The 45,954-nt window shown below is 53.2% G+C and carries 36 protein-coding genes, 2 tRNA genes and 1 riboswitch; of the genes, 20 read left to right on the top strand and 18 right to left on the bottom strand.

Going from position 1 to position 45,954, the window contains the following annotated elements; genetic code table 11:
• The first annotated feature begins 379 nt into the window (after positions 1-379).
• From HOJ95_14605 to HOJ95_14585, 5 genes are all read left to right on the top strand, one after another.
• Entirely contained in the window at positions 380-751 is a 372-nt protein-coding gene (locus HOJ95_14605) for a hypothetical protein (protein ID MBT6395928.1), read from the top strand.
• A gap of 198 nt (positions 752-949) precedes the next feature.
• Entirely contained in the window at positions 950-2,704 is a 1,755-nt protein-coding gene (locus HOJ95_14600) for a LamG domain-containing protein (GenBank protein MBT6395927.1), read from the top strand.
• A gap of 657 nt (positions 2,705-3,361) precedes the next feature.
• Entirely contained in the window at positions 3,362-7,084 is a 3,723-nt protein-coding gene (locus tag HOJ95_14595) for a response regulator (protein MBT6395926.1), read from the top strand.
• A 67-nt stretch (positions 7,085-7,151) separates the two neighbouring features.
• Complete coding sequence (locus tag HOJ95_14590) at positions 7,152-7,526, top strand: response regulator (protein MBT6395925.1); 375 nt, start codon at positions 7,152-7,154, stop codon at positions 7,524-7,526.
• Positions 7,527-7,556: 30 nt separating this feature from the next.
• Entirely contained in the window at positions 7,557-7,931 is a 375-nt protein-coding gene (locus HOJ95_14585) for a hypothetical protein (GenBank protein MBT6395924.1), read from the top strand.
• A gap of 103 nt (positions 7,932-8,034) precedes the next feature.
• Here HOJ95_14585 and HOJ95_14580 read toward each other — a convergent pair whose 3' ends face one another.
• The 5 genes from HOJ95_14580 to HOJ95_14560 all read right to left on the bottom strand — a co-directional run bounded on the left by HOJ95_14580 (position 8,035) and on the right by HOJ95_14560 (position 13,812).
• A complete protein-coding gene (locus tag HOJ95_14580; protein MBT6395923.1) occupies positions 8,035-8,835 on the bottom strand; it encodes a 3-keto-5-aminohexanoate cleavage protein in 801 nt (266 codons plus the stop codon).
• 105 nt (positions 8,836-8,940) lie between these two features.
• The gene (locus HOJ95_14575) at positions 8,941-9,723 is read right to left on the bottom strand and encodes an SDR family oxidoreductase (protein ID MBT6395922.1); all 783 of its coding nucleotides are present in this window, start codon (positions 9,721-9,723) and stop codon (positions 8,941-8,943) included.
• Between the two features lie 255 nt (positions 9,724-9,978).
• On the bottom strand, positions 9,979-10,671 hold the full coding sequence (locus HOJ95_14570) for a response regulator transcription factor (GenBank protein MBT6395921.1): 693 nt from the start codon (positions 10,669-10,671) through the stop codon (positions 9,979-9,981).
• A gap of 247 nt (positions 10,672-10,918) precedes the next feature.
• A complete protein-coding gene (locus HOJ95_14565; GenBank protein ID MBT6395920.1) occupies positions 10,919-13,360 on the bottom strand; it encodes an EAL domain-containing protein in 2,442 nt (813 codons plus the stop codon).
• A gap of 254 nt (positions 13,361-13,614) precedes the next feature.
• On the bottom strand, positions 13,615-13,812 hold the full coding sequence (locus HOJ95_14560) for a hypothetical protein (protein ID MBT6395919.1): 198 nt from the start codon (positions 13,810-13,812) through the stop codon (positions 13,615-13,617).
• A gap of 300 nt (positions 13,813-14,112) precedes the next feature.
• A riboswitch (cyclic di-GMP riboswitch) is annotated at positions 14,113-14,201 on the bottom strand.
• A 305-nt stretch (positions 14,202-14,506) separates the two neighbouring features.
• Between HOJ95_14560 and HOJ95_14555 the strand changes: the two genes are divergently transcribed.
• Positions 14,507-15,385 (top strand): SDR family oxidoreductase, encoded by an 879-nt coding sequence (locus tag HOJ95_14555; GenBank protein MBT6395918.1) that lies wholly within the window; start codon positions 14,507-14,509, stop codon positions 15,383-15,385.
• Between the two features lie 77 nt (positions 15,386-15,462).
• Here HOJ95_14555 and HOJ95_14550 read toward each other — a convergent pair.
• A tRNA-Thr gene (locus HOJ95_14550) sits at positions 15,463-15,538 on the bottom strand.
• Positions 15,539-15,678: 140 nt separating this feature from the next.
• Between HOJ95_14550 and HOJ95_14545 the strand changes: the two genes are divergently transcribed.
• The 3 genes from HOJ95_14545 to HOJ95_14535 all read left to right on the top strand — a co-directional run bounded on the left by HOJ95_14545 (position 15,679) and on the right by HOJ95_14535 (position 16,509).
• Positions 15,679-15,754: transfer RNA gene (locus HOJ95_14545), tRNA-Lys, on the top strand.
• A 156-nt stretch (positions 15,755-15,910) separates the two neighbouring features.
• Positions 15,911-16,153 carry a type II toxin-antitoxin system Phd/YefM family antitoxin gene (locus HOJ95_14540; GenBank protein ID MBT6395917.1) on the top strand — a complete coding sequence of 81 codons (243 nt, stop codon included), beginning with the start codon at positions 15,911-15,913 and terminating at the stop codon, positions 16,151-16,153.
• A 164-nt stretch (positions 16,154-16,317) separates the two neighbouring features.
• A complete protein-coding gene (locus tag HOJ95_14535; protein MBT6395916.1) occupies positions 16,318-16,509 on the top strand; it encodes a hypothetical protein in 192 nt (63 codons plus the stop codon).
• Positions 16,510-16,613: 104 nt separating this feature from the next.
• Here the strand turns inward: HOJ95_14535 and HOJ95_14530 are convergent, their stop codons facing one another.
• Positions 16,614-17,408 carry a hypothetical protein gene (locus HOJ95_14530; GenBank protein ID MBT6395915.1) on the bottom strand — a complete coding sequence of 265 codons (795 nt, stop codon included), beginning with the start codon at positions 17,406-17,408 and terminating at the stop codon, positions 16,614-16,616.
• A 178-nt stretch (positions 17,409-17,586) separates the two neighbouring features.
• On the bottom strand, positions 17,587-20,700 hold the full coding sequence (locus HOJ95_14525; GenBank protein ID MBT6395914.1) for a peptidase domain-containing ABC transporter: 3,114 nt from the start codon (positions 20,698-20,700) through the stop codon (positions 17,587-17,589).
• A 353-nt stretch (positions 20,701-21,053) separates the two neighbouring features.
• On the opposite strand from HOJ95_14525, the gene HOJ95_14520 reads away from it, so the two are divergent.
• The 4 genes from HOJ95_14520 (at position 21,054) to HOJ95_14505 (ending at position 25,944) form a co-directional block, all read left to right on the top strand.
• Positions 21,054-22,082 (top strand): alcohol dehydrogenase catalytic domain-containing protein, encoded by a 1,029-nt coding sequence (locus HOJ95_14520; GenBank protein ID MBT6395913.1) that lies wholly within the window; start codon positions 21,054-21,056, stop codon positions 22,080-22,082.
• A 75-nt stretch (positions 22,083-22,157) separates the two neighbouring features.
• Complete coding sequence (locus HOJ95_14515; protein ID MBT6395912.1) at positions 22,158-23,795, top strand: response regulator; 1,638 nt, start codon at positions 22,158-22,160, stop codon at positions 23,793-23,795.
• Positions 23,796-23,922: 127 nt separating this feature from the next.
• On the top strand, positions 23,923-25,314 hold the full coding sequence (gene fumC, locus HOJ95_14510; protein ID MBT6395911.1) for a class II fumarate hydratase: 1,392 nt from the start codon (positions 23,923-23,925) through the stop codon (positions 25,312-25,314).
• A gap of 42 nt (positions 25,315-25,356) precedes the next feature.
• A complete protein-coding gene (locus tag HOJ95_14505) occupies positions 25,357-25,944 on the top strand; it encodes a hypothetical protein (GenBank protein MBT6395910.1) in 588 nt (195 codons plus the stop codon).
• A gap of 89 nt (positions 25,945-26,033) precedes the next feature.
• Here the strand turns inward: HOJ95_14505 and HOJ95_14500 are convergent, their stop codons facing one another.
• The 3 genes from HOJ95_14500 to HOJ95_14490 all read right to left on the bottom strand — a co-directional run bounded on the left by HOJ95_14500 (position 26,034) and on the right by HOJ95_14490 (position 31,548).
• Positions 26,034-26,411, bottom strand: coding sequence for a hypothetical protein (locus HOJ95_14500; GenBank protein ID MBT6395909.1), 378 nt, complete (start codon positions 26,409-26,411; stop codon positions 26,034-26,036).
• 25 nt (positions 26,412-26,436) lie between these two features.
• Positions 26,437-29,133 carry an aconitate hydratase AcnA gene (gene acnA / locus HOJ95_14495; protein ID MBT6395908.1) on the bottom strand — a complete coding sequence of 899 codons (2,697 nt, stop codon included), beginning with the start codon at positions 29,131-29,133 and terminating at the stop codon, positions 26,437-26,439.
• 327 nt (positions 29,134-29,460) lie between these two features.
• Positions 29,461-31,548 carry a diguanylate cyclase gene (locus HOJ95_14490; protein MBT6395907.1) on the bottom strand — a complete coding sequence of 696 codons (2,088 nt, stop codon included), beginning with the start codon at positions 31,546-31,548 and terminating at the stop codon, positions 29,461-29,463.
• A gap of 523 nt (positions 31,549-32,071) precedes the next feature.
• Between HOJ95_14490 and HOJ95_14485 the strand changes: the two genes are divergently transcribed.
• Positions 32,072-32,884 carry an SDR family oxidoreductase gene (locus tag HOJ95_14485; protein ID MBT6395906.1) on the top strand — a complete coding sequence of 271 codons (813 nt, stop codon included), beginning with the start codon at positions 32,072-32,074 and terminating at the stop codon, positions 32,882-32,884.
• A gap of 130 nt (positions 32,885-33,014) precedes the next feature.
• Here HOJ95_14485 and HOJ95_14480 read toward each other — a convergent pair whose 3' ends face one another.
• A complete protein-coding gene (locus tag HOJ95_14480) occupies positions 33,015-34,694 on the bottom strand; it encodes a PASTA domain-containing protein (protein MBT6395905.1) in 1,680 nt (559 codons plus the stop codon).
• 383 nt (positions 34,695-35,077) lie between these two features.
• Between HOJ95_14480 and HOJ95_14475 the strand changes: the two genes are divergently transcribed.
• Positions 35,078-35,548 carry a helix-turn-helix domain-containing protein gene (locus HOJ95_14475; GenBank protein MBT6395904.1) on the top strand — a complete coding sequence of 157 codons (471 nt, stop codon included), beginning with the start codon at positions 35,078-35,080 and terminating at the stop codon, positions 35,546-35,548.
• 105 nt (positions 35,549-35,653) lie between these two features.
• On the opposite strand, the gene HOJ95_14470 is transcribed toward HOJ95_14475, so the two are convergent.
• From HOJ95_14470 to HOJ95_14460, 3 genes are all read right to left on the bottom strand, one after another.
• Complete coding sequence (locus HOJ95_14470) at positions 35,654-36,088, bottom strand: PaaI family thioesterase (GenBank protein ID MBT6395903.1); 435 nt, start codon at positions 36,086-36,088, stop codon at positions 35,654-35,656.
• A 35-nt stretch (positions 36,089-36,123) separates the two neighbouring features.
• The gene (locus HOJ95_14465) at positions 36,124-36,441 is read right to left on the bottom strand and encodes a hypothetical protein (protein ID MBT6395902.1); all 318 of its coding nucleotides are present in this window, start codon (positions 36,439-36,441) and stop codon (positions 36,124-36,126) included.
• Positions 36,442-36,856: 415 nt separating this feature from the next.
• A complete protein-coding gene (locus HOJ95_14460) occupies positions 36,857-37,615 on the bottom strand; it encodes a hypothetical protein (protein ID MBT6395901.1) in 759 nt (252 codons plus the stop codon).
• Between the two features lie 258 nt (positions 37,616-37,873).
• Between HOJ95_14460 and HOJ95_14455 the strand changes: the two genes are divergently transcribed.
• Positions 37,874-38,974: a hypothetical protein gene (locus tag HOJ95_14455; protein ID MBT6395900.1), complete on the top strand. Its 1,101-nt coding sequence runs from the start codon at positions 37,874-37,876 to the stop codon at positions 38,972-38,974.
• A 659-nt stretch (positions 38,975-39,633) separates the two neighbouring features.
• Here HOJ95_14455 and rlmN read toward each other — a convergent pair.
• Positions 39,634-40,764, bottom strand: coding sequence for a 23S rRNA (adenine(2503)-C(2))-methyltransferase RlmN (gene rlmN, locus HOJ95_14450; protein MBT6395899.1), 1,131 nt, complete (start codon positions 40,762-40,764; stop codon positions 39,634-39,636).
• 96 nt (positions 40,765-40,860) lie between these two features.
• Here rlmN and HOJ95_14445 point away from each other — a divergent pair, with 96 nt between their 5' ends.
• From HOJ95_14445 to HOJ95_14430, 4 genes are all read left to right on the top strand, one after another.
• Complete coding sequence (locus HOJ95_14445) at positions 40,861-41,514, top strand: HAD family hydrolase (GenBank protein MBT6395898.1); 654 nt, start codon at positions 40,861-40,863, stop codon at positions 41,512-41,514.
• Between the two features lie 226 nt (positions 41,515-41,740).
• Entirely contained in the window at positions 41,741-42,565 is an 825-nt protein-coding gene (locus HOJ95_14440; protein ID MBT6395897.1) for a lytic transglycosylase domain-containing protein, read from the top strand.
• A 157-nt stretch (positions 42,566-42,722) separates the two neighbouring features.
• Positions 42,723-43,520 carry an endonuclease III gene (locus HOJ95_14435; GenBank protein ID MBT6395896.1) on the top strand — a complete coding sequence of 266 codons (798 nt, stop codon included), beginning with the start codon at positions 42,723-42,725 and terminating at the stop codon, positions 43,518-43,520.
• Complete coding sequence (locus HOJ95_14430) at positions 43,517-44,413, top strand: DMT family transporter (protein MBT6395895.1); 897 nt, start codon at positions 43,517-43,519, stop codon at positions 44,411-44,413. Before HOJ95_14435 ends, HOJ95_14430 begins: the two co-directional genes overlap by 4 nt.
• Before the next feature lie 51 nt (positions 44,414-44,464).
• Here HOJ95_14430 and HOJ95_14425 read toward each other — a convergent pair whose 3' ends face one another.
• Positions 44,465-44,869, bottom strand: a complete 405-nt coding sequence (locus HOJ95_14425; GenBank protein ID MBT6395894.1) for a VOC family protein — start codon at positions 44,867-44,869, stop codon at positions 44,465-44,467.
• Positions 44,870-44,959: 90 nt separating this feature from the next.
• On the bottom strand, positions 44,960-45,954 hold a 995-nt coding region (locus HOJ95_14420; GenBank protein MBT6395893.1), incomplete at its 5' end, for a hypothetical protein.

Below are 45,954 nucleotides of genomic sequence, written 5' to 3'. Positions count from 1 at the left end.
GGCGGCGGGCAGATCATCCACAATCATTTCGACATGCGCGGAATGTTTGTTTTAGACGACAGGACCGTGACCAAGCTGACCAATAAAATCGAAGACAAACAGAGAAGCCGGAGGCGATACGGTCGGGGCTCTTCGTAGGAAAAACCTTTCTCCTAAGCATTTCAGCAACAATCAGCCGTAATCACTCAAAAATCAATAATTAAGAGTCCAGGGATGAACTGAGAGTTACTACGCATTTCCTGTAGGTGAAAAATTCCCTTTCCCGTTTAGATTGCGCCTCACCGGGACCGACCCGGCAGGGCCCACATGGGCGGGCTGACCCGGATCGAATACGACCCGGATGGGTCTTTCACACATTTCCGAAATAGGAGGCAACACGATGGACATCAATGAATATCGCAACAAGGGGCGCATGCGGATTGAGCTACCCTCGGGGCTAGCGGGAAATTTTCGCCTGCCGAGCATCATGGATCTAGCCGCTTATCCGCAACTGATGGGACATAACGGGAACGGTGGACCCCAGGAGGGCGGGGAGGTCCGTGATATGTATCACTGTATTCTCAGGCGTTGCTTTATTCCCGACGGGGGGACAATGACCGACAAGGAGCCGGGAAAATGCCTGCCCGGGGAACTGTCGATCCACGAGCTCGCGCCCGAGGATGCCGCAGCGATTATCGAGGCCGTCACCACGCAGGAAAACAAAGAGGGTTCACCTGGCGGGGAGGCCCGATTTCCGGCAGAGGCGGACTAGCCTCCTTGAGCGGATTCACTTGCAGGCGAAAACCTACGGCCTGCCGCCCCACCTCCTGGCGCGGTGCACAAAGGCCGAATTCCATTTCAACGAGGAAGTGTTGCACGCAGGCTTCGCACGGGAGCGCCGCGAACAAACGAGGAGCGGCATGTTGCACCGCAGCGGGCACGGACACCACCCTAACCGATTGAGGCGAAAATGAGCCACCGTTTCATGTACTCGAATCTAATTGACGAGAGCGCTGTAATTACTTCCCTGACGGCGGCGGTAGGCTTTGTGGGCGGCGCGGTGCCCCGCGTGGCGAACGGGCCGGGCACTGTTGTTTTCTCAGGAAGGTACACCGGGGACGACCCGGAGATTTACACCGTCGAGATAGATTTAGCTGGCGACGTGGGCACAGCGACTTTTAAGTGGAAAAAATCCACGAGCTCAGGCTGGGAGGCCTCGGGGTTAACCACGGCCCTCACCGATACAACTCTTGAAGCCGGGGTGAGTGTGCGTTTTTTGAATGGCTCAAGCTCGCCCGCATTCGTTATGGGCGACCGCTGGCAGGCGACGGCGACAAGGTTCCGCTCGCCAAAGCGAGTGATCGAACTGGACCCTGCAACGAAGTGGCGAGGAGGCGCACCAGCGGTGGACCCTGAATTTTTGATGTTCGATCTACTCACTGCCCAGGCCCCTGACGCCGTTGTCGTCCACGGCCATAATATTTCACCGGGCGCGACGATGAAGATTCAGGGCGGCGAGGTGTACGTGCCTATTGGTAATATCCCCGAGCTGATTGCCGCCGAGTTTGACGGGGTGGACTCCCATATCAGTGCAGCGGCGAATGCAGCCTATGACTCTATGTTCGCCGGTGGCGGAACGATAGCTGTGTGGGTCTACATTCGGAGTGATGGCGAGGGAAGCGAGGGCAAGGTAATTGCACTCGACAATTCAGCGAGCGGTGATGATACGTGGCTTTTGGATGTCAGGAGCGAGTCGGGAGGCTTCGTGAAGCTTTCCTTCCTTCATGACACGGACGCGGCTTTCGGCTTTTTCCAAGTCTCAACCACGAACGTCTCGATCAATGCCTGGCATCACCTCTTAATTACATACAATACAACCACGCCGACAACGAAGCCTCTGATCTATCTTGACGGCGTCGCGCAGGCGGTTACAATCGCTACCTCTCCGACCGGAACGCCCCTCACCGGGGTGGGCGAGATGCTCTACATAGGGACGGGCCGCGATCTGGCGCGGGATTTTGACGGCTATATCTCGGGCATCCGCCTCTACACGAGGGCCCTCACGGCCGCCGAGGCCGCCGCGCATTACGCGGGCACATATACCGATGAAACGAACCTTGTGGGTCACTGGCAGCTCAACGATGCCTCAGGAACAACTGCCACGGACTCATCGGGTACCGGGAATGACGGCACACTCAGCGGGAGCGCCGCTTGGACCTCGAACCTCATCGAAACGATCACCTGGGTAGCAGACACGATGCACAAATACCTCGCAACCTCGCCCAGGAGCTTTCGCTATTGGCGGATATTGATCGAGGGGGACTCAGGCAACTCGGATGGCTATCTTGAGATCGCCGAGGTGTTTTTGGGCGGGTATTTTGAGCCCGAATATAATTATGAGTTCGGGAACGTTCTCGGCGAGCAATCCTTCGAGGAGGCTCGCGAGACCGAAAGCAAAGCCGAAAAAACCGTGCTACTAAACAGGGGCCAGACGGCCGCTCTCCCCTACCGGCATATCAGCGCGGCACAAAAAAATTTATTCCTCGCCATGTACCGGACAGTAAAGGATACTGCGGCAGAGCGTAACAAACCTCTATTCACCCATCTCGATGTTAACGACAGCGAATCGCTCATATTCGCCGTAATCGGTGGGCCATTTTCTCCCAGCGAGGCTGGACCCGACGATTTTTCGTTTGAACTCGAATTGCGCGAACGCCTCGTTTAACCAGAAATTCTCTCGGCCAAGCGCACCAGCAGCTTTGAAAAAGATAGAAGCATTTACTTCAATTTTAAAATCGCAGAAGCCCTTTCCGAAGCGGTTGCAGTTTTCGTATTCGAAAATTTAAAACCATTACTTTGCGGGTCTGTATCTTTCGCACATTATGGTTTTGGGTGTACTCGAGGCTCATATCCAATCGCCTTGCGGCGATTTCTAGGCGAGATTATCCAAATACCAAGACATTGCATATTTGTATCCTTCACTTCTTAAACAGAATTCTTCCAGACCCCTCTAAAATATGCTTACAAACAAGACAAAAATCAAAATTACACCAGCCAAGTTTCTAAAAAATTACAACAAATCGACTTTTCCATGACAAGTTTGTGACAATTTGTATTCCTTGAATTGATAACTTCTCAATCGATGTACACATTCTATTTCCAGACCTCGCCAACAGGAACCTACTCATGCGATGTCTTTCATTTCCTCAAATGAATCAAGGTTATTGCGTAAAGAGTTATATTTTGCAGCTCTTCGATTCTTGAGCAAGGAAGTTTGGATATGGGAATAAAGCAGGGTTATCGCCAAACCTTTTTTTTTAGCAACACAATTACTTAAGTAGCACTTGAACCAGAGAGGCATAAAATTATCGACGAGGGCACCATGAATTCTTCACCAGAAAAACACAGCCGGACGAATACTTATATCATTCTGACAATCTCTCTTGTTCTTGGATATTTTTTCTTTAGAGATATTCCTTGGCAGGGCAGCAAGCAACTACATACCATCATGGATATCATTGCCACACTCCTGGCCTTGGCGGTGGGCGCTCTGGCGTTAATCCAGTTTTACTCCAAAAAGAACAATACCATCCTCTTCATTGGTGCAGCCTTCCTAGGCACAGCCTTTTGGGACGGTTACCACTCCATCGTAACTTCGTCGTTTTTTGACATCTATTTCCCATCGGCTCCTGCCTCACTAATCCCGTGGAGTTGGATAGCCTCACGCGTATTCTTGTCCATTTTTTTATATCTGAGCTATCTGGCGTGGAAAAGAGAAGGAAAACTTGGTGAGGTCGGCCAAATCAGTGAAAAAACAGTTTATCAGGCGGTTGCTGCGGCAACACTGGCCAGCTTTCTCTTTTTTGCTTTCACGCCCCTTCCTCAAGCTTACATCAGCGGCTTCTCTGTGTTTCGATACATTAACAGGCCAGTGGAATTCGTTCCCGCCCTTTTCTTCCTCTTAGCACTCATTGGATATCTCAAAAAAGGAACATGGCGGACGGATCATTTCGAACACTGGCTTGTCATGTCGATTATCGTTGGCCTCATTAGCCAGGTGATGTTCATGTCCACATCCAGGCAATTGTTCGATTTCCAGTTTGATGTGGCCCATCTTTTCAAAAAGGTAAGTTATCTATTCGTTCTCACCGGCCTCTTAATCAGCATGTATCATCTTTTCCAAAAGGCAGCAGAATCCACCCGAGAACTCGAATTCTCAGCAAGAGAATTGAGCGAGGCAAACAAGCGCCTCGAGGATCTGGCCATTGCCGGGGAAAACATATCCAGACATCTCGACCTCGACGATGTACTCCAAGCTATTGGTGAGGAGGCTCGCCGGATTTTCAACAATCAAAGACTATCGATCATCATGTATGAACCTGACCGGGACAACTGGCGATTCTTATACTCCGAGGGGCTTTCATCGTCCTACCGCGAGAATCTAATGCTACATTGGGAGCAGATGCCGGGGCGGGGATCGGCGCTGAATCGGCAAGCCGTGTTCATTGAAAACGTGCAGGCAGATTCAAGGGTTAAAGAGGTGTATGGGCTCATCGGAGAGGAAGGATACGCCTCGATTGCGCTTCTTCCTATCCGCGAGGCAGGGGAAACAATGGGCCTCCTATCGTTTTATTACGACACCAAGCAAAACTTCGATATTGACGATCAGGCTCTCGCTCGAACATTTTCCGAATACGCTGGCACTGCCCTGCGTAACGCCTTATCGCTCCACCGGGCACAGCGAGAGACACAAAGACTCCAAGTACTCGAAGCCCTGAACCGACAAATTACACAGTCACTTGACATGGATAAAGTCCTGGACAACATCGCCCGTTCGGCGGCAGAGCTCCTCGACGCAAGCTACAGCCGGATTCACCTCCTCAGTGAGGATGAAGCCTTGCTCAACATACGTGCCGGATTCGGCGATTTCGACACATCACCTCTAAACGAATCAAAGCCCACCGACTGGGGGCTCCGTGGAGTGGCCTTCCAAACCGGAGAACCACTCTTCATCCCTGATGTCAAAAAAGACGACCGGTGGATGGAAAAAAGGTGGGCCCAAGAGCAAGAGATCTTTGGATTCATTGCCGTTCCAATTTTCATCGAAAACAAGGTAATCGGGACAATTACCTTGATGGGCAAGGAGAACGCCCATATCACGAAAAAAGACATCCCTCTGATTGAGTCGCTCGCCAACCTCGGCGGAATTGCTATTCAGAACGCGCGGCTTTTCGAGGATTTGACTTCACACACAGAAAAACTAGCGCTCTCAGAGGCCCGCTTCCGATCAATAATCGATTCGGCGCAAGATGCCATCATCGCTATCGATGAGGAAGGGTTTATCACCCTTTTCAACGCTGGCGCAGAGAAGATGTTCAATTATTCACAAGAGGATATTTCCGGTAAAAAAGTGAACATGCTCATGCCCCCTCCTTATGACATCGAGCACGACACTCACATTAGAACCTACCTAGATACAGGATTTAAAAAAGCACTTGGGACCAATCGTACCCTCGACGCACGCCGCAAGAGCGGAGAAATTTTTCCGATTAAAATCTCTATCGGTGAAGTTTCTGTCGGCGACAGAAAACTTTTCACCGGTGTTATTAGAGACATTACCGAACGCCATGAAATCGACCGTATGAAAAACGAATTTATCTCGGTGGTATCGCATGAAATTCGCACCCCGCTGACCTCTCTCCGCGGCTCGTTAGGCCTCCTGAGCGGTGGTGTCGCCGGCGATTTGAACGAACAGGGAAAATCGCTCATGGATATCGCCGTCAACAACTCGGATCGCCTCATTCGACTCATCAACGACATTCTCGATCTGGAGAAAATCGAGTCGGGCAATATGGAACTCCAATTCTCGTCCCAAAAGCTAGAGAGTCTAATTACCTGTTCCATAGAGGAGATGGACGGCCTTGTCTCTAGCAGCGGGATTACAATTGAGACCGATATCGAGCCCTGCCAAGTGGATGCCGACAGCGATTCAATCATACAGGTGCTCACAAATCTCATCTCAAACGCGGTTAAATTTTCGGAATCGGGGAGCCGTGTTCTCATCAGTTCAAATTGCCTCATGGGTGAAGCCGAAATTCGTGTCGTAGACCAAGGCCGTGGCATTCCACCCGAGGCGCTTGATAGTATTTTTGACCGCTTTCGACAGGTAGATTCCTCCGATATAAGGGAAAAGGGTGGCACTGGCCTTGGCCTGGCCATTTGTAACGCCATTGTCCGGCAGCACGGGGGCCACATATGGGTGGAAAGCGAACTCGGAAGTGGCAGCACTTTTTCTTTTTCACTCCCCCAAACGAAACGGGAGCCAGCACCAGCGCCAGAACCCATACCCCAGCAAAAACCCACAAAAGCCACCGTTCTGCTCTGCGAGGACGACAGGGATTTTGTCAGACTCATAGAGTTACTTGTCGAAAGTGAGGGTTATGACTTCATCCCCACCTTCTCTGCAGAGGAAGCGTTGGCCTACCTTCAAGACCACAAAGTTGATGCGATGCTCCTGGACATCAACCTGCCGGGAATGAGTGGAATCGATTTACTCAATGAGGTTAAGAATTTTCCCGACGACATTCGCCCACCCGTTATTGTGATAAGTTTGGACGACCCACTGGATATAGCCGATCTTCCGGCTCCTTTCCTTATGGACTGGATCACCAAACCCCTCGACGAGGGACGCCTCCTGGCAAGACTGAAGGCTGCGCTCAAGGTTGGAAAGGTGGCGAATGTACTCGTGGTGGACGATGACCCCGATCTTCGCGCCATCGTCACACAACTGCTTGAGGAGAAAAATATTCGAGTGGAAACCGCCGAAAGCGGCATCGAGGCGGTCAAGCAATTCCACAATTTTTTGCCTGAACTCATCATCCTGGACATTATGATGCCCAGTGGAGATGGTTTTTACGTTATGGATTCACTACGGGGCGAATTGGAAAGAAGAAAAACGCCGATTATAGTGTACTCATCCAAGGAGCCCACGCCTGCTGAGAAAAAACGGTTATCCACCGAAACGACCGTATTCCTCACAAAATCAAAAACTTCACAAGACCTATTTACAGGCTGCGTGGTGGATTTACTCAATGGACTTCTCTAAAATTTAAATTTTAGTTAGATTTAGCTTGAATCCACATGCAGATCCGATCCAAGGGAAACTATTGCTCATGGCGAATGAAAAAATTTTGATGATTGACGATGAAGATGACATCCGGACGGTCGCACAGATGAGCCTACAAACTGTCGGCGGGTTTCAGGTTGTCTTGGCCGCCAACGGCGAGGAAGGGTTGGAAATATGTAAAAAAGAAAAACCCGACCTCATTTTACTCGATGTAATGATGCCAGGGCTCGACGGGCCTGGAACGCTGAAGCGGCTGAAGGAAAATCCCGAGTCTGCGCATATTCCTGTGGTGTTTTTAACCGCCAAGGCGCAGCAAATGGAGCTTAACGAACTAAAAACCATGGGAGCCGCCGGAGTACTTACCAAGCCCTTCGATCCAATGAAGCTTCCAGACCTGCTAAGGGAATACCTAACCTCCTGACACAGGATCCTTAAATAAAGAGAAGAGAAAATGGATTATCCAGACCCAAGCCTGCCCGAGTCCATGCGAGAGGCACTTACTGCTCTCAAGAAGGAATATTTATCCCGCTGGCCCGAAAAAAACGAGAGGCTTGAGACTCTGCTCGCGCAAATCACAGACCAACAGGGCTCCGGTGATGCCCTCAAGGATTTTCGCATGGAATTCCACAAACTCGCGGGCTCCGGAGGCTCCTACGGCATGCCCGAAATTACCGAGACCAGCCGCGAGGCAGAACTCTACGTCGTTTCGATTATCGAAGGGGACGGCGCGAATTTCCAGGAAGTCCACCAAAGAATCAAGAAATACTGCGGTCGCATCAACACCATTTTCACAGCCGCCATACAAGAAATCGACCAGGAGGAATAGGCCGCCGGTCCCATGCTGGACCGAACAGGAACCGGCGGCACACCTCATAAATTCCAATTTTTGCGTTTTCGCAGAATGAACACCCTCTCCATTCCCAAAATTTTTAGGACGGAATTTTCAGCATCGCCCTCGCTTCAGCTACGGTGGCTATCTCGCGGTTCAAATCCTTGGCGAGGCGCGCTACTCGGGCAACGTGCTCACCATTGTCGCCCAATTTCCCCGGTGCGAGATAGGGCTCATCCTCGGTGCCCACACGCACATGACCGCCATCCATGATGGCCATCGTGTGAAGATTTATAGCGTTGGGGTCAGTTACGCTCGTAATATAAGCCGACTCACCGATTAGGCTCTTCGTCCGGTTGAGAAACTCCTCCGGCGTTGCAGGCGACCAACACCCCCCGGGGCGTCCGAAAAAGATGGTCATCACAAACGGCGGCTCGACAAGGCCCTTTTCCGCCAAATCGCTGAGCAACCACATCTCGCCTAAACCGAACACCTCGAATTCGGGTTTCACACCATTGTCGTTGCACATGCGCATGAGATCTTCGAGTTCCTCACGCGGATGGAGCATCATCATGTCACGATTGAGAAAAACGAGACTATGGGCATTCAGAGCAACCGAAATCATCTCTGGCTTATTCTTGATTACCTCGACGCGCTGCTCGACCGACTGCGTAGAAATGCCGTACTGGAGCATCACATCGCAGCGATCCCGAATTGTTTTCGAGTGGGACTCCCAGGCCGCATAGTTCGTCGGGGGGGCATGAATATGGGCAACAGCCGCGCCAGCCTTTACGGCCTCTTCAACCGAATCCGCAAGGACCTTGGAATCGGAGAATCTTTGGGGAACATCTGGGTGCATCGAAGTGTCTGCCGCGCAATTCACAATAATAAGTTTATCCACAATTCCGCTCCTGTTAAAAAAAGATTCGCTTCAGCTATATTTCGGCTATAGGCACACCCTACGAGAAAAAACGTCCATTCCGCAACCACAAGCCCTTTAAATCATCTAAAGCACTGGACAAACTCCCCCGTCTACGTTGACCGAAGTTCCTGTAATATAAGAGGCGGCATCAGAGGCGAGAAAGCAGGCCAGATTTGCGTACTCTTGGGCATCTCCCATCCGACCCAAGGGAATTTTCTTACCCCGCTCCTTGAGATATTCATCGAAGGGCATATCGGGGTTCATCTTTTGATGCTGGTTTCGGGTCTGGTCGGTGATGATCTGACCTGTACAAAGAGCATTGACCAAGACATTGTGGGGCGCTCCCTCCCCGGCCAACACTTTCGTCAACGCCAGCCCGGCAGCACGAGTCACAACGGTTGGCGCCCGCTCAGCGGTGGGGGCCTTCCCCCCGATGGTGACGATATTGATAATCCGTCCCCAGCGACGCTCCTTCATCGGAGGCATCGCAAGGCGGCAAAATCGAATTGCGCCGAAAAGCTTCAAATCCAAATCAGCCTGCCACATTTCATCGGTGATATCATCGAACTTCATAGCACTAGAGGTGCCCGCGTTGTTCACTAAAATATCGACCTTGCCGAAATCCCGGCTCACAGCCGCAAAGGTTTCTTTAATCTGCCCAGCGTCACTCGCATCGCAGACATAGGCCGCCACCTTTCCTTTTGCGACTTTTTCGATTTCAGCCTTTGTCTCCTCAAGCATATCCGGTCGCCTCGCCGCGATGGCGACGTCAGCGCCCGACTCGGCAAACCTCAAAGCGAAGGCGCGGCCCATCCCTCGACTGCCACCGGTGATGAGAGCTGACCTTCCGTCCAATCGTATATCCATATTCTATCTCCTTAAAAAATAGCTGCGACAAATCCCAGGGCAAAAAAACACCCTGACACAAAAGATTATCTACATCTGTAAAAACCGAGACTTAAGATAGAATACCCGAGAGGCGAATATGCGTCATTCGTCAACGAGCCGCTCAGATAAGATGGAAGAGGAAAACATGGGACGGCTTCAACCGCTCACAACATCGCATCAGCAAGACAATGCAAGAGCGCCAAAATCTTGCACACAAAACCCGGCGAGGAGAGGTTATTTTTCGTCGGGAGTATACTTGTAGCCAAACCCGTATACGGTCTGAAAATATTTAGGGTCTGTCGAATCTATCTCAAGCTTTTTCCTAATTCTAAGAACAAAATTATCGATCGTCCGGGTGCTGACTTCCGCAGATTGCCCCCATATTTCCTCAATCAAAACTTCGCGACTTACCGCCTCCCCCGGACGGTGAACTAAAAATGAGAGGAGTTCAAATTCTTTTGGCGTAAATTCTACAGTCTCCCCGTCCCGGACAACTTCCCGTTTCAAGAAATGAATTATCACACCCCCGAAGCGGACACTCTCTCCAACACGGGCACGGCTATTTCGTCGGAGTATCGCCTTAACGCGTGCACTCAGTTCAAGAATGTTAAATGGTTTGGTGAGATAATCGTCCGCCCCCATATCCAGCCCGCGTACTTTGTCGATGTCCTCAGACAGCTCAGTCAACATCAAAATAAAAACATCGCTGTTATCTTCTCGGAGTTGCTGGCACACTTCGAGACCACTCGTTTCCGGCAACATGATGTCCAGTATCACGAGATCAGGATTTTCCGACTGGGCAAGTTCAAAACCCTTCTCACCGTCACCGGCCACCAGCACCGTATATCCCTCGGACTTGAGAGAGCGCTCCAAAAGAAATTGGATATCAAGATCATCGTCCACTATCAATATCTTCTGATTATCCACTTTCGAGCCTCAAGACAATCAATTCTAATATTTCTAAAGCCCAAAATAATTACCACCGGCCATGAGGGAACCAATCCCTCGAACAAGCATGCGGTGTAATTTAATATCATTCGCCCTATCCTAGCATTATATTAAGAATTTTTTCACTTATACAGGACATTTTCGCGCGAGAAGCTTCTCATACCAGGGTTGAATTCGGGAGATGATAAAAAGGGGAAATTAAAACCTGTTAAATTTAGTAGATAAGCTATGCGATCGAGTAAGGTCGTGGGCTCCATTCTTTTTGAAATTCAATGAATTTCTCGACAGGGAGAGGTTTGGAGAAAAAATAGCCCTGCACTTGATCACAGCCTATTGTCCTCATAAACTTCAGTTGCGCCTCTGACTCCACACCCTCTCCTATTACCTCGAAACCCATGCCTTTCGCCATTCCGGCGATGGCTGTGCATAGCGTCGCATCTTCAGGATTCGTGATGACATCACGCACAAATGCCCTATCAATTTTTAGAGATGCAAATGGAAATTTCTTAAGGTAGCTCAGGGAAGAATATCCTGTACCAAAGTCATCGAGCGCCAAAGTGGTACCCAATTCGGCAAGGGCCTCGAAAAGTTGAATCGTGTCTTCTCTATCGTCCATGAGCAGCCCTTCGGTGATTTCCAGTCCCAGGCAATTGGCTTGCAATCCGGTCTCATTTAGCACATCGGTCACCGTCACCAAAAACTGCTCACCCATAACCTGGCGAGATGAAACGTTAACCGCCACCCGAATTGACCTCGAACCATCAGTCCGCCAGGTCCTCGCATCACGGCAGGCGGTTCGCATAACCCATTCACCAATCGACACTATCAGCCCGGTCTCCTCGGCGATGGCAATAAAGCGATCGGGCGGGACAAAACCCAGTTCCGGTGAATTCCATCGTAACAAGGCCTCCGCGCCCACCAGATTGCCACTCTTCAAATCAACGATTGGTTGGTAGTGAATAGAAAATTCTTCCTGCTCCAGAGCTCGCCGCAGAAGCGATTCAATCTGCATCCGGTCAATTGCCGCCTGGTTCATGGCTGAGTCGAAGAAACGGTAGGTATTTCGCTCGCTATCCTTGGCCTGATAGAGCGCCGTATCAGCGTTCTGCATTAATATGTGAGGGTCGTCTCCATCTTTGGGATAAGTCGCCAAGCCGACACTCGCCGTGAGAAAAAATTCCTGTCCTTCCAAGACGAACGGCGAGGAATAAACTTCTAAAATCCTTCGGGCCACGGCCTCGACGTTTGATGGATCCTGCATATCGGGCAAAATAACGAGGAACTCATCACCCCCAAAACGCGCAACCACCTCACCGGACTCCTCGTCCTCTCTGTGCGCAAGCGTATCGCCTTTACGAATGCATGATTTAAGACGGCTCGCTGCCTCAATCAGCACAGTGTCTCCCGCCGCATGACCTAGCGTATCGTTGACATTTTTAAAGCGATCCAAATCGACGAACATGAGTACGACGTTTCGCTTATTTCGCTCGGCCAGGGCCAGCGATTTCGAGAGATACTCCAGCGCCATAGCACGGTTTGGCAATTCGGTCAGCACATCGAAATTCGCCTGACGCTTGAGTCGCTCCTCGGATTCGATACGCTCGGAAAGATCCTTATGGATACCCGCCACGGCAACGACATTTCCGGGAGCATCGTTCACGGGCGAAAGAGTAATGCTAACGGGTATCATGCTTCCGTCTTTTCGCATTCGATCCGTCTCATAAGATACCGCCTCACCGGTCGTCAAGACATCGTGAACGTGATTCAGGACGTCTTCCCTTCTCTCCGAGTGGGCAAGCATCAACACGCTCTGACCAAGCGCTTCGTCTTGTGTATAGCCATAAAGGGCCTCGGCAGCCGAATTCCAGAAAAGAATTTCACGGTCCTGGTTCGTAAAAATAATGCCGTCGGCAGCATCATTCACAACGCTTCGCAGGAACTCGCGGGTCAAGCTCTCCTCGCCCTGTATCCGTCCGTACCAGTGTCGCCCAACCATGACAAAGAGAAGAAACAACAGGCTACCCATGCCAATAGTCCACCTGGCACGAGCTTCAATCTTCTCCTGTTGTTCGAACAAGAAACTCGGCTCACTGAAAGCCTCTATATATATATTGGGTGCCTTATTTTTAATTGCGCCAATCTCCCAAACGGGAACCAATGTATTCAAAATGAGGGCGCCGGAAAGAACTGAAGTATCCATTTTTTCTGCAAGAGAAATTGACGGTGTTTTTATTTCAAATGAAACGGCACCAGCCTCCATATTTAGAAACATTCTCGGAGGCGAAACTATATTGAGATCCTCATCTATAGACGACCAAATCACTTTCCTCTTGGTACTCCAAACCCTGAAGGCAAGCACTTTCTCGATATCCAGCGACATCATGCTGAAATGAATCCGCTTAAAATATTTCTTCGCCTCCTGGGAATCGGGCTTTCCCAAAGTATCGGAAGAAAAATTCCTATGAATCATCAGATTGATATAATTGGCGACTTTGTTGGCTTCAAATTGCATTGCCTGATCGACTATGAACCTGGTTGTTAAGAAACTCGAAAGTAGCGTGAACGCGACTACACATGTCAGGCCGAGCAGCCAAACATAGAAATTTGCTTTAGTGACGCCAGAGCGCCTACCGATGGAAGAAATGGGATGATCTTTCATATCCATCATGGGGTGAGCGGTAAAACCCCAGTCAATCCTTTCATTTCGAGAATAACTTCATACTAAAAGGAAACATTCGAGTTAAATCTAAACAATTCAACATCATCCCGCAAGGATATCAAAAAAAATTAAACACAAAATTGATATAAGAATTAAGAAGAAAAGAGAAAGGATTATATTAAATTCAAAAGTAAAGCGGCGGTGCAGAAGACGAAAATACTTTAAATTACCGAGCCCACCAAAACGACCCGCCTCAATAGAGATTAGCCTTGCTCAAGGGTTGAGCGCCTACTCATCTCTTCATGAATCTGGATCATGGAGTATTCAATATTCACGACATCCACACTATTTCGGTGAAGCCTCCGCTTCCGGACCAGTTCAAGGAAATTTGCTTCCAACTCCTTGTCCGACAGATGAGAGAGACTTTGGGATGGCGAAAAACTCTTTGCATCGTTCAACATGCCAAATTCCTATTGTACTAATACATCTATCCGCTATTCGCAGATTCAGATGCACAAATTCAGCGAGGGCAATGCCGCATGTAGCGGCGAATCGCCAAATAAGTATCTTTTTTATATAGAGTTTCGGTTTTCTGAATCCTGAACACCCTATAGACTCGGTGCACAACTCACCAACTTAGAGGCAACACATCATAAACTTATGGGGCGTCAAAACCAGGAGATTGTCAATTTTTTTTATTAAAATCTCTCTTGCGCTAGATAATTCCAGGCCGCACAAAAGAGAATGATTTCCTCCTTTCTTTCGGTAGGCCAACCGTCAATCCCGCTCTGGAGGGAACTGACTTGTGCCTTTGCGCCCCCACCTCGCGACGGGTTTGCCTTTATCGTGAAAGGACCATTGAGTGGCCTTAATGGTCTCGAGATTCCCCCCAAGGAAACCTCATGCATATGATAATAATTTCCGCAGCCAATCATTATGTTATGAGTTTGTAAGGGGCCTGTAATATTTAAATTTACTCTCGAGAACTGTCCCATTTCGATACAATTATTTATGGGTCGTTGCCGGTGTTACAATTTCAATCATTTAGCCGAACCACATTTCAAATAATTGGCAAGGATTCGGATCATTGAATTCCAACGTTCTTCGGGTATAACTTTTCGGACACAAGGGTGAAGATTCATTTATGAGGGACTTATGAAAGTTGCCGTTACCGGAGCAAGTGGATTCTTAGGAAGCTTTGTAATGCGCGAGCTGGCAAGCCGCGAGCACACGGCGCTGGCATGGTCGCGCCGCTCAGAGCAAGGAGGCTTGCCCATCGATTTCACACAACGGGACATGCTTGTCGAGGCGATAGAAACCCAGCGTCCCGACGCTATTATCCACACTGCGGCTATTTCAGTGGTCGCCGAGTGCGACGAGGACCCGGCCCTGGCCCAAAAGGTAAATGTCTCGGCAGTGGGCGAGCTCGCCAGCCTGGCAGCGCATCACGGGATTCGTCTTGTACACATCTCCTCGAATCAAATTTTTGACGGCAGCCACGGCAAGTGGCTTGAGGAAGACGAAGCCCTGCCTTTGAATACCTATGGAAAATCAAAACTGCAGGGCGAGCAGGCTGTAGCCAAAGCCTATCCCGAGGCGGTCACCTTGCGACCTTGTCTGATTATTGGCATCCCCCCCAGCGGAAATTCCTCACCGACCTCAGGCATTCTTGAGGCCCTAGATAAAGGCAAGACATTAAAAATGTTCACGGATGAGACCCGGAGCCCCATTGCAGCCCCTGACATTGCGCATGCGGCAGTCGATTTGGCCGAGAAGAATGAAATAAGTGGAACACTTCACTGTGGTGGACCCGAGGACCTGACTCGATATGAGTTTGCGTTACGGATGGCAGAAGCGGCTGGACGCGACACAAATCTAATAGGCGCAGCGACGCGAGAGGAATTGGGTATGGCCGAAGGGAGACCGGCGGACTTGAGTCTCGACAGCTCTCGCTTGTCGAAGATCCTCGACTGGTCCCCACGCAGTCTGTCGGCGCCACTTCTGGGCACCCTGCTCGCCGACCAGGCCCTCTAGAGAATTAGATTGGAAGCACATAAAACGACAAAAGAAAAAACCCTTGATCTTTGGGCTTTTTCATGAAAATTGATAAGTGGAGCCGACGAGCGGACTCGAACCGCTGACCTACTGATTACGAATCAGTCGCTCTACCACCTGAGCTACGCCGGCACGGCCACCAGACCTGATATTCGGTCGATGGCGGAGCTATTGAACACAGGGGACAGGGCCCAGTCAAGCCGCTCCCTTTTAAAATCAGGCCTAGGGTTGACTTAATGGCCTGTGGCGGGTATTTCTCTTGCTGCTTTCTTGTGCCGCTAGCTCAGCTGGTAGAGCAACGGACTTTTAATCCGTAGGTCGCGGGTTCGAGCCCCGCGCGGCACACCATTTTACCCATTATACCGGCTGGTGGCCGGGTTAATCTCCCTAGATACTGAGGTACGGGAGAAAAATAAGCCCCCGTTTTCCCCTTCTCTTTAGCGGCGCTAGATGGTACATTAATAGACGCCCGCTTATTTAAATGAAAGTTTCGAAGGAGGAACCATGGCCAGAGGCGAGGAGTTAAGAGCCCGGCTTCAAATCCATGATTTGGGCACAGTAACGGCAACGGATGCAAAAAACCGCTTTGGCGATCTGCTGCATCGAGTGGTTTACGACCATGAGCCCGTTTTAGTTGAAAGAAACGGTCGCCCCATGGCTGTGTTGGTTGATATTGATCAGTATCTCGAATTGAAGCGTAAAGCCCGGGTCGAATCTAAAGAATCCCCGTTTTCTACTAATCCCTAGTCGAATAAGACTCTTTTCGGGCAGTGCATCTACCTCCAACCCCGTTGTTTTATTTATAGTTACGCATTGCATTTCCGCTGAAAATAATTATTCTTGACAAACCTTTTCTTTCCGACTATTTTGGCCAACATAGTTACACACACCTGAGGGGGAAAGGGAATCCGATGGCAAGAATCATAATTCAGGACTTATTGAAACAAAATTCCGTTCTCAGCGGCAAGGAAATGGATGAGGTCCAAGGCGGACATTGGGCCTCAAAGAGCCACCTGAAAGGTTATCGGTACCGCACTTTTTATGGCGACAAGAATCAAAAATTCCCGGTGTCAGAGTACCGAAAAAAAGACAACGAGGAATAACCCCTCCCCTCAAGATTCACGGAGTGGTGGTTGCCCCGAATAAAAAAATAAAAAAAGCCAGGGCTTTTGCCCTGGCTTTTTTTATGTCCAAAATTCGAATATCTTTACATGGCCCCGGAACTTGGCGGATCGGGCAATATATGAACGTTCACGCCGAGCCCCTGAGATTTTTCCTGCATGAATTCATCAAACAGCATTCTTTGGCATAGTTCCCGCGCAGGCCCATCGAGTTCAGCTTGCATCTTCTCGTAGAGTTTGGCGATGTAAAAATCGCCCCCCACTTCGATTGGCCCAATCAGACCGGACGCATCTTCATCGAACACTTTTGCATCGACCTCAAATGGCAGATCGTTGCGGTAGGCACGGCCCATATAGCCGCCGTTTTTCTCCACATCGGCCCGAATCGAATATTTTAAGGCCAGTTCCGTAAAATCGGCCTCTCCTTCCTGAAGTTGACTCACTATTTCACGTGCCGCCCCCTCGCTGTTGGTCACAATGAGGCCCAATTTCACGCACTGAAATTCGGTTATATTCTCGATAAACACCCTGCGAATAGCCTCATCGCTGGCCACCTGATTCAAAATCTCATCGAGAACGATATCTCCTTCCATTTTTCTTTCAAATTCACCGATACTGAGGCCGTTGTCGGCCAACCATTGATGCGTCTCCATGGCAGAATGAAGACCTTTTTTCCGCAGGAATTCATCAGAAACCAATTGCAGCGCTTCATCGGTCACCTCAATGCCCATCTCACGAGACGCCTCCTTGAGGAGTTGCTCGTGTATGGTGGACTCAAGAACGTTCTGATTCAGATCAGTTTTCAAGTGAAAAATAAGGTCATCCAAAAACACCGACTCAGAACCCACCGTGGCTACGCTAATTTTGCTATATTCCTCCATCCCCTGAATACCCCCCCCCGGCTCTGAAGTTAAAACCAATATTGGACTCTAATGGCCTAGGGAGCGCAGATACATAAAAAATGCGCTCTCCACATGTAGATTATTAGCTGTGATACTAACATCCCCGCTACCGGAGCCCAAGCGATACCTAGCTAAATAAGATAATTTATATACGAAATTAATTCACCGGCGCCGATTGCCGACAAAGGTAATAATACAAGCCCCGGCGGTCCATAAGTTCATGATAGCTGCCCTGCTCGACAATAACACCCTGATCTAGCACGACAATAAGATCCGAAAACTGTGCAGCGGCATAGCGGTGGGCGATGAAAATAAGGGTCCGGTCCTTAGCCATAGCCTCCATTCCACGATGAACCGCCCGCCCGGACTCGCTATCGAGGGCACTCATCGCCTCATCAAAAATAAGTACCCGCGGCCGGACGAAAAGGGCACGGGCAATGGCGATCAATTGCCGTTGGCCACCCGAGAGGGCGGCGCCCCACTCGCCGACATCGGTTTCATAGTCCGAGACAAGCTCTGAGATGAAATCATGGGCCGTGGCCAGGCGCGCGGCCTCAATAACCTCCTCAAGCGGCGCATGCGGGCGAGCGAGCGCGATATTCTCGCGAATCGTTCCGCTGAATAGGGTGTTCTCCTGCAACACCACGCCTATCTGGCTGCGCAGGGATTCCACCGAGACTGCCTCAATATCCTGTCCATCGAAAAGAACACGCCCCTCTTGCGGGCTATAGAATCTAAGCAACATATTCACCAAGGTGGTCTTGCCGCTACCACTTCGGCCCACAATGGCGATCTTTTGGCCCGGCTGAATGTCGAGGGAGACGTTTCGAAGTGCTGGCTCGCCAGGCGCGGCATAGGAGAAAGTCACATTCTCCATACGTATATGCCCCTTGATGGCGGGAAGGTACGGTTTTCGCCCCTCGGCGAGTTCCTCCTCGGGCGGCACGTTGTAAATATCCGAAATTCGCTGGGCCGATTCGAGCGACTCCTGGACCCGCTCCCACATCTCGACAAGCTTACGAATAGGCTCGTTGACGTTATTGGCCAAGATATAAAACGCCATTAGCGCACCGAGCGTCATATTCCCCTCGACTACTTGCAGCGACCCAAAATAAAGAAGGATAAGACCAGAGAAAGACTCCAGCAGCCGTGAGGCGCTCTCCACGGATATACCGGCCATTGAATTTTTGAATCGCACCTCAAGCACTCGCGCATAAAGTTTTTCCCACCTCGAACGATTGGCCCCCTCGGCGCCTGCGGCTTTAAGGGTACTCACCCCTCCGATGGATTCGACCAAAAACGAATCGCTTGCCGCATCGGCGGCAAACTGTCTCCGGTTCATGGACCGGAGAAGCGGAGAAAAACCCACCGACACGCCACCAAAAAGCGGAATGAACATAACGACGATGAGCGTCAATAGCGGGCTATAAAAAAACATCAAAGCCAGTGACAGAACCACCATTACGGCATCGATCAAGATCGAGAATGATCTTCTCTCCAGCATGTTCTTGAGATTTTCATTCTCCTCAAAGCGCACAAGAATATCCCCAAGCTTGCGGACGTTAAAAAATCGCATCGGGGCGCTTAGGATATGGCGGTAAAGCAGGCTAAGCGAAGTCTTTTCAAATCTGTTCGAAATCAGGGTCATCAAATATCCGCGAAACGAGGAGACAAAAACACCAAAGACGGTCAATCCCACCATCCCGGTGAACATCGTGCGGAGCAAGGAGACATCCCGGCCAGCGATGACCCTGTCAACGACGAGATGAACGAACAGCGGCAGCGCGAGCCCCAGAGCACCGATCAGGATGGATACCCCTAAAACTCCCGCCAATAGCGCCCTTTCCTGAAATAGGTAGCGTAAAAACCGCCTGAGAGAGCCCCGGGACTCCTCTACCCTGCTCAGATGCTCTGCCGGCTGAAGCGCCAGGGCAAATCCCGTCCAGCCCGCCTCGAACTCTTTCCGGCTCATCTCAATGAGACCGATACCAGGATCGGCGACAATGACCTCCGCCTCATCAGCCTCATAAAGAACGACATAGTGATTGCCCTCCCAGTGAATGATAGCGGGCCCCTCAAGGCGCATCATTTCCTCGTAGTCCGTGTTGAGGGCATTTGTCTTGAAGCCAAGGCTATCGCCCGCCGCAGCGACACTGAGGAGCGTTGCCCCCTGCTGGGAGATATTCGCCATATCGCGGAGGCGGGTAACACTGATTTTCTTTCCATAATAGCGGCAAATCATTGCCAGGCAGGCAGCGCCGCAATCCGATACGTCGAACTGCTCAAGCCATGGATAGCGCACACGCTTGAGGAATTTACCCAGAACCCTTGCAGGCATGCTCCGTCGGGCGGGGCAGAGCTCTGCCGTGCCAGCGCTTGAAGCTTGCACCTTTGAACTCTCGGGGCCCGGTGGCGGAGAAGTGCTCTTTTTTACATCCAAGGGAAGCGATTCGGGAAGCGAATCGAGATTATAAAGCGCGATGGTGTTCGATAGTTTTTTCTGCAAGGAGCTGGACTTGTGCACCAAATCTTCGAATTTCTCCTTGGAGAGTGACAGAACCTTCAGCGGCTCGCTCGCCCTGATGCTGGCCGCCCGGGGCCGTTTTGTCAGCAGAGCCAGCTCCCCGAAAAATTCTCCGGCGCGAATCGTGGTTAGTGAATTGCCGCCGCCCTCGCCTTCCTTGATAACGTCCACCTTACCTTCCAGGACAACATAAAACTTTTCAGGCTCATCGCCATGGCGAAAAACATACTCGCCCGCGTCAAAATACTCGGGCTCCATTTCGTCGATCCAAACTTTGGTTTCCTTGACGTTGAGGGAGGAGAGAATAGTGAACTGGCGCAGGAAATTGTGGAGCGATTCATGCTCAATATAGTTGTCCAGAAATTTTATCGCTTTAGGATCATTTTCAACTGCAGCGAGGAAATACTCTTTCGAAAGTTTCGCCAGCACGATATCCGTGGCAGCGCGAATCGTCGCCGAGCGCGGCTCCCCTTTGACCAGCGCCCGCTCGCCGAAAAAATCCCCTCGCGAGAGTGTGATAAGGGTCAACTCCCCGCCATCGGCCCCCACACCCAACACCCGCGCTCTGCCGTTGAAAATGACATAGAACGAATCACCCGGATCGCCTTCGCGGATTATCGTATCGCCCAGCCGGTAGCTGACAATCTCGAATTTCGATATGAGCCCGGACAAGATGCTCTCGTCCAGATATGAAAACAGAGGGGTTTTATCAAGAACCGCCCTGAGATCCTCGGCCTGCGTAGGCATGTATTATCACCCCTTAGCTGCGAATTAATCACGATACAAATCCCTTGGGCTAACTTAAATCCTCATAACGAATCCGGCCCAGGATTCACGACCCTGCAGGCAGCCGCTAAGTAAGTAGCAATGAATCAAAATTGAAAAGTTAGACTATGCAGATAATTATCATAGCTCCGGGGCGCGTTGTAAAATTCATTCGCCTCGAAAATTCCCATTTTAACTTTGATTTTTATTACATTTTCTCAATTTTCTACGCCCATTTTCCCCCTTTTAGCCATTAGGCTCCAAACACCACCATTCTTATGGTAAATTTTACACATATTTCTTAACTTTCTTTTAGATATCCTGGAGATCTGCAAATGAAAGGAATGCTCTTAAAAGAATTCGGACAGCCCCTCGTTCTCGAGGAAGTTCCCGATCCCAAACTTGGGCCCAGCGAAGTGCTCGTCGAATCGAAAGCCAACGGGCTTTGCGCGACAGACCTAAAAGTGGTCGAAGGCCTCATCAAGACCGCATCGACCCCCCTTATGCTCGGTCATGAAAACGCCGGTGTCGTCGTCGAGACGGGAACAGACGTGGATTCTGTCCAACCGGGCGACAAGGTGGTCGTCGTATCAAAGAAAACCTGCGGTCGATGCTCGATGTGCCGCAAAGGGCACGAGGAGATGTGCCTCAACTCACCGGGCAGGATGGGCATGGAGATGGACGGGGGCTTCGGCCAACTCGTCGCCGCCCCAGAGCGCAACCTTGTTAAAGTGGGACCGAATGTGCCGCTGAGCGGCGCCTCCCTCATTGGTGGCACACTCGCCTCACCGCTCCACTCGATACGCATGGCTCGTGTCGGACTCGGCGAGACAGCCGTGATATTCGGTCTCGGCGGCCTGGGCCTTCATGCCCTCCAGCTACTTTGCTATCTGGGTGCGAGAGTCATCGGCGTGGACGTTCAGCCCGAAAAACTTGAAAAAGCCAAGGAGTATGGCGCCAGCGCAACTATCAATGCAGCCGAGGTGGATCCGGTCAAAGCCGTGCTCGACATGACGGATGGCGTCGGTGCCGAGGTCGCCCTTGAAATCGTCGGCGGGGCGGCCGTTCCCCCGGTGCTCCAGCAATGTCTTGAGCTTCTCGCACCAGGGGGCCGCCTCGTTATCCTGGGCTACCATTTCGGGCAAACCTTCCCGATCGATCCAGCCTATCTCGTCTACAAGTGGGTCCAGATAATCGCCTCGCACAACCACACAGTGCAAGACGTGCGCGACGCCGCCAGCCTCGTTGAGAGCGGCAAGGTCAAACCCGTGATATCGGAGTTAGCTCCCATGACAGAGGCCAACGAGGCCATGGACCGCCTTCGCGCAGGTGATCCTGTCGGAAGAATTGTTCTGGAGTGGTAGGATTGGGGGAGAGCATCTAACAAAAGGCTATCGTCCCGCCTTGCGTCCAATGGCAGGAGGCCCGAAAGGTCCGACATGAGCCCTGATTCCTCATCCAGGCCGCAAAACAACCAAGACGCCGCAGAACCCAGCACTCAAGGAATTGCGTCATTTGATGAATCCCCGCACCTGCTGCTCCAGCAAATTATCGACGTGGGCACCCGCCTCGTGGGTGCAAGTTATGGCGCCCTGGGTGTGTTCAACACCGACGGCGATCAAATTATCCGTTTCCTGACATCGGGAATCGATGAAAAAATTCGCGAAGCCATTGGACCACCTCCAAGCGGCAAAGGCATCATCGGCCTTCTTGCCAGAGAATCCAGGCCTCTGCGGATTTCAGACCTCACGAGAAATCCTCTATCCACAGGCATCCCGCCCCATCACCCCACCATGACTTCCTTTCTCGGCGTTCCGCTCAAATCACAAGAAATCGTCTACGGAAACCTCTACTTCACCGACAAGATTGGCGAGGATTCGTTTACCCCCGAGGATGAGCGCATCGCAGAGAACTTTGCGGCCCTCGCCGTCGCCGCCATTGAACGTCGCACGGCCCTCGATCATTTGCACCAAGCCGAAAAGCTTGAGGCCCTGGGCCGCCTTTCGGCGGGAATCTCACACGACTTCAACAACGCCCTCGGAATCATCCACGGGGCTGCTGAACTTCTGGACAGGCAACTTGGAAAGGAAAACATTGACCCCGCCATTTCTGAATATTTGGACATCATCATGAAGTCCGCCATGGGCGCCGCCCAAACCGTCAAAAGGCTTCAGGATTTTGCCCGAAAGCGCGATGACCGACCGGCAAGTGTGGCCGACCTCAACGAGGCGATTCAGGCGGCGGCCGAGATGACCCGCCCCCGCTGGAAAAGCGAGGCCGAGGCCAGCGGCTTACAAATTGATTTGGCCATCAGGCCCGAGGCGAGGCATTCTCTTGTGAGTGGAGTTGAATCTGAGCTTCATGAAATTCTCATCAACCTCATCAACAACGCCCTAGATGCGATGCCAGGTGGTGGAAATATTGTCCTAAGCACCGAGGACACTAACGGCGGGCCACGCGTATCCATCAAGGACACCGGCACGGGCATGTCCCCAGAGACCAGTGCAAGAGCATTCGAGCCTTTTTTCTCCACCAAGGGCGAGCAGGGCACAGGCATGGGCCTGAGCATGGTGTTCGGCATCATCAAGCGCTACGGCGGAAGCATCGGCATTGAAAGCGAGGCGGGTGTCGGCACAGAAATCAGCTTTACGCTCCCACCCTCCAATATCGTTGACGAAAAAAGGACCGAAACGGCGATCCCCTCGGCTGGCCCGGCCAATATTCTCATCATAGAAGACGAGCCCGATATGGCACGGGTAATCAGCGATCTGCTTTCGGAGGAAGGCTACTCCCCGCATGTCATACACAACGGCCTGGAGGCCACCCAGGCATTCGAGGCAGGCAGGCACGACCTGGTGATTTCGGACCTCGCCATGCCCGGAATATCGGGGAGCGAGATCGCCCGGAGGATTAAGGAAATCTCCCCTTCCACGCCCGTCCTTCTTCTCACAGGCTGGCAAGCGGGAATGCCCCCCGAGGAGATGGTCCAGAGTGGCATCGACGGCATAATGGTCAAACCGGTCAGAAAAACGGAGTTGTTGACGCGGGTGGCCCAAGCACTCACCGCGCGGAAATAGCGCCCGCAGTTCTGGCCCAAGAGCGCGTTTTAAGATACGCTCGCCGCTATAGAGCAAAGGGGCCCGGCCCTGTCCCTCATACATCATACGCGCCCCAAGGCGCATCAAAGAGCAAGGAGTTTTATTCATGGGGTACCGAATCGAAACCGATACGATGGGCGAAATCGAAGTTCCCGACGATAAATACTATGGGGCGCAGACGGCCCGTTCCTTGATGAATTTTAAAATCGGCGGCGACCGCTTCCCGAGAGAAATGATCCGCGCCTTAGGGATACTCAAAAAAGCCGCTGCTCTCACGAACCACGAGCTCGGCACCCTTCCAGAGGAGAAGGCCAACCTCATTGATCGCGCCGCCGACGAGGTGATCGAAGGGAAACTCGACGATCATTTCCCTCTTGTCGTCTGGCAGACCGGCAGCGGCACCCAGACCAACATGAATTCGAACGAGGTCATTTCGAACCGCGCCATCGAAATGGCCGGGGGCACGATGGGATCGAAAGACCCGGTCCACCCGAATGACGATGTAAACAAGGCCCAGTCCTCGAACGACACGTTCCCGACGGCGATGCACATCGCTGCTGCCGAGCAAATCAACTCACGTCTCATTCCCGAAGTCGAGCGCCTCCAGAAAACGCTTCAGTCAAAAGCCGACGCCTTCGGCGACATCATCAAAATAGGGCGCACCCATCTCATGGATGCTGTTCCGCTCACGCTGGGCCAGGAATTCTCGGGCTACGCCAAGCAGCTTGAAAACGCCGTCTCGCGCATTCGCCTGACCCTCGACGGCATCTACGAACTGGCCCTGGGCGGCACCGCCGTGGGCACCGGCCTGAACACCCATCCCGACTTCGCCGACAAGGCGGCGGGGCACATCGCCCGGATCACAGGGCTTCCCTTCCGATCGGCCCCGAACAAATTCGAGGCTCTGGCCGCGCATGATGCCATCGTATTCGCCAGCGGCTCGCTCAAGACCCTGGCCGCCTCCTTGATGAAGATCGCCAACGATGTCCGCTGGCTCGCCTCGGGCCCCCGAAGCGGGATCGGCGAGATCCGCATCCCCGAGAATGAGCCCGGAAGTTCGATCATGCCCGGCAAAGTGAACCCCACTCAGTGCGAGGCGATGACAATGGTTTGCGCCCAGGTCATGGGCAACGATGTCGCCGTGAACGTCGGTGGGGCCTCGGGAAATTTTGAACTCAACGTCTTCAAGCCCGTGATGATTTTTAATCTCCTGAACTCCATCCGCCTGCTTGCAGATGCCTGCGCCTCGTTCGATGAGAACTGCGCCGTCGGCATCGAACCCAACAAATCGGTCATAGATGACTTCCTCAAACGCTCGCTTATGCTCGTGACGGCGCTCAATCCCATCATCGGCTATGACAATGCCGCCAAGGTGGCGAAAAAGGCTTTCGCCGAAGGTAGCACCTTGCGCGAGGCGGTCATCGCGCTTGACCTGATGAGCGGCGAGGAATTCGACAAAGCTGTGCGGCCGGAAGATATGACCGGCCCAAAAAGCTAGGCCCGCCCCAGATTTGGAATCAGAGCATTGGAGGAAACTCTTGTGAGAGTCTTACTTCTCCTCGCCCTCTTCGTGCTGCCTAACAGCGCCCTTGCCGAAGTCAAGGTGAGCGATATCGTTCGCCTTGAGGACGCAGTGCACATCTCCGTCACTTACCGCAATACCACCCTCAAAATCTTGGACGACATGGACGTCAAATGCGACCTGATAGGCGAAGGCGGCCAGAGGCTCGGTGTCGGAAAGGCGTTTATTCGGGGACCCGTCAAACCGGGCGGGATACGCCCGCTGACCGTCATCTCTCCAATAGAGGGTAATAAAGTCATAAAAGCCAAATGTCGGGCGATAGAGAAACGTATCACCTGGGTAATCTGGTCGTTTAAAATAGACCTCGACACTTACAAGACTCTCCAGGACCAATGGACTAAATTAAAAAAAGAATACAAAAGCCCGTATAAATGCGGGAAGGCGCTAGATGCGTTCTACGATAAAAAAATGCAGGAGATTAAACTTGAGGACCCGAAGGTAAAACGCAGGGGCAACGCCATCATCTACCACAAAAAAAGAAAGCGCATGTCATTTCACTATCAGTGCGCCCAATCCACGATGAATCTCGCACGACAAAAAAAATAACCCCAAAATTGGGGCCGCCACGAACTTAAAATACACCATGGTCCGCCAGGATATTGCTCCCGATTCCGGAAGCCTGTTGAGAGATCACCCTAAAAGTTCAGGGGCATTCCCTCCTCGGCGCAGGTGATGGAGTCTGGCTTTGCGCCCTTGAGCGGCACATTTAAAGTGGCCGAGCCGACAAAACCGGGGGCAATGCCGCCCGATAAATGGTTCGTGAAATAATGGACACCCTTTTGCTCGCGGCGCTGCGCATTCGGGGAGGCACATGTAATAACGACACTCGAAAAAGATGTGCTGGTGGTGTTCCGGTAGGTGAAACGCACCTTGGCGGATGCTTTACCCTTCGCCCTGATGTCTTCCACCTTAAGCTCAGCGCGCGCCGCCGGAGCGAGAAGAGCACCCATTAACAGCGCAGCCGCAACCGGCACAACCGCAAGGGCCACTGAGGCCATACGATTGTTCACCATATCCCCTCCTCGCGCTGCGGGCTCCCTACTTGTTTTCTTTAAGCAGTTTGCGCAGGACGTAGTGGAGAATTCCGCCGTTTTGGTAATAGAGCACCTCGTTCGGGGTGTCTATCCGGGAGACCGCAGTGAAAGTTATCGGCGCACCGCCACCATCGGGGGTCGCCGTGACCTGCACCTCTTTTGCCTCGCCGCCGTTGATGCCCTCGATGTCGAAGACTTCCTGGCCCGTGAGACCGAGGCTCTCGGCGCTCTCGCCGGGCTTGAACTGAAGCGGAATCACACCCATCCCGATGAGATTCGAGCGGTGGATTCGCTCAAAGCTCTCCGTGATCACAGCCTTGACGCCGAGGAGGTTCGAGCCCTTGGCCGCCCAATCGCGCGATGAGCCGGTACCGTACTCCTTGCCGCCCAGAACAACAGTGGACACACCTTCTTCTCGATATTTCTCAGCGGTGTCGAACATGGTCATCTGCTCGCCCGAGGGGAAATGGGTGGACCAGCCGCCCTCGGTGCCGGGGGCGACTTTGTTGCGAAGTCGAACGTTGGCGAAGGTGCCGCGCATCATGACCTCGTGGTTGCCCCGGCGCGAGCCAAAGCTGTTGAAGTCCTTGGTGAGCACGTCGTTCATCACCAGATAGCGCCCCGCCGGGCCGTCTTTGGGTATCGAGCCCGCCGGTGAGATGTGGTCGGTCGTCGTCGAGTCGCCCAGATTGGCGAGGCAGCGAGCGCCTTTAATATCGCCCACCGGTTCGGGCTCGACCTTCATGCCGTCGAAATAAGGTGGCTTCTGGACGTAGGTGGACATTTCCTCCCAGGTGTAGAGATCACCCTCGGGGGTCGGGACGCCCATCCACCGGAGGTCGCCCCGGAAAACGTCCGAGTAGGTTTTCTTGAACAGGTCGGCCTGGACGTTGTTCATCACAACTTCCTCAAGCTCGCTCTGGGTGGGCCAGATGTCCTTCAAATAAACATCATTGCCATCCTTGTCCTGGCCGAGCGATTCAGTGGCGATGTCCACGCCCATATGGCCAGCCAGCGCATAGGCAACAACCAGCGGGGGCGAGGCGAGGAAATTCATTCGCACCTCGGCGTGCACCCGGCCCTCGAAATTGCGGTTGCCCGAAAGGACCGAGCAGGCAACAAGGTTGCCCTCGGCGATGGCTTTAGACACCTCGGGGGGCAGCGGCCCTGAGTTGCCGATGCAGGTCGTGCAACCGTAGCCCACGGTGTTGAAGCCAAGCTGATCGAGATAGGTGTCGAGACCCGCTTTCTTGAGATACTCGGTCACGACCTTCGAGCCGGGCGCGAGGCTGGTCTTCACCCATGGCTTGGGCTTAAGGCCCCGCTCGGCTGCTTTTTTGGCGACAAGACCTGCGCCCAGCATAACCGAGGGATTCGAGGTGTTCGTGCAACTCGTGATAGAGGCGATGACAACCGCGCCGCTCTCAAGCTCGTAGCTTTTCGACCCGGTCTTCACCTTAACTGGAGCAGAAGCCACGGCTGTGCCGCCGCCCGATAGCTCGGTGAGCATCTTGTCGAGCTCGCTCCCGAAGGTTTTGCTCGCCTCGCTCAATAGAATCCTGTCCTGCGGTCGCTTGGGGCCAGAGATGCAGGGCTCGACCTCGCCCATGTCGAGCTCTATGGTATCGGTGTAGATTGCCTCAGGCGTGTTCTCGTCGTGGAACATCCCCTGCTCTTTGGCATAGGCCTCAACCAGCGCAATCTTCTCGGCCGGGCGGCCCGAGAGTTCAAGATATTTAATCGTCTCGGCATCAATCGGGAAAATGCCGCAGGTGGCGCCGTACTCGGGCGCCATGTTCGAGAGCGTGGCCCTATCGGCAAGCGGCAGACCCACCAGCCCCGGCCCGTAGAACTCGACGAATTTTCCGACAACGCCCTTTTGCCGAAGCATCTGGACAACGACGAGCACAAGGTCGGTCGCCGTGGCCCCTTCGGGAAGTTTCCCCGAGAGCTTAAAGCCAATGACATCCGGGATGAGCATCGAATACGACTGCCCCAGCATGGCGGCCTCGGCCTCGATGCCGCCAACGCCCCAGCCCAGAACACCCAGACCGTTGATCATCGTCGTGTGCGAATCGGTGCCCACCAGGGTGTCCGGGAAAGCTCTACGCACCCCGTTTTTTTCATCCTCGCCAACAACATGGGCCAGGAACTCCAAGTTCACCTGGTGGATGATTCCCGTCGAGGGCGGCACCACCCGGAAGTTGTCGAACGCCTGCTGCGCCCAGCGCAGGAACGAGTAGCGCTCGGTGTTGCGCTCGAATTCGAGATCGGCGTTTTGCTCAAGGGCCTCCTCGGTCCCGAAACTATCAATTTGAACCGAATGGTCGATGACGAGATCCACCGGCTGGAGCGGATTGATGAGCGCCGGGTCGCCACCCAGCTCTTTCATCGCATCGCGCATCACGGCGAGATCGACGACCGAGGGGACGCCCGTGAAGTCCTGCAAAAGAACGCGGCTTGGCATGAAGGCAATCTCGGCAATTGCGCCCCCTTTTGCGTCCCAGCCTGCCAGCGCCTCAATATCTTTGGCCTTGACGGACTCGCCATCCTCGTTGCGCAGGAGGTTTTCCAATAACACTTTTTGCGAATAGGGCAGGCGATCAATATCGCCTTTGTCTTTTAAGGCATCGAGCCGGTAAATCTCATAAGTCTGATCGCCGACCTTCATCTCGGCGCGGGCGTTAAAACTATTGCTCATGGTCGCTCTCCATCGTGATGCGCCTCGGAACCTCTCCTCCCCGCTCTCGGGTAGCGAGAAACCCGGCACAAGTATTTGATATCTATTACGTTAAATTTTTTTGAATACGGCAAGAAATCTCCGACCACCGGAGAATACCACAATCGGGGCCCCGTTTCGACGCCTGGCGGAAATCCGGCTACCGGACACAAGGCAAGAGGAGCATGAGTCCAATATAGGGTATTGCACGATAATCGCGCATAAAAAAACCGCCAGAGGCGGCGGGGCTTAGATAGGAGGGGAAGCTAGCAGCTGTGAGGAAAAAGGGGGCCGTGAGTATCTTGCTCCCTACGACGCCTCCATTTTCATGTCACTCTCATACATCCGGTAGCCATTCTTACCGGCGGCCTTGATCGCGTAAAGGGCAATGTCCGCCTTTCGGATCAGCATATCCATGTCATCTTCCTCAGGTGAGTAGATAGCGAATCCGCAACTGCCGCCGATATGCATTTCCTTTCCCTCGATCACGAACGTGCGGCACAAATCCTCGACCAGCCTCGCGGCAATTGTTTTTACGACGTCCACGCCCGATACATCCTGCAAGATGATCGAGAATTCATCGCCGCCAAGGCGCGCCACCGTATCCACATCCCGTCTGGCGGCGCTTAAAAGCGCCGAGACCTGCCTTAAAAGCTCATCGCCCGCAGGATGCCCATAGGTGTCATTCACCCCCTTGAAACCGTCAAGGTCGAGCATCAACAGCGCCATCTTCGTGCCTTGCCGTTTGGCCAGCGTCATGCCCGAGGCCAGATTTTCATGGAACCGGTTGCGATTCGCCAGCCCGGTGAGCGAGTCGGTCATGGCCAGATCCTTGATGGCTTCCTCGGCATTCACCCGATTCGTGATATCGCTGACAACACAGGTGTACATCCCCTCGCCGTCGATGTTCATCTCGCCTACCGCAAGCTCGGCGGGAAAAGTAGTGCCGTCCCGCCGCCGGGCAGTAAAAATACTCGAAGTGCCAACATGCTCATCAAGCGCCAGCGAGCCGATTCGCCCGTCCTCCTCCACAGCGGCGAGCAGAAGACTCACGTTCAAGCCCTTTAATTCATCGGAGTTGTATCCGAACATCATCTCCACTGCGGGATTCGCTGTGCTAATCTTGCCGCTCGAATCCACCGTCACAATACCCTCGGGAACGGCATCGACCACGGCGCGCACCCTGGCCTCGTTATTTTCCGCCCGCCGCTCGGCCTCGGCCCTTTTGATGGCGTTTTCCCGGAACACCTCGACGGAGCGGGCCATCCGCCCCATCTCGTTGTCCCTGTCCGCACCGCTGATCTCGACCTCGAGATTCCCTTCGGCAAGAGAGCTCATCACTTCCGTCAAGGCGCGAACAGGGCCAATGACCCTTCCATAAACGAGCCACAGGGAAGTCAAAATCAAAAACAGAATTAACCCCGCCGTTGAGTAAACGGAGATACGCCCCAACCGGGACATCAACGAGATCGCGTTAAGAAGGTTCTCGGAATTTTTCTCAATTTGAGCGGCAATCTCTCTGTCCAGCACCGCCATACCCCGCAGCGCCAGGCTGTCATCGACCTTGACCTTCCGGTCGATTTCGGCCGGCGAAAGACCCTCTTTTATCAGGCCAGTGGTCTCGTCCAGCGCCAACATATACAAATTCAGGGTGGCCAGGACATCCTCCAGCGCCAGCTGTTCGGTCTGATTCACGCCATGCGACTCGTATTTCGAAATTGTCTCCATAGCCATCCGAAGATTTTCGCTGATTTTTTTTTGTCTTGCCAAATCGTGACGGAGAACAAGGTTTTTGAAATTATGAATCAGCCCACCGTAGCCGAGTTGGGCGCGCAGCAGGGTGAGGGCCTGCGCCTTTCCGAATTCGGTTGTCCTGGCACTCGAATCGGAGGTACGCCCGAGACCCGTTCTCAACGAATTCAGCCCTCTTAAGGCGAGGGTGTCGTCGATCTTGACGGCGCGGTCGATCTCGCGGGGAGATTTTCCCTCCTCAACCAACCGCTCGGTGAGGATCAAGGCCTGAGTGTATTCATCCAGGGTTTTGGAAATGTCCTCGAGCGCAACCTTTTCGCCCTCGGTGGGGCCGAGGGCCCGGTATTGCCGAATGATGGAGGTAGCGCCGCCGAGGTGCTCATGCACCCTTTCCATGTATTGACTTTCCTGGCGCAGCACGAAATTTTTGAAATCATGGATCATCCCGCCATATCCGACGGCGGCTCTAAGCGCGCTGTCGAGCCGGGCTTTCTCGGAGCGCTCCAGCTGAAAGTCGTCCCATACCACCCCGACCCGCTCGATATTGAAATTGATGATGACGGCGGAGGTGAGCAAAATTCCGCCCGAGAGGCAAATGGCCAGGACAAAGAGCCATGCGATTGATTTGAGCTTGAGGTTTTTCACGAGACTCCCCAATTAAAAGCGCAGGCAACCATCAGTATTTCCAGTATATTAAAAGCAATTTCGATACCAGGACACGCAAATTCCACTCCGATGTGCGCCTGTCATTATAACCAATCGATAATATCGGATGTTAAATATTAAAAGGAAAGGAGGGAGCACCTATTTGGAGGGGAACTATCAAGAAGAATTTGTCTCATTGTGTTTCAAAAATGTCTCATTACCAACGAAAATCCCCAAATCGGGCCCCCGTTTCGACGCCGGCGAGGATACTCGAAAGTGAGGGGCTCATGATGAAATTTGGGCCAATGAGCGCGCGGGTGAACACCCACGGGAGCCGCCAAGATGAAGATGGATTTAACCTCTAACCCAGGCGCTGCGCTCCTTGCCGCTAAAGACATTCCCCTCTCGCTGAGAAAGCGATACCCACTGTCCCCAGGCTGGTATGGTGCGTGTCGGTGCCGCATAATTGCCCAAAAATTTATGAAAAATTTTCTTATTCAAATAATTTAGGAAGGAGAACTTCATGCCGGAGAAAAGACTTAAAGGGCAGCGCGCCATCATCACCGGGGCCTCGGCTGGGATCGGCGCCTCGATTGCCGAGCGCTACGCCGCCGAGGGCGCATCGATCTGGGCCGCAGGCGGGAGAGATGAAGAAGGCTTAAAGCGCGTGATAGAGGCCTGCCGCGCAGAGGGCGTCCAAGCCGATGGCAGCCCCTACGATCTTGCCGATGCCAGCTGCGCAAGCAACATCATTAGCGAGGGGGCCAAGTTCCTGGGCGGGCTCGATATCCTGGTCAACTGCGCTGGCGCCCGCGCCCCGGGCCCCTTCACCGATTTCGAGGACGATGACATTGTTCGCGTTTTTCATGTCAACGCGATTGCGGCCTTTATCGCCTCGCGCGATGCCGCCCGGATAATGGTGCCCCAGGGGAGCGGGCGAATCCTTAACATCGGCTCCATCTTCGGCGAGGTGGGCGTGAACGAAAACGCCCTTTACTGCGCCACCAAGGCAACGCTCCACAGCCTCACCCGCGCCCTGGCCGTCGAGCTGGGCCCCAAGGGGATTCGGGTGAATTGCCTTCTGCCCGGCACGACCATGAACGCGAGCTCTAGAATCAGATTCAAGGCCGAGCCCGAGTACGCCGCCACCCGCCTCCAGGGGATTCCCGCCCGGCGCTTCGCCGAGCCCGAGGAGATGGCCGCTGTATCCGCCTTCATGGTCTGCCCAGAAAACGATTTCATGAACGGGGCCTGCATCACGAGCGATGGGGGCACGACAATTATGCTGGCGGGCTCCCCGGCAACCCCGGCCTCCCCCGCTTCCCCGGCCTCGTAAGCCGGGGGTTTGCTGGCGGCTAGAAGCTGAATCTACGGGCATGCCTTAAAAGGGTATCGGTCAAGGTGCACCCAAAAAAACAAAAACCCCCGCGCCCAATCTCTTGAGCGCGGGGGGGAGGTGGCCGAATCTATTTTTTTCCCGACCAAATCCAAATCATGTTGGAGCGATTAATCCGGGTACCGACAGCCGGCGAGACTCTAAGAACCGGTCCGCCATATCCATTCATCATAGTACTAACAAATCCGTATTTGTGCCGCAGTAAATTCGAATATCCAGTATGATCATAGCCTGTGAATGCTGGCACGAGCGGGGTTTGGTTCGCTATAGCCGTGAGATAAACTTTACCCTCCTTATACATAGTCGTATTCGGCGCGCGGCTCTGTGTCCTTACATTACCCACCAAGGAGTCATTCGACATCGTTTGGTAATACTTCGGCCAACCATACACGGTCTTGCCTCCATAACTCCAGACAGCTCTCACGTTGGAGTAAACACCCATCCCTTTTAGTTTATTGTGGGCATCCATTATCTTCATACCGACGAGGTTCGGAACAGTCACTGTTTGCGGTGTGTAAATATGAAGAAGAATTCTTGTGCCCACGGCGGTAAGGAATTCCGCGGGCGGGGTCTGGTGTTTAATTTTGTTCCAAATTTTTCTATCTGTTGTAGGCCAAGTATAAACTTGTGGGTTCAGGCCCCTTTTTTTAGCTTCCGCTTTCCATGAGGCTATCACCCCGCCAGTGTCACTCCTATAACCGTCAACCGCAATAACGGGGGGCACTTTAGCACCTCTTTTGTATACCTTGAGCGCGACCACCCCTCCCGGCTTGGCTAATACGCCCGCAGCCGGATTCTGGCTGTCAACCTTGCCGTAGATGTCCGGTAGGTTAAGGACTAGCTGATCGGTGACGGAGGAGGTCAGACCTATCGCCGTGAGCGCGGCCTGGGCCTGGGTCTGCGTTTGTCCCACGACGTTGGGAACCTGTTTTCCAGCAACGCCCCGGTAGATGTTGCCACCACCCGAAGTGAGCCAGCCGATGCCCTGGGTGTCGACGGCGATATTTAACCCGGCGCCGTTCATGTAATCCCAGCCCGTTGAGCCGTTCCACTTGTAGACGCGTTTGCCGCCGGAGAGGTCGGCATCTCCCAAATACCAGACATGGCCATTCGCGCCAATGCCGATGTCGACAGCACCCGAGCCCGGCATTCTCGTCCAACCGCTGCCATTGTAGCGATAGATGTTGCCTGAACTCGTTACGACCCAGGCGTTGCCGTTGGGTTCGACGGCGATGCGAACACCGGCGCCGTTCATGTAATCCCAGCCCGTCGAGCCGTTCCATTTGTAGACGCGTCTGCCGCCATTGGTGTCGGCATTTCCCAGATACCAAACATGGCCGCCCGCGCCGATGCCGATATCGAGGGCTTTACTGGTGCCGCCCGCGCCCTGAACCCGAGTCCAACTGCTGCCGGTATAGCGATAGATGTTGCCGGATTTTGTTACGAGCCAGGCGTTGCCATTGGGTTCGACGGCGATGCGGACACCCTCGCCGCCCTTGTAGTCCCAGCCGGTTGAGCCGTTCCACTTGTAGACACGGCTGCCGCCTTGGCCCGTACCGTCTCCCAGATACCAGACATGGCCGCCCGCGCCGATGCCGATGTCGACGGCATTAGTGGCGCCAGGGACTTTCGACCAGCTAAAAGCCTCGCTGTAGGTGAGAGCCGAGGCAATTGGCGCGGCAGCCGAGACAAGAAAGAGGAATGCAAAAACAACTGCGGTGATCGTTGAGGTGATTCGTTTTGTGCTCAAGGTCTTGCTCCTTTCGAGAAAAATTTTAAAAATCCGCTTTCGTATGAATCGCTTTGTTTGTGCGCTCCTCCTTTTTGAAGAGTCTCTGTAGTCACTCCCCATATAGAGCAAGGACCGTGCCAAAATAAGAATATTCGGTCTAAAAATAGTATATGCCCATAAACAAAGGAGATCGAGGGATTTTTCAAAAAAGCCCGCCCGGTGGCATAGGCGAAATTCCGCCGATTTGGGGTTTTTCATAAGCGAAATTTCGCCGATGGCTGGGGTCTTAAATAGAGGGAAGGAGTTCTGGCAGGCGTCGGGGCTACGACTTTTGGGCAGGCACCTAAAATGTCGTTTCACGTTATACTGAATCCATCCAAGCAACTATATGGGAAATGTCGGTGATGAAGAATTTGTCGATGGAAAGAAAACGAGAAATAGGAAAGCGGCTTCAGAAAGTGAGGGAGTCTCTGGGGCTTAGCCAGGCGAAATTTGCTAACACGGCGGGTGTGTCAGCGGGAACCATTTCTCTATACGAGAAGGGGAGGACGGAGACCTCAGTCTCTTTTCTTGAGTACCTCAATAGGGAGCATGGTATTTCGAGCAATTGGGTGCTCTTTGGCACTGGCATGATGAAGATAGCCCGTAAGGAGAAAAAGGGGACAATGGATGGGCGTCCTCATCAATATCAAATCGAAGGGCCCGCCCCTTTTCCCCAAAGGGTGAAAGCCTTCGAGAAGTTCGTGATCGAAGAGGCTCTCATCGAACACAAGGGAAATGTTCAGGATACAATGAAGACCCTCGGCATCCCCCGCCGGACGCTCAACGATAAAATGGATAGGTACGGTATTGACCGCAAAGATATTTCCTGAGATCCGGGATTAAGAATATCTAGCTGAGAGGTTGTTTATAGCGAATTAGTAATTCGCCATAAACGGGGGTTTCCATAAGCGAAATTTCGCCGATGGGTTTCGTTATTATTCGGTGGGCGCTTGTTTGACGATCATGAAGGTGCCCGAGGCGAAGGCGACGTGGCGGCCCGAGTCGTGGTTGATGCGCACCTCCCAGACCGAGGTGCGGCGGCCAAGATGGAGGGGCTTGGCCTCGCTGAGGAGGTTGCCCTCCCTCAGCCCGGCAATGAAGTTTACTTTCAGCTCGACGGTGACGATGTCTGTACCGGGGGGATAGGAGACGTGGGCGGCGACACCGGCGGTGACATCGGCGAGGGTGGCGACGGCGCCGCCATGGACGACGCCAGTGGGCTGGAGGATTTCGTCCCTGATGGGCAGGCGCAGACGGGCAAAGCCGTGGCCTGCCTCGATGAGTTCAATGCCGACGTGGCCGTTAAAGAGCGTGCCAAGGCGGCGGGCGAACTGCTCCTTGATGAGCTCGGGGGTCCATTCTCCGGGCATCTGAATAATCTCCTGTTCCCAATTTCGCTAAGGGGCTAGCCGAATATCTGAATTGGAATTCGGCCCCACGCGGCGGGATTTTCGGTGATCATGTCCTCGCCCTGCTCTTCGTAGTTGAAGTAGAGGTTTTCGGTTTCGGTCTTAGCGCCTTTTTTCTCGACACGGCGGACGGTGATCGTGGGGACGTGGATGTTTTTCTCGAAATTTTTGGAGTGCGAGACGCTGACGCTAGCACTGCGGGTTGCGGCGCATTTTTCGAGCTGGGAACGGTTTGTCTTCACGCGGCCATCGGGCAGTATCTGGGCCCCGCAGTTTTCGGTTAATTCAACGAGAAAGCTGTTTTGATCAAGCATGTTCGAACTCCTGATGAATGTAGAAAAAAAAGAGAATATCTCGATCCTGCCACCGAACGCCGGGGCGGGAAGATGAGTCTCTAACGAGTTGAATCTTTAACTATCGATACCCCTAACCTAACCATTGGAACCCATAACCTGACTACTGAAACCCATAACTACTTGATTTCATTACCATAAATTGTTTTAAAAAGCGCTTGCCGCAAGCAGACTTCGTGTCAAACAGCAAATTCGTGCATCAAGCCAGGAGAGCGCCCTCGAAGGCTCGGCCTATGAGAGGGCTCTGTTGTCCGGGAATTCAGTGCCCCTGAGGCTCCCCCCCATGTCAAACAGCAAATTCGCGCACCTATGAGGTCTATGCGCGGCATGTGCGAACATGGTGCGACATGTGGCACTCAAACCAACCAGCCCCCCCCTACCACTCCCAGTAGAGGGTGTAGGTGCGCCCCGTAACCGGGCTCTCCTTTTCCCAGGCCATCACGACCTGGCTCTCGCCCGGTACCTTTTGCGGCACGATGCGCCTTTTGTCAAAGCTCTGCGAGGCTCCCGCAGAACTCTCACTCCGGGCACCCTGAATCATCCGATCCGAGGGGAGAATCAACTCAAGAACAAATCTCTCCGTCGGATACTCAACTACAATGCTCACCCACTCGTTGTGGGTGCAAAAAGAATCGATTAATTTCATTTTGTGGCGAAGCTCAAAGCGCTCCCCGCTCAAAATAGGCTGGGGCAAAGCAAGAATGGCCGAATAATCTGCCCCTGCCCCTTTATTAATTTCAAATTCGAGCGGTATCCAGGCTGACTCTACATCCTGGTCCTCTTGAAAAATGCGGTAAGAATATTCCACATTTCGGTCACCTGTTCCCGTATGGTAGCGAGTTCTGAGCCCAGGCATGTCGCGGAGCGCAAGACAACGGCGTGTGTTGGTCATCTCCGCTTTGCGGCCCTTGCTATCCCATATCGTATAACGCCGATAATGTTCAAGAATCCGGTAGTCGTAAGAAGCCCCTTCCGATGCCCCATCGGAAGCTTGCCCTTTTTCCTCAAATCTGGAGATTCGCTCCTCCAGATTCTCCATCCGCTCCCCAAGCGTTTTTTGCTCGCGCAGGAGTTCTCCCAGATTCGCGGAAATACCGCTGAGCATATCTTCAATATTTCCTGGCAACTCGGGCATTCACCTCTCCCGGAAAGCAGCTAACGTAATTTGACAACAACACTCAAATTCAATTTGGACCTACTTACAACACGGCTACAGGGGTTATTGCAACCGTCTCAGGTTAATAGAATTTTCAATGCCAAAAATCTCCTGCAAAATAGAGTATCCCAAAATTTCATCAGGGGTGGAATTACTGATAAATTATGTCTAACCTTAATGCCTGCAGTGAAAATGTTCACCATAGATTCTCCATAGCCTCCCACAAGGGGTAACTACATGCCAATAATTGAAACCGTAGAGGCTTTTCCTGTCTCCATACCGCTAAATCATCCATACAAGGACGCCAACAGAATAGAGACCCATTCACGCGATGTCGTGGTCAAGCTCACAGCTTCTGGTGGAGCCATCGGATGGGGGGCAGGTTCACCCCGCTCGTTTCCAACAGGAGAAACCCAGTCATCGGCATTCACCGTTTTAAAAGAATACCTCCTCCCCCTAATCAAGGGAAAAGATCCGTTTTATTTAGAAGCCATACACCGCGATATGGAATCCACTATCCCTTTTCACTATGCTCCAAAATCTGCGATTGATTGCGCCCTCCATGACCTTCAGGGCCGAATACTAGATCAACCCGTATACAACCTTCTAGGCGGGAAAATTCGGGACGAGATGCCCTCGTTCGACATACTTCCCCTGGAATCGCCCGAAAAAACGGCTGAAATCGCTGCCGCCGCAATGGCAGAGGGCACCCTAGCCTTCAAAGTAAAAATGAATCAGGACGTGAAAACCAGTGTCGCCCGTGTGCAGAAGGTTCGTGAGGCTACCGGGGACAAGGTCATGCTAGTGGTCGATGCCAATACCACCTGGACACCAAAATTAGCCGTTTCGGTCTGCGCCATGATCGAGGAATACAACGTCACGATGGTCGAGCAACCCGTGCCCGGACACGACATCGAGGGAATGGCGTTCATCACGAAAAATACGCGAGTGAGGATAGGCGCTGATGAATCTATGCGCCCTGACTATATGGCTGAACTCATGCGCCGCCGCGCAGCGGATGTCGTCAATATCAAGATAAATCGCGAAGGGGGGCTTCTTCCCTCGAAAAAAGCAGCCGCCCTGGCAGAGGCGAATGGCATCGAGGGGCTATGTGGAAGTGTCATTCAAGGAGCACTCATCGATGCCGCCGCCGCCCATCTTTTCGCGTCAACTCCGGCCATCGTATACAACGAGTCGGGAAAAGCCCCCGCTTGGCATGATCTCGATATCGTCACAGGCTTTAGAGTTGAAAAAGGCATGGTAAAAGTACCCGAGGGCCCTGGGCTTGGGGTCGAGGTGAACGAGAAAATACTTCGGAAATTCCTGGCCAAAGACTAACCCCACCCTAGCTCACAGGGTGTTTGCACCCGGCCCCTGGGGCCCCTAAATGCCAAATTAGCCCATGCGCTCAAGGGCACCTCACAAGCAACAATGCGTCAATTGAGAAAGCCCTGCGTCAGGGAGCCGGCGATCTTCTCCGCAACATGTCGCACATCCCCCCCCCTCGCAGAGGCAGCTGGTCCTACCTATATCCTCGACGCCCCCTCTCAGGGCCAAAACAAACCCATAAATTATTGATATGAATACGATTAATTAATTCCATTCAGACTGTGACCTCGCTCACACCCCAGCCCGGCCCATCTGCCCCCCAAGGTATGAATCTCGCAACATATACCGCACATGAAGGCGATTCTCCGGTTCTTGGGATTCACAAGGCAGCCACCCGCATCATGGGTTCCATAAAACTTTATTTTTTGGTACCAGGGACCGTTTTTTTAAGGGAGCAGACGAATGGAGGCTTTGGTTGGATATGTGGCGGCATCGCTCCTGCTCGATTTGAGCTGTCTGCTAGGCCGCATCGTTTAGAAAGACCACATCTTTTAAAGGTTGAAAATCGATGGAATTACTCACGACATATTTCGCGGCAATATTTTCTCTTTTCATAATTAGCCTGATCGGACGCATGAGCAACCAGGGCGCAAGAGAAATAAACGCGCCTATTTTTTTCCACGATGCTCGGCCATTTTAACGTCGTCGGCCAGTTGGCCACACGCCGCCCGAATATCAAGACCCTTGCTCTGGCGGACGGTGACAGTCAGCCCCCGGTCGGCAAGAGTCCGGCGAAACGTCTCGACCCTGGTCTCCGAGGGCCTCTCGAAGGGGGCCCCATCAAACGGATTCCAAGGCAGGAGGTTCACCTTGCAGCGGATTTCTCCAAGAAGGCCAGCCAGTTTCCTCGCATCCTCGGCCGAGTCGTTCACCCCGCTCAAAAGAACATACTCAAACGTAATTCGTTGCCTCACCGTAAGGGGGAGCGCCTTGCAGTCCTTAAGTATATCCATCAGCCCCCACTTGCGATTCACCGGCACGATCTTCGAGCGCGTATCCTCATCGGCAGCATGGAGGGATACCGCCACGCCAACGCCGGGCGCTTGTTTAACAAAATCCCCGAGCCTCGAGGAAATGCCCACCGTCGAAACGGTCAGCCGCCTGGGCGCCAGTCCGATTCCCCTTGGATGGGTCAACAGCCCCACCGCCGCCACCGTGGCGTCAAAATTATCCAGCGGCTCACCCATACCCATGAAAACGACGTTATGAAAGCGCTCGCCCTCGGGAAGCCGTCTTCGAGCGGCAAGAAACTGCTCGGCGATCTCAGCCGCCGAGAGCTGACGATGAAAGCCCATCTTTGCCGTCAGGCAAAAAGTGCAGCCCATGGCGCAACCTACTTGAGTCGATATACACAGAGACCAGCGCGTCCCTCCCTCCACGCGAGGCATCGGAATACGAACACTCTCTATTCGGCTCCCATCGCCGAGGCGCCAGAGAAACTTCTCCGTCCCGTCGTCTCCAGACAAAATATTTTCGGCCTCAAGCCAGCTAATCCGTGCCCGCTCCTCCAGTCTTTGGCGAAAGGCGGCCGGCAAATCACTCATCCGGGAGATTACGGTTTCTCCCTTTTCCCAGATCCAGGCGAAAACCTGGCGTCCCCTGTAATCGGGCTCGCCAGCCTCGGCGCAAAACGCCACCAATTCCTCCTCGGTCATCCCCTTAAGATCGATTTTCCCCGGAACCAGGGCGTCTTCCCCCGGATCAGGTGCATTTTGTTGAAGGGATACGGCCAATTCCATCCACTCCTCCCTAATGTTATGGTTCGCCCCATCCGCCTAACGACCAGAGCATATCACGCCACACCGGCCCGCAGTCTTGCCGCCGGGAAGGAGACGATGAAAATCCGCGCCATTTTATTCGACCATGACGGCACTCTTGTGGACAGCTACGAGGGCATCGCCCGCTGCATGCACCTCACCTGCCGGGACCTGGGAAAACCCGAATTAAACGACGCCGAGGTTCGCGCCTCAATTGGCCCCACTTTAGAGAATCGCTTCGCCGAACTATGGGGAAGCGAGATTTCCGAGCATGCCGCAAAAGTCTATCGCTCTCATTATGAAATCCATTTTATATCTGGAACCAAGCTTATAGAAGGCGTGAGGGAAACACTTGATGCCATCGCTGACATGGGATTTTTAATTGCCTGTGTCACCAACAAAACGCAAACCTACTGCGTCAGACAACTTGAGCACTTCGATCTGATGAAGCGGATGGAATGTGTTGTGGGCGCAAGGCAGGGATATGCGCCGAAACCCGACCCGGCCATGATTCTGGCCGTTCTTGAAAAACTTGACCTCACACCCGAGGAGGCGGTGATGGTTGGCGACACTCCAATTGACGTTGCCGCATCGCACGCAGCGGGAGTTCAAGCGTGGGCAGTGGGGGGAAATTACGCCTCAAAAGATGAATTAAATTTAGCAGAGCCCAATCATTTTTTCGAAGATATCACGAAAGTCATTGATTTTATTTCGAATAAGTCAAAAGATTAAAATGATGAAATACTTGCAATTTATCCAAATATTCTTCATCATTATTGTCATTAAAGGGGCCCTACATAGGGGGTGGGCCTTCTTCATGGGAGCAAGCCGGGTCTTAATTAGAAGCCTGAAAACTTCTTACTTACCGGTTGTCTTTCGTCCGCTTGAGCTTCCATTGTTTTGTGCCGGATATCTACCAACCATAGTAATTCGCCTGAAAACTACAGGGTAAACATTCATGTATACCACTATGCTTGCAGCTATAGCTTTATATGTCGTTTTGCTGGCGATTGAATTTGCGGCCCAGTATTTCGGCGCCACGAGGAGGCCCTGGAGTTTTCTTCGAGGCCTCTCTGGAACCGTGGGCGTGCTCGCCTTCACTTTCATGGTTTCCAGCTGGGTGGGCCTTAATCCCTCGAAATACTTTCCTCGATTAACAGGGAATGCTGTCGCCTCGATTCAGACCTCAAGCCTGGGGTTGGGTAAGATTGATTCCTCATTACCTGCCCCAAAGAGGAGAACTGGCCCAGACTACGGCTCTGATGATTTGTCGACCTCGAATACCAGTCAGCATCCGGACATATATCGATATATCCATTATTATTCAGCACTTTACCGGGTTGACCCACTTCTGGTTAAAGTGGTCATTCGGGTGGAAAGTGGCTTCGATCCCTATGCTGTTTCTGGCAAGGGGGCCATGGGGCTCATGCAAATCAACAAAATTACCCAAAAACATCTCGGAATCGAAAATCCCTTCGACGTTCGTCAAAATATCGAGGGCGGAACACGGTATTTAAAAAACCTTCTCAAGAAACACTATTGGGACATCGGTCTTGCCCTGGCCTCCTACAATGCGGGGCCCACCGCCGTGAGTCGCTACAAGGGCGTACCGCCATTTCAGGAAACCCGACGCTATATCTGGCGAGTTCTTAGCGAATACCGCAAGCTTAAGCGCCTCGCCAAGGTTTTCCGGGAGAGCGAGCCCCGCGCAAAGAGGTATCTATCTCCGCGCCAGCCCCAAGCATTCAAAACCAAGGCGAATTCGAGCCAAAACGCTGGTTAAGTTTCCTCCCGCCTAAATCCCTATTTTATTAACTGGGCCTGGGTGGATTTCCCACGCCTCTAAACCGTGCCGCCGCCTGTGCACCATACCTCTGACTTCATGGCATCGAGCAAGTAATGGTGAGATAGTCCGGTCTCCTAACAGGAGGCTCGTGAGAATGCCGAAAGAATCAATAAAACCCGCAAACCTCAAGCGAAAAATCATCCGGCTCGCGGACGGCTTGCGCGATCTTTTCGGAATGCCAAAGCGACCTCGGCGGGCGAACATCCTCGACGCCCTCGTGGAAACGCTCCTCTCCCAAGGAACTACCGACCATAACCGGGATATGGCCTTCGGCGAGCTCAAGCGACAATTCCCCGACTGGGAGGCCGCTGCGGGGGCCACCGAGCGCGCGCTTGCCCGCGCCGTAAAATCTGCTGGCTTAGGGAACCAGAAAGCCGCTCGGATTCACTCTTTCCTTCAATGGCTAAAGAGCGAGACCGGGGCGCTTTCGTTGGAATTTATGCACGAAACTACTGATGACGAGGCGGTGGCCCTTCTGACCAGGCACAAGGGCATCGGCGTGAAAACCGCCTACGTAACGCTGATGTGGGCCTCTAGCCGCGATCTTTTCGCAGTCGATGTTCATATTCACCGGATAGCGATACGGCTCGGCCTCATCGATGAGAAAACAGGGCCCGAAAAAGCACACGGGGAGCTTGGCCCCCATGTGCCCGAGGGAAGGGCCTTTGAGCTTCACATGAACATGCTCGCCTTTGGTCGAACGATCTGCACGGCGCGAAACCCCAAATGCACAGAGTGCGGGTTTCGGCGAATGTGTCCCTACTTCAAGTCCTTGAAAGATGGCGATGCGAAACCCGGCACAGCACGGGCCCCTGCCCGGGCCACCACCCGGAAGGCAGGTCGCCCCTCAAGTAATAAGCGCTCCACGGGCAAGAAACAGGGGACTAATTGAACCATATCATTTCGTCCGTCGGCCTCCCCGAGCTTTTGGCTATCGCCTCCTCCTTTACTTTCGCCATATCCCAGATACTCATTCGCCTGGGGATGCGAACCACCACACCGCTGGCGGCGGCGTTTATCATCAATGGCACCGTAAGCCTCACAGGCCTCATCACTTCCCTCATCAAGGGAACGCTCTTCACCTCAACGCTCACCCCCGTGCTCTGGTTCGCACTGGTTGGCCTGGTCGGCCCGGGGCTCGGCCGCGTCTGCTACCTCAACGGCATCACCCGAATGGGGCTGGGCCGCTCGGTCACCATCACCTCAAGCGCCCCCCTGTGGAGCACACTAATAGCCGTCATCATCCTCGGGGAGACGCCGAATAAGTGGGTCATCATCGGCACCATGGGAATCGTATGCGGGGTCTCGTTGCTGAGCATTCAAGAAAATGATTCGCGCTCGTTCAAGGATTGGTTGCAAGGGGCGCTCATCTTTCCGCTCGTCGCCTCGGTCGCCTATGCGCTCCCCCCTCTGTTTTCCAAATATGCCTACGCCTACCAGCAAACCCCGGAAGTGGGCATCGCCGTGGCCTTTTTTGCAGCCAACTTATTTCTCGTGACATTCAAACCCTTCTTGCCTGGAGACAGCGAGGCCTCTGTTAACCGCGCTGGATTTCTCTGGATAGTCACGGCAGGCCTTTTCAGTTCGGGAAGCTCGTTTTTTCTCTGGACCGCGATCATGCTCGGCGACGTATCGACAACGATGCCCCTAAGCCGCACCGCGCCCATTTATATCCTTATTCTCAGCTACTTTTTCTTGAAAAAAATGGAGTTCATCACAAGAAGAATGGTCATAGGAACACTTCTTGTCGTCATCGGCGGTGTATTGATTACGGCGCTTCGCTAAAAAAAAGAGGCACCCGAAGGCGCCCCCCAAAACCTTATAACTTATTGATATTTAGTCTTTATGGCCCACATATGGGCCAACTATTTCAATGTCTAAATTGTCCGGCCCCCGAACGTAGGCGATCATGCGGCCACCCATGCCGCCCGTGTAGGGCTCAATCGAGAACTCGGCGCCTCGTGCCTTGAGCCACTTGGCGGCCTCCTCGACATCCTCAACCCCGATGCCGAAATGATCGAGCCCCTGTACCCGCACGGGCGCAACAGCGTCGGGCTTTTCATCACTTTTTACCCCGCGAACAAAAATCCGCATCGAGCCCAGCAGCAACACCCCGCTGGGCGCACCCTTGAAATCCGGATTAAAAGATATGCGCTCGGCGCCAAAAACGCGTTCAAAAAACGAGAGCATCCCCTCGGCATCACCGCAAACCAGGTGAACATGATCAAACTTGAAATCCATGAGTTCCTCCTCCACCAGCAAAAAACTAAGGCGTGACCATTCGCCGGAGAATCACCCTCCGATCAGCTCTCGCCAAGTGTGTGTTCTTGGTTATTCGTGGTCATGCGCATGGTCATGGTCGTGCGCGTGATCATGGTCATGATCGTGGGCTTGCTGCCCCTGCGCCTGCCCTCCCTGCGCCTCTTGGCTCTGCCTGATCGCCCGATCAAGCATTGCCCCTATCGTGTAGCGAACCATCTCGGTGAAAAACTCTGGTCGCGGAGCACCCGCCGCGAGAAGGTCCGAGAGCGCCAGGCTCTCGCGCGCAAAATCTAGCTCTTTCCTCAAGTGCAAAAGATAGGCATTGTCCTCTAGCTGAGCGGCCAGGCGAGTGCGGAGCGCCTCGTTCTCATAAAGCTTGGCCGCCTCCTCTTCCATCGCCTTATCGAAAAGGGCTCGTCGCTGCTCATCATCCGCCGCCTCATCGCCCTGTAGCGCCTCAACGCATTTATTGAAATGGGGGGCCACCAGGGGCTCCTCAAGCACCCACGTCCAAAACGCCGCATTGGCAAGCATCGCTTTTTGCTCGATGCGCCCCTCATCGCCCGAGGCAGGCTCAAGCAATCCACGAATGAGATGCGCACCCGGAAACGGGAACGCCTCGGGCTCGGCCAAGGGGGCAAGCAGGAGTTTTGAGTGCGTAAAGCCCGAGGGCATTGGCGAGCCGCCCTCGCCCTCATTGGCAGCCTGCGCTCGCTGAAGGAGCCAGAAGGCATATCCAACAGGCACATCCACCGTGGGTAGGCGCTCATCCTGGGTAAGGCGGTCAAAGAAATCGCGAAGCTCTTTTGATGAGATGTCGGTCGAGACAAACTCCTCGATGCCCCGACCGTGCCGGATGCGGGCCTGAAAAAGCGAGCGCCCCCGAGGCTGGCGCGAACGGGCCACCCAGAGCATCAGGTTCCCCGCCCCATCGCATGTGCTCACAATCGCCCGCGTGTAATCGATGCCTGGCGCGGCGGTGGCGGCGCGGGCTTTTTTCGTCTCTGTCCCGGCGGGCGCAACACCCTTTCCCTTGAGGCGAAAGAGCGCCTTGCGAATACGTG

The sequence above is a fragment of the Nitrospinaceae bacterium genome (assembly GCA_018669005.1).
GTDB lineage: Bacteria > UBA8248 > UBA8248 > UBA8248 > UBA8248 > UBA8248.
Note: the sequence above shows the minus strand (reverse complement) of the source record. Positions and strands in the feature narration are given on the sequence as shown.

What these genes read in the sequence shown, in the direction of transcription:
- HOJ95_14605 (MBT6395928.1), top strand. Translation starts at nt 380, where the DNA reads ATGGACATCAATGAATATCGCAACAAGGGGCGCATGCGGATTGAGCTA.
- HOJ95_14600 (MBT6395927.1), top strand. Translation starts at nt 950, where the DNA reads ATGAGCCACCGTTTCATGTACTCGAATCTAATTGACGAGAGCGCTGTA.
- HOJ95_14595 (MBT6395926.1), top strand. Translation starts at nt 3,362, where the DNA reads ATGAATTCTTCACCAGAAAAACACAGCCGGACGAATACTTATATCATT.
- HOJ95_14590 (MBT6395925.1), top strand. Translation starts at nt 7,152, where the DNA reads ATGGCGAATGAAAAAATTTTGATGATTGACGATGAAGATGACATCCGG.
- HOJ95_14585 (MBT6395924.1), top strand. Translation starts at nt 7,557, where the DNA reads ATGGATTATCCAGACCCAAGCCTGCCCGAGTCCATGCGAGAGGCACTT.
- HOJ95_14575 (MBT6395922.1), bottom strand. Translation starts at nt 9,723, where the DNA reads ATGGATATACGATTGGACGGAAGGTCAGCTCTCATCACCGGTGGCAGT.
- HOJ95_14565 (MBT6395920.1), bottom strand. Translation starts at nt 13,360, where the DNA reads ATGATGGATATGAAAGATCATCCCATTTCTTCCATCGGTAGGCGCTCT.
- HOJ95_14560 (MBT6395919.1), bottom strand. Translation starts at nt 13,812, where the DNA reads ATGTTGAACGATGCAAAGAGTTTTTCGCCATCCCAAAGTCTCTCTCAT.
- HOJ95_14555 (MBT6395918.1), top strand. Translation starts at nt 14,507, where the DNA reads ATGAAAGTTGCCGTTACCGGAGCAAGTGGATTCTTAGGAAGCTTTGTA.
- HOJ95_14540 (MBT6395917.1), top strand. Translation starts at nt 15,911, where the DNA reads ATGGCCAGAGGCGAGGAGTTAAGAGCCCGGCTTCAAATCCATGATTTG.
- HOJ95_14535 (MBT6395916.1), top strand. Translation starts at nt 16,318, where the DNA reads ATGGCAAGAATCATAATTCAGGACTTATTGAAACAAAATTCCGTTCTC.
- HOJ95_14530 (MBT6395915.1), bottom strand. Translation starts at nt 17,408, where the DNA reads ATGGAGGAATATAGCAAAATTAGCGTAGCCACGGTGGGTTCTGAGTCG.
- HOJ95_14525 (MBT6395914.1), bottom strand. Translation starts at nt 20,700, where the DNA reads ATGCCTACGCAGGCCGAGGATCTCAGGGCGGTTCTTGATAAAACCCCT.
- HOJ95_14520 (MBT6395913.1), top strand. Translation starts at nt 21,054, where the DNA reads ATGAAAGGAATGCTCTTAAAAGAATTCGGACAGCCCCTCGTTCTCGAG.
- HOJ95_14515 (MBT6395912.1), top strand. Translation starts at nt 22,158, where the DNA reads ATGAGCCCTGATTCCTCATCCAGGCCGCAAAACAACCAAGACGCCGCA.
- fumC (MBT6395911.1), top strand. Translation starts at nt 23,923, where the DNA reads ATGGGGTACCGAATCGAAACCGATACGATGGGCGAAATCGAAGTTCCC.
- HOJ95_14500 (MBT6395909.1), bottom strand. Translation starts at nt 26,411, where the DNA reads ATGGTGAACAATCGTATGGCCTCAGTGGCCCTTGCGGTTGTGCCGGTT.
- acnA (MBT6395908.1), bottom strand. Translation starts at nt 29,133, where the DNA reads ATGAGCAATAGTTTTAACGCCCGCGCCGAGATGAAGGTCGGCGATCAG.
- HOJ95_14485 (MBT6395906.1), top strand. Translation starts at nt 32,072, where the DNA reads ATGCCGGAGAAAAGACTTAAAGGGCAGCGCGCCATCATCACCGGGGCC.
- HOJ95_14470 (MBT6395903.1), bottom strand. Translation starts at nt 36,088, where the DNA reads ATGCCCGGAGAATGGACCCCCGAGCTCATCAAGGAGCAGTTCGCCCGC.
- HOJ95_14465 (MBT6395902.1), bottom strand. Translation starts at nt 36,441, where the DNA reads ATGCTTGATCAAAACAGCTTTCTCGTTGAATTAACCGAAAACTGCGGG.
- HOJ95_14460 (MBT6395901.1), bottom strand. Translation starts at nt 37,615, where the DNA reads ATGCCCGAGTTGCCAGGAAATATTGAAGATATGCTCAGCGGTATTTCC.
- HOJ95_14455 (MBT6395900.1), top strand. Translation starts at nt 37,874, where the DNA reads ATGCCAATAATTGAAACCGTAGAGGCTTTTCCTGTCTCCATACCGCTA.
- rlmN (MBT6395899.1), bottom strand. Translation starts at nt 40,764, where the DNA reads ATGGAATTGGCCGTATCCCTTCAACAAAATGCACCTGATCCGGGGGAA.
- HOJ95_14445 (MBT6395898.1), top strand. Translation starts at nt 40,861, where the DNA reads ATGAAAATCCGCGCCATTTTATTCGACCATGACGGCACTCTTGTGGAC.
- HOJ95_14440 (MBT6395897.1), top strand. Translation starts at nt 41,741, where the DNA reads ATGTATACCACTATGCTTGCAGCTATAGCTTTATATGTCGTTTTGCTG.
- HOJ95_14435 (MBT6395896.1), top strand. Translation starts at nt 42,723, where the DNA reads ATGCCGAAAGAATCAATAAAACCCGCAAACCTCAAGCGAAAAATCATC.
- HOJ95_14425 (MBT6395894.1), bottom strand. Translation starts at nt 44,869, where the DNA reads ATGGATTTCAAGTTTGATCATGTTCACCTGGTTTGCGGTGATGCCGAG.